This is a genomic window from Parabacteroides distasonis (assembly GCF_004793765.1).
GTDB classification, from domain to species: domain Bacteria; phylum Bacteroidota; class Bacteroidia; order Bacteroidales; family Tannerellaceae; genus Parabacteroides; species Parabacteroides distasonis_A.
On sequence record NZ_SRYM01000033.1, the window covers coordinates 1 to 44,034 of the forward strand.

29 protein-coding genes and 3 pseudogenes are annotated in these 44,034 nt (G+C 44.7%); 26 read left to right on the forward strand and 6 right to left on the reverse strand.

Translation table 11 applies throughout. The features are described from left to right. The 5 genes and pseudogenes from E5342_RS19745 to E5342_RS11710 form a co-directional block, all read left to right on the forward strand. Positions 1-161: pseudogene (locus E5342_RS19745) on the forward strand (conjugal transfer protein MobA); the annotation flags it as partial. 328 nt (positions 162-489) lie between these two features. Next, positions 490-1,098 (forward strand): TetR/AcrR family transcriptional regulator, encoded by a 609-nt coding sequence (locus tag E5342_RS11695; protein WP_135959426.1) that lies wholly within the window; start codon positions 490-492, stop codon positions 1,096-1,098. 197 nt (positions 1,099-1,295) lie between these two features. Next, a complete protein-coding gene (locus tag E5342_RS11700) occupies positions 1,296-3,665 on the forward strand; it encodes an efflux RND transporter permease subunit (protein ID WP_135959427.1) in 2,370 nt (789 codons plus the stop codon). Continuing rightward, complete coding sequence (locus tag E5342_RS11705) at positions 3,662-4,435, forward strand: outer membrane lipoprotein-sorting protein (RefSeq protein ID WP_135959428.1); 774 nt, start codon at positions 3,662-3,664, stop codon at positions 4,433-4,435. The genes E5342_RS11700 and E5342_RS11705 overlap by 4 nt, the downstream gene beginning before the upstream one ends. After that, on the forward strand, positions 4,432-5,667 hold the full coding sequence (locus E5342_RS11710) for a DUF1302 family protein (RefSeq protein ID WP_135959429.1): 1,236 nt from the start codon (positions 4,432-4,434) through the stop codon (positions 5,665-5,667). The genes E5342_RS11705 and E5342_RS11710 overlap by 4 nt, the downstream gene beginning before the upstream one ends. Before the next feature lie 87 nt (positions 5,668-5,754). On the opposite strand, the gene E5342_RS11715 is transcribed toward E5342_RS11710, so the two are convergent. After that, on the reverse strand, positions 5,755-5,964 hold the full coding sequence (locus tag E5342_RS11715; RefSeq protein WP_135959430.1) for a hypothetical protein: 210 nt from the start codon (positions 5,962-5,964) through the stop codon (positions 5,755-5,757). 195 nt (positions 5,965-6,159) lie between these two features. Here E5342_RS11715 and E5342_RS11720 point away from each other — a divergent pair, with 195 nt between their 5' ends. Together E5342_RS11720 and E5342_RS11725 are read left to right on the forward strand one after the other, a co-directional pair. Continuing rightward, complete coding sequence (locus E5342_RS11720) at positions 6,160-8,469, forward strand: hybrid sensor histidine kinase/response regulator (protein ID WP_135959431.1); 2,310 nt, start codon at positions 6,160-6,162, stop codon at positions 8,467-8,469. Then, complete coding sequence (locus tag E5342_RS11725; RefSeq protein ID WP_135959432.1) at positions 8,462-9,784, forward strand: sigma-54-dependent transcriptional regulator; 1,323 nt, start codon at positions 8,462-8,464, stop codon at positions 9,782-9,784. The genes E5342_RS11720 and E5342_RS11725 overlap by 8 nt, the downstream gene beginning before the upstream one ends. Positions 9,785-9,929: 145 nt before the next feature. On the opposite strand, the gene E5342_RS19370 is transcribed toward E5342_RS11725, so the two are convergent. Continuing rightward, positions 9,930-10,967 (reverse strand): site-specific integrase, encoded by a 1,038-nt coding sequence (locus E5342_RS19370; protein ID WP_168354480.1) that lies wholly within the window; start codon positions 10,965-10,967, stop codon positions 9,930-9,932. 651 nt (positions 10,968-11,618) lie between these two features. On the opposite strand from E5342_RS19370, the gene E5342_RS11740 reads away from it, so the two are divergent. From E5342_RS11740 to E5342_RS11770, 7 genes are all read left to right on the forward strand, one after another. Continuing rightward, positions 11,619-11,963 carry a helix-turn-helix domain-containing protein gene (locus E5342_RS11740; RefSeq protein ID WP_005643643.1) on the forward strand — a complete coding sequence of 115 codons (345 nt, stop codon included), beginning with the start codon at positions 11,619-11,621 and terminating at the stop codon, positions 11,961-11,963. After that, positions 11,947-13,992 carry a bifunctional DNA primase/helicase gene (locus E5342_RS11745; RefSeq protein ID WP_122204828.1) on the forward strand — a complete coding sequence of 682 codons (2,046 nt, stop codon included), beginning with the start codon at positions 11,947-11,949 and terminating at the stop codon, positions 13,990-13,992. Before E5342_RS11740 ends, E5342_RS11745 begins: the two co-directional genes overlap by 17 nt. A gap of 12 nt (positions 13,993-14,004) precedes the next feature. Then, complete coding sequence (locus E5342_RS11750; RefSeq protein ID WP_005643639.1) at positions 14,005-14,358, forward strand: helix-turn-helix domain-containing protein; 354 nt, start codon at positions 14,005-14,007, stop codon at positions 14,356-14,358. Between the two features lie 331 nt (positions 14,359-14,689). Continuing rightward, positions 14,690-16,246, forward strand: coding sequence for an Eco57I restriction-modification methylase domain-containing protein (locus E5342_RS11755; RefSeq protein ID WP_135959433.1), 1,557 nt, complete (start codon positions 14,690-14,692; stop codon positions 16,244-16,246). Position 16,247: 1 nt separating this feature from the next. Next, positions 16,248-17,186 (forward strand): BsuBI/PstI family type II restriction endonuclease, encoded by a 939-nt coding sequence (locus E5342_RS11760; RefSeq protein WP_135959434.1) that lies wholly within the window; start codon positions 16,248-16,250, stop codon positions 17,184-17,186. Between the two features lie 60 nt (positions 17,187-17,246). Continuing rightward, positions 17,247-17,984 carry a hypothetical protein gene (locus E5342_RS11765; protein ID WP_032849731.1) on the forward strand — a complete coding sequence of 246 codons (738 nt, stop codon included), beginning with the start codon at positions 17,247-17,249 and terminating at the stop codon, positions 17,982-17,984. Next, complete coding sequence (locus E5342_RS11770; protein ID WP_135959435.1) at positions 17,981-20,275, forward strand: NACHT domain-containing protein; 2,295 nt, start codon at positions 17,981-17,983, stop codon at positions 20,273-20,275. Before E5342_RS11765 ends, E5342_RS11770 begins: the two co-directional genes overlap by 4 nt. Before the next feature lie 377 nt (positions 20,276-20,652). Here E5342_RS11770 and E5342_RS11775 read toward each other — a convergent pair whose 3' ends face one another. The 4 genes from E5342_RS11775 to E5342_RS11790 are packed head-to-tail and all read right to left on the reverse strand — an operon-like array spanning position 20,653 to position 30,377. After that, positions 20,653-26,391, reverse strand: a complete 5,739-nt coding sequence (locus E5342_RS11775) for an N-6 DNA methylase (protein WP_135959436.1) — start codon at positions 26,389-26,391, stop codon at positions 20,653-20,655. After that, positions 26,381-26,848, reverse strand: coding sequence for a DUF1896 domain-containing protein (locus E5342_RS11780; RefSeq protein WP_135959437.1), 468 nt, complete (start codon positions 26,846-26,848; stop codon positions 26,381-26,383). The genes E5342_RS11775 and E5342_RS11780 overlap by 11 nt, the downstream gene beginning before the upstream one ends. Before the next feature lie 34 nt (positions 26,849-26,882). Next, on the reverse strand, positions 26,883-28,982 hold the full coding sequence (locus tag E5342_RS11785; protein WP_135959438.1) for a type IA DNA topoisomerase: 2,100 nt from the start codon (positions 28,980-28,982) through the stop codon (positions 26,883-26,885). 30 nt (positions 28,983-29,012) lie between these two features. Then, positions 29,013-30,377, reverse strand: coding sequence for a DUF3945 domain-containing protein (locus E5342_RS11790; protein WP_024986780.1), 1,365 nt, complete (start codon positions 30,375-30,377; stop codon positions 29,013-29,015). A gap of 218 nt (positions 30,378-30,595) precedes the next feature. Between E5342_RS11790 and E5342_RS11795 the strand changes: the two genes are divergently transcribed. The 12 genes and pseudogenes from E5342_RS11795 to E5342_RS11855 all read left to right on the forward strand — a co-directional run bounded on the left by E5342_RS11795 (position 30,596) and on the right by E5342_RS11855 (position 43,974). Beyond that, positions 30,596-31,207: a TetR/AcrR family transcriptional regulator gene (locus E5342_RS11795; protein WP_024986781.1), complete on the forward strand. Its 612-nt coding sequence runs from the start codon at positions 30,596-30,598 to the stop codon at positions 31,205-31,207. 109 nt (positions 31,208-31,316) lie between these two features. Next, positions 31,317-31,730: pseudogene (locus E5342_RS11800) on the forward strand (recombinase); the annotation flags it as partial. Positions 31,731-31,778: 48 nt separating this feature from the next. Next, complete coding sequence (locus tag E5342_RS11805) at positions 31,779-33,089, forward strand: BatD family protein (RefSeq protein ID WP_228767254.1); 1,311 nt, start codon at positions 31,779-31,781, stop codon at positions 33,087-33,089. Positions 33,090-33,230: 141 nt separating this feature from the next. Beyond that, positions 33,231-34,451, forward strand: coding sequence for an IS91 family transposase (locus tag E5342_RS11810; RefSeq protein WP_121737183.1), 1,221 nt, complete (start codon positions 33,231-33,233; stop codon positions 34,449-34,451). 308 nt (positions 34,452-34,759) lie between these two features. Next, positions 34,760-35,608 carry a hypothetical protein gene (locus E5342_RS11815; protein WP_135959439.1) on the forward strand — a complete coding sequence of 283 codons (849 nt, stop codon included), beginning with the start codon at positions 34,760-34,762 and terminating at the stop codon, positions 35,606-35,608. A gap of 82 nt (positions 35,609-35,690) precedes the next feature. Further along, positions 35,691-36,659 (forward strand): hypothetical protein, encoded by a 969-nt coding sequence (locus E5342_RS11820; protein WP_135959440.1) that lies wholly within the window; start codon positions 35,691-35,693, stop codon positions 36,657-36,659. 108 nt (positions 36,660-36,767) lie between these two features. Further along, positions 36,768-37,357: pseudogene (locus E5342_RS11825) on the forward strand (hypothetical protein). Positions 37,358-37,939: 582 nt separating this feature from the next. Further along, on the forward strand, positions 37,940-38,566 hold the full coding sequence (locus tag E5342_RS11835) for a hypothetical protein (RefSeq protein WP_135959441.1): 627 nt from the start codon (positions 37,940-37,942) through the stop codon (positions 38,564-38,566). An 11-nt stretch (positions 38,567-38,577) separates the two neighbouring features. Beyond that, positions 38,578-39,009 (forward strand): hypothetical protein, encoded by a 432-nt coding sequence (locus tag E5342_RS11840; RefSeq protein ID WP_135959442.1) that lies wholly within the window; start codon positions 38,578-38,580, stop codon positions 39,007-39,009. Between the two features lie 73 nt (positions 39,010-39,082). Continuing rightward, entirely contained in the window at positions 39,083-39,505 is a 423-nt protein-coding gene (locus E5342_RS11845) for a hypothetical protein (RefSeq protein WP_135959443.1), read from the forward strand. 56 nt (positions 39,506-39,561) lie between these two features. Then, positions 39,562-43,692: an Imm5 family immunity protein gene (locus E5342_RS11850; protein ID WP_135959444.1), complete on the forward strand. Its 4,131-nt coding sequence runs from the start codon at positions 39,562-39,564 to the stop codon at positions 43,690-43,692. A 6-nt stretch (positions 43,693-43,698) separates the two neighbouring features. Then, on the forward strand, positions 43,699-43,974 hold the full coding sequence (locus E5342_RS11855) for a hypothetical protein (RefSeq protein ID WP_227805446.1): 276 nt from the start codon (positions 43,699-43,701) through the stop codon (positions 43,972-43,974). The last annotated feature ends 60 nt before the right edge of the window (positions 43,975-44,034 follow it).

A 44,034-nucleotide genomic window follows, 5' to 3' on the forward strand; every position in this document is an offset into this window, starting at 1 on the left:
ACAATCAAGTCGTTAAAGAGTTGCGCATCCACTTTTCGGAGAAGAAGGCGATGGCGTTGCTCTACAAGTTGGAGAAACATACCATCGACCTTGTGAAACTGAGCCGGGAGATTGTGAAACTTTCAAGGGAGATGTATGCCAAGTGGGAACAACAGACTTGAAGAAGGTTGCCTGATTAATGAACGAAGTTCATCGGGCGGCTGGGGTTTCAATTCAAGGATGAAAACCGACCAAAAGGGATAAAATTATAATCGAAGAGTACATGCCTTATATTTTAGATATGCACTTTTCGTATTTAATATACCAAATAATTAGTAATAAGCACATGCCTTAACAATGAACATTATTTAGCAATGTTCATTGTTCGTTGTTTTTTGATAGATACATTATTGATACTGAGTTGTCTTTGTCTTTCTCACTATTTATTGGTATTGCATATACCATTGAATCATAATATCTTTGCACCCGAAAAGGAAACAGTGTTTAATCATGCAGTCACTCAAAAACGACATCAGGCAAAAGATAATGGATGCAGGACGCAAAGAGTTTTCCCGCAAGGGCTTTGCGAAGGCTTCCATGCGTTCCATTGCCACGCAGGTGGGTGTCGGAGTTGGAAATCTGTATCATTATTTTCCAAGTAAAGACAGTCTGTTCTGTGCAATCCTTGCTCCTATTACCTCGTCTTTTTATTCCATGTTTGACCGTCATCACGGAAATTATGCAGACGCATTGGATATGATACGGGAAGAATATCTGGTTTCCGCCGTTTCCGAGTATATGAATCTGCTGCGTGGCAACCGTACTCTGATGAAGATTTTGTTCTTTGGGGCACAAGGGTCTTCATTAGAGCATTTCAAATCGGAATTTACCGATAAAGCTACGGAACAAGTGAAAATATGGTTCAAAGACAACAAGACGAGACATCCGCATATGAATATACGGGTGAGCGATTTCATGATACATCTGCATACGGTGTGGATGTTCACGATGTTCGAGGAGATACTGATGCACAAGATTACCGTGGATGAAATGCAGCAGGTCGTGGAAGAGTATATCAAATTTGAGATAAACGGATGGAAACACATATTGGAAATATAAGAGTCCGATTCGGACTGCATGTAAAGGCTTCGGGCAAATTGGAGGAGAGAATTTCAAGATTGAGATTCTCTCCTCTTTTTTTGAACATTTTGAAACAATGTTCATTATTGACGTCTTTTTGAATACCTGATATATGATAATAATCCGATAAATGACATGACATCAAGCGAATAACAATAAATTCAATTATAGAAGACATGAAAATAGAAAGAATCAATGAAAAGTTCGGCTTATTTGCCGGATGGTTGCTGCGGGTGCGCTGGTGGGTGCTTGCAGTGTTTGCCGCAGTCATGATGTTAGCGGTAATGGGTGTAAAGAAAATGGTGGTGCAAACTTCTTTCGACGATTATTTCATCAAAGGAGATCCGATGTTGGTGAAGACAGACGAGTTCAAGGCGCACTTCGGCAACGACTATTTTGTAGGTGTATTGACAGAGTGTGACAACCATTTCACGACGCAAAATCTCGAAACGTTACGGGATTTGTCCAACGAACTGCTTGACAGCCTTTCGTATGTAGACAAAATAACGTCACTTACCGATATAGAGTTTCTTGCGGGCAACGAAGAGGGAATGGCTATTGCGCAGATTGTTCCGGAAGTAATTCCGAAGGATAAAGCCGGGCTGGATTCAGTGAAGCAACGGGCCTACAGCAAACCGGAGGTGGCTCGTAAACTTATCTCTAAAGATGGGAAACTGTCGTGGATTGTCATCAAATTGCGTCCCTTTCCGGCCGATTCTATATGGAAAAAAGAGACGACGGTTTCGCCTGATATTCTGACCGGTGAAGAAGTGGACAGAATCATACACAAACCCCAATATGCTTCACTTCATCCGAAAGCAACCGGCATGCCTTATGTCAGCCAGCAAAAGGTAGTGTTCATTGGTGCGGAAATGGGACGATTGGCAAAGTTTGCCATACTTATTTCCATCGTTGTCATGCTGATTATGACACGTTCCATGCGCGGTGTCGTGGCACCATTTATCGGTACATTCGGTGGATTGCTCGTCACATTCGGCATTGCCGGAGCCTTGGGATTATATGTAGATTCGGCAACGAGTATTATTCCCGTTATATTGGCGTTTGCCGTATCCATAGCCTATAATATTCATTTGTTTTCGTTTTTCGGCAAGCGGATGTTGATTCACGGACGGCGCAAACAAGCAGTAGTGGAAACATTCACCGAAACGGGTTGGCCGGTATTCTTCTGCGGCATGACAACCATCGTGTCGTTGCTTTCGTTCCTTATCGTGCCGATACGTCCGGTAGCCTACATCGGTATCCATACATCGCTTTGCGTGCTGTTTGTCATGCTTACAACTATGCTCGTTACTCCAGTATTGCTATCGTTCGGACGCGACAAGAAACCCAAACCAAACTTCACGGACAATAGTGATACTCGATGGTCGGGAATCATGGTGCGCATAAGTGCTTTTGACCTGCATAATCCTAAAATGATCCTGAGCGTATTCGTCCTTTGTTGTGTAGCACTTGGCATCGGCGTATGGCGTATGGAACCGGCTTTCGACATGGAGCGGACCATGGGAGAGAAAGTACCGTATGTAAACAAGCTGTTGGAAGTCAGCCATTCTGAACTCGGCTCGCTTTATTCGTATGACCTGATGGTAGAGTTTCCCGAAGACGGTCAGGCTAAATTGCCCGAAAATCTCCACCGGTTGGAACAACTTACGAAACTGACCGAGGAATATCCGCTGACCAAACGGACAACGTCTATCCTCGACATTCTGAAGGATTTGAATCAGACGCTTAATGATGGAGACAGGGCATATTACCGCATCCCGGATACGGAAGACGAGGTGGCTCAGATGATGCTGCTCTACGAGAATGCCGGTGGCACGGAATCGGAATACTGGATGGATTACGACTACCGCCGTCTGCGCCTGATGGTGGAGATGTCCGACTATAATTCAGGTGAGGCGGAACGTGAACTTGCCGACATAGAACAGCGCGCAGCCGCATTGTTTCCTGGTGCAAAAATAACCGCAGTAGGAAACCTTCCGCAATTCACCACCATGATGCAATATCTTGTGCGCGGACAGATTCAGTCATTTCTGATTTCGGTACTCATCATCGGCATGATACTGATGATAGTGTTCCAAAGTGTACGGATTGGTTTAATCGGTTTAATACCAAACCTGTTTCCTGCAATCTGCGTGGGTGGTTACATGGGCTGGTCGGGCATACCCCTTGATATGATGACAGCTTGCATAATTCCAATGATGTTGGGTATGGCAGTGGACGACACGATACATTTCATCAACCATGCCAAACTGGAATATGACCGAACAAGCCATTATCAAACGGCTATTCGCCGAACATTCCGTGTTGTCGGCGTGGCAATCGTCACGACATCAGTCATAACATCAGCCGTATTTGCCGGATTTATGGATTCATGCTGTTTGCAATTTTTCAATTTCGGCTGGCTGGCTGTAATTGGAATCATGACAGCCTTGATTTCCGATTTGTTCATCACTCCGGTATTAGTAGAAAGATTTCATGTATTCGGGAAAGAAAAAATCAATAATTCAAAACAAATAGAAAAATGAGAAATGTATTTTTAACATTGGCACTTGCGCTTGTCGCAGTTGCACTACAGGCACAGCAATTATCCGGACGAGACATCATGAAAAAGATAGATGAACGCCCTGACGGAGACACTCGTTATGCACAAATGGAACTTACGTTAGTGAAAAAGAATGGTTCGAAGCGTGAGCGCAAGGTGGAATCGTGGGCGATGGATATCGGCAAGGATACGAAGAAAATCATGTACTTTACATATCCCGGTGACGTAAAAGGTACGGGATTCCTTACATGGGACTATGACCGGATAGGGAAAGAGGATGACAAATGGCTTTATCTGCCGGCAATGAAGAAAACACGGCGCATCAGCGGCTCGTCGTCCAAGACGGACTATTTTATGGGAACAGATTTTACCTACGACGATATGGGTGACCGGAATATCGACGAGGACAAACACAAGCTATTGCGCACAGAAACACGGGATGGCAAGAAATGTTGGGTGGTGGAATCCGTTCCTGTAGACAAGCATGAAATTTACTCGCGTAAACTGACATGGGTAGCGCAGGAGTTCTTGATGGGCATACGTGTGGAGTATTACGACAAGTTGAACAAGCTTCATCGCATACTGACTGTTTCGGAGATTACTGAAGTACAGGGCTTCTGGACGAAGCACCGCATGGAGATGAATAATGTCCAGACTGGACACAAAACCATTATCATGATGAAGAATCCGAAATATGACATGAAATTAGATGCTGCGATGTTTACAGTATCCAAATTAGAGAAGGGACTATGAAAAGAATTGCTATATTCGTTTTCTTGCTTTGTATTGTTTTTCTTCCTGCCTTGGCGCAGGAAGAAAACGAACAACTGCGTGTAAACGTTAAAGGATTCATGGATACTTATCATGCCCTTCGTACCGAAGTTCCTAACGACTGGATGGCATCGCGTAGCCGGGTGAGAGGTGAACTGTCATTGGAGAAAGGCAATGCGGGCATGTTCGTGTCAGCGAATGCGGTTTATAACAGTTTGCTGAAAAGCCAAAGTGGGTTCTTTCTGCGTGAAGCTTACTTGTATTATGGTAAATCGAATTGGGATATCCGCGCCGGGCGACAAATCATCATATGGGGCGTGGCGGATGCCATGCGTATTACCGATATTGTTTCACCTATGGACTTTACCGAGTTCCTGACACAGGATTATGATGATATCCGCATTCCGGTGAACTGCGTAAGATTTAAATACACCCATCCCAAGTGGAATGCCGAGGCGGTGATAATTCCGGTAAGTTCTTTTTATGAGCTATCTACTGATAGGAATAATCCTTGGGCTCTCACGCTTCCGAGAGTGTCCATGCCTTATTCTATCAACATAGACAATACACCGGAAAAGCGCTTCCGAAGTATCGAGTACGGCGGACGTTTCGGAGCCTATCTTAGTGGAGGTGATTTCAGCGTCAGTGTTCTTCGGACATGGAACAAAATGCCGGTGTTCCGCAAAACCGTAACAGAAAACGGTTCGTTGTACTGTGATGGTGAATACCGCCGAATGACGATGATGGGAGCTGACCTATCAATTCCATTGGGCAAATTCGTAGTCCGTGCGGAAGCTGCGGAATATTTTGGTGAAGCACAAGATCCTGTTATCAATACACCTGTCGTTACCCGCAACAGCACCAATGCCCTTATCGGTTTGGACTGGTATGCCGGAAATGACTGGCAACTCGGAATACAATATTCTCACAAATATATCAGTGGCGATTTGTCGGAAATATCCTCGTATCGCAACTCCGGAATGGCAACTGTCCGTATCTCCAAAGACTTGTTGCGCAATACACTCAATCTGTCCACTTTCGCATACGTGGATGTAGCGAACGGTGGAATTTACAACCGCTTGAGTGCGGACTATGCATTGACCGACCAAATACATGTTTTTGCAGGCTACGATTTTTTTCATGCCGACAAGGGGCAGTTTGCCATGTATGACCACAATTCGGAGGTGTGGGTGAAATTGAAATACAGTTTTTAATCGTTTGTTTAAATCATTATGGAAACATCAAAAATTAGAATCACCGTTCTTTGGGTAGCAGTTATCTGCGGGTTCGCCCTGCATACATTAGCAGACCTGCTGCCTCTGTTCTGGGATGAAAGCATTACGGTTGAAGCGACAGGCAATGCGCCTGTCGGATTGCTTACGTTCATGATGACAGTAAGCTACCTGATACCTGTAATCGGAGTTCTTTGTACTTTGTATGGACGCAGTCGGTCGTGGTATATAGGAAACGCAGTATTGGCGATTCTTATGTTCCTTTTCAATCTGTTCCATCTTGTCGAGTTGTTTACCGGGTTTAGTGCAGTTCAGTTACCGTTGTTGCCCGTGATACTTGTCGTCAGCGGATTCCTTTGTATGGAGTCATGTAGACTTATTAAAAGGTGAATCAAAGTAATAGGTGTGCAATAATCAACACCTATTACTTTGATTTTTGCAGGTGTTGAATGATATGTGCTGTTAATATAAGAGATGAAGTATATCCAAAAAATAATTTTACACGGATATGTGTTAATTACGTTATTGATTGGCTGTATTGCCTACACTTGGTACAATGAATGGCAAGAAGTGGAGGCATTAGAATCCGACAACCATAAGATTGACGAATTCCGAAAAGACATAAACAACATCCACATTCAATTGATAGAGTTTTCCCTATTGGGTGAAACGATATTGGAATGGAATGATGAAGATTTAGAACATTACCATGTCCAGCGTATGGCAATAGACAGTATGCTCTGCCGTTTCAAAGCTATATATCCGGCAGAGCGCATAGACAGTGTACGCCATCTTCTCGAAGACAAGGAACGGCAGATATGCCAAATCGTGCAGGTACTTGAACAGCAACAAGCCATCAATGATAAGATAACCAGTCAAGTACCTATAATCGTACAGAAGAGTGTGCAGGAACAGCCCCAAAAGTCCAAGCGCAAGGGTTTCTTGGGTATCTTCAGCAAAAAGGAAGAAACGAAACCAACTGTGACTACAACGATGCTCCGTTCCCTTAACCGGAATATGATAGCTGAACAACGGGCACAAAGCCGCCGTTTATCAGAACACGCCGATAGTCTTGCTGCACGAAATGCGGAACTCAACAGACAACTGCAAGGACTGGTAGTTCAAATAGACGAGAAAGTTCAAGCAAACTTACAGAAACGGGAAGCGGAAATAGCCGCCATGCGTGACAGTTCTTTTATTCAGATAGGTGGCTTGACAGGATTCGTTGTGTTGTTATTGGTGATCTCTTACATAATCATCCACCGAAATATCACCCGTATCAAACGGTACAAAATAGAAACAGCAGATTTAATAAAACAGCAGAAACGGTCTATCAAACAAAACGAGGAACTGATTGCCTCCCGAAAGAAAGCCGTGCATACCATCACCCACGAACTGCGTACACCGCTGACAGCAATAACCGGATATGCCGGACTGATGCGGAAAGATTGCAATACGGATAAAACCGGGATGTATATCCAAAATATTCAGCAATCCTCCGACCGTATGCGCGAAATGCTCAACACCCTGCTGAGTTTCTTCCGTCTGGACAACGGCAAGGAACAGCCGAATTTCTCTCCTTACCGGATTTCGGCAATCACACACATTCTTGAAACGGAGTTTACGCCAATTGCCATGAACAAGGGGCTGGCTCTGACCATAACCAATCAAACGGATACTATTGTCCTGACCGACAAGGAACGTATCCTGCAAATCGGCAACAACCTGCTGTCAAACGCCATCAAATTCACGGAGAACGGTGGCGTTTCTCTGACAACGGACTACAATAACGGCGTCCTGAAACTTATCGTCGAAGATACGGGCACGGGAATGACCGAGGAAGAACAGCAACGGGTGTTCGTTGCGTTCGAGCGTCTGGCAAACGCCGCCGCAAAAGACGGCTTCGGACTGGGACTTTCCATCGTTCAGCGTATCGTGTCAATGCTCGGCGGCACAATCCGGCTGGAGAGCGATAAAGGCAAAGGAAGCCGCTTCACAGTGGAAATACCTATGCAGACAGCCGGGGAACTACCGGAAAGGATAAATCAGACACGGATTCATCATGACCGTACATTCCATGATGTCATTGCCATCGACAATGACGAGGTATTGCTCCTTATGCTTAAAGAAATGTATGCACAGGAAGGGACACACTGCGACACCTGCACAGATGCTGCGGAGCTGATGGAAATGATACGCCGGAAAGAATACAGCCTGCTTCTGACGGATCTGAACATGCCGGAAATCAACGGCTTCGAGCTGCTGGAACTGCTGCGCACCTCCAACGTTGGCAATTCAAAGACTATTCCGGTAGTCGTGATAACCGCTTCGGGCAGTTGCAGCAAGGTGGAACTTATAGGGCGTGGATTTGCCGGCTGCCTGCTCAAGCCGTTCTCCATATCGGAACTGATGGAGATTTCTGACAAGTGCGCCATAAAAGGCAAACAGAATGAAAAGCCGGATTTCACCTCTCTGCTGTCATACGGCAATGAAGCCGTCATGCTGGAGAAATTGATAACGGAAACCGAAAAGGAAATGCAGTCGCTCAGGTATGACCAACAACAGAAAGACCTTCCGGAACTGGACACTCTAACACACCACCTGCGTAGCTCTTGGGAGATACTCCGTGCCGACAGACCGTTGAGGGAACTTTATAAACTGATTCATCACAATGGCACACCTGACGACAAAGCAATAGGCAATGCCGTAAGAGCCGTGCTGGATAAGGGTTCGGAGATAATCCGTCTGGCAAAAGAAGAAAGGAAGAAATACAACAATGGATAAGACAAAAATCATCGTGGTGGAGGACAACATCGTGTATTGCGAGTTTGTCTGCAACCTGCTGGCACGCGAGGGATTCCGTACCGTGCAGGCTTTCCACCTCTCGACAGCGAGGAAACTTCTGCAACAAGCCGCTGACGGGGACATAGTGGTTTCCGACCTGCGCCTGCCAGACGGCAACGGTATCGACCTGTTGCGTTGGATGCGCAAGGAGGGTATGACGCAGCCGTTCATCATCATGACCGACTATGCCGAAGTGCATACGGCGGTTGAAAGCATGAAACTCGGTTCGCTGGACTACATACCCAAACAACTCGTGGAGGACAAACTCGTGCCTCTGCTCCGTACCATACTGAAAGAACGGAATATCGGGCGAAGCCGTATGCCCGTGTTTGCCCGTGACGGTTCCGCCTTTCAGAAAATCATGCACAGGATAAGGCTGGTAGCCCCAACCGACATGAGCGTGCTGATATTCGGGGAGAACGGCACGGGCAAGGAGCATATCGCCCACCTGCTGCACGACAAGGGCAAGCGGGCAGGAAAGCCGTTTGTGGCTGTGGACTGCGGTTCGCTCACCAAAGAGCTTGCGCCGTCGGCATTCTTCGGACATGTCAAAGGCGCATTCACCGGTGCGGACAGTGCCAAGAAAGGTTATTTCCATGAGGCGGAAGGTGGTACGCTGTTTTTGGACGAAGTGGGTAATCTCGCACCGGAAACCCAACAGATGCTTCTGCGTGCCATACAGGAGCGGCGATACCGCCCCGTTGGTGACAGGACGGATAGAAGTTTCAATGTCCGTATTATCGCTGCTACCAACGAGAATCTGGAAAAGGCGGTCAATGAGAAGCGTTTTCGGCAGGATCTATTATACCGCCTGCATGACTTCGAGATAACCGTCCCGCCGTTGCGCGACTGTCAGGAGGATGTCATGCCGCTGGCTGAGTTCTTCCGTGAAATTGCGAACCGGGAACTGGAATGCGATGTCATCGGCTTTGACGGAGAAGCCCGCAAGACATTGCTGACCCATTCATGGCCGGGCAATGTCCGCGAGCTTCGTCAGAAAATCATGGGTGCGGTGTTGCAGGCACAGACCGGGCTTGTAACAAAAGAGCATCTGGAACTTGCCGTGACGAGGGCGACCTCACCCGTCAGCTTCGCCCTGCGCAGCGATGCGGAAGACAAGGAGCGTGTCTTACGCGCGTTGAAACAGGCGAACGGGAACCGCAAGGTTGCCGCTGAATTGCTCGGAATAGGACGTACGACGCTGTACAACAAACTGGAAGAATATGGATTGAAGTATAAATTTCAGCAATCATAGTCCATAATTCGCTGAATTTAGTTACCCACAAAAGTATGTTTTTTCAAAAAATAGTATTATATTTGCATTTAGAAAAAGTGTTCTTTTGATTTAATGCAAAACGAGGTAAAATACAGAACTTCGCTTGTTTCTAAATCGTTACCCATCAAGAAACAAATCTTTGCAAACTATTCAAATTCAGCGATAAAGACAATTCGTAATGTCTTGCACAGTGCGTAGTCAGATTCTTGTCAATCTTGGCGAAACTAGCGGCGACTTTTAAATAATCGTTATATTTCTGATTACTTATTACCGGAAGATCAAAATCATATTTTTTTAGTATATCCATGGCTGGAGACAGCAAGACTATGAAATAATCCTCATTGGTCTTTATACGCCTATCCGCTATAATAAACTTATTCCCCCTCCGCTCTACATCGCTCGCGAAGTCAAACTTATATAAATCCGAATAGGCCAACCCTGTATAGCACTGGAACAAGAAAAGATCCCTCACCCTGTTTACGCTAGGATCGGTTATACGACATCTTTCCATCCTTCTCATCTCCTCATACGTGAGATATTTCCGTTTATCCGACTTTCCCCTGTTGATCTTAAGCCCCACATAAGGATTCTCTGAGATTATACCGAATCTTATGGCCTCGTTTATATAAGCCTTCATATTCTTATGGTAACCATACACGGTAGTATCCTTAATACCTTTGCTTCTCAAGTAATCATCGAACATAGTTATATTGGAGCGGGTCAAATCATGAAAGTAATTGATCCTCCCAAAATCCTCCAAAACCTTAACCAATGTCCTATAATGCTTTATGGTTCCTTCCGCACGGTCTTTTCTCTCATCAGTCCTCCTAACGATAAAATCAATGAAAGAATCCGATTCCGAGCTATTTTTCAAGAAAACGTCCAATGACTCGAAATCGAACGGGACCTTTCGACGTATCAATGAGTTCACGTACTCTAGGATATTAGACATCATCAAGTCCAGCTTCATATTCAAGTCCAACGAGTCGGGTCGAGCCGTGACCTTTCTTTTGTCATCCCATTGATCGGCGTATACCTTTACACCCGTACCAATCCATTTTCTCTTTCTCTCAGAGCATACCTCGATCTGCACAAGACCTTTTTTCTCCTTGGTTGCGACCTTCTTTCGATCGAACACAAACCTTAATGTTGGATATTCCATGATTGATTTGTTTTTTGGTATCACAAAATTGAAAACGGTATCACAATAGTAACAAACAGAAGTGTCAAATGTTCAATTTGAGCGTTAATACAGGTTAATATCGTGACAAAACAAACCCTTTATCCCTGTTGTAATAGGCTGAAAACCAATCTAATCAACTATAACACAATAAAAAAGGGGACATCTTCAAGATATCCCCTCGTGATCCGCCTGGGGTTTTCACCGTAGCGGTCTATATCTTTGATTTATAAGCTCTTGTAAACCTTGAAAAATTGTACCGTAACGAATTAGTAACGATTTATAGGAACGCTTGTTGTCAGTGAGAGGCATTCGTTTGTCAGCCGTTCTCTGATGCCGCAAAGATAGGGTATTACTTTTTATTTTCCAAACATTTGATTATTAAATCTTTAAAAAAGATCCCCAGTGCAAGGGGCGAACCTATATATATGGATAGGTTTGCCCCTTGCACCGGGCGGATGTTGCATCAGTCCTACAGCCTTGCCGTCCGCCTCGATACCGCCGTTTATGTGAAGCGGTTCCCCCTCCTTTTTCGCTGAACCGAAAAAATCATGGTGTAGTACACGTATAGTATCCCATGCGCTGCCTTTTATTGTTATTCTTTTGCAGCAAACATTAAAAATTAAGTTTGTTATGGAAGTTATTACATTTGAAAGTGAAGCGTATAAAGCGCTTGTAGGGAAGATTGAAAAAATCGCCGGGTATGTAGCCGAAGCGCAGCTGCCTTCGGAAGAAAAAAAGGAGGCTTGGCTGGACAGCAACCAACTGGCGGAAGCGTTGGGGATCAGTACACGTACATTGCAACGCCTGAGGGATGAAAACCTGATCAGCTACTCCATGCTGCGTGGACGGTGTATGTACAAGCTGTCGGAGGTCGAACGCTGTCTGGAAGAGCGTACCATTCGGTGCAAGCCTCAAACATTGGAGGATTTTCGCAAGAACTACCTAACGAGAACCGGCAATGATAAGAAAGGATGATATACTGAAAATGACGGAAAAAGGCATTTCCGTATTCCGCTATTACCTGCCGGTGGACTTCAAGGTGGGAAAGAACTTCCTGAACCCTTTTTATAAGGATACGAAGGCTTCGTGCAATATTTATTACGAACGTAAAGCCGGTGTGTTTAAAATGAAGGATTTCGGGAACGAGGATTATTCGGGGGACTGCTTTGAGCTGGTGGGCAGGCTGAACGGCCTTAGCTGCAAGGAGCCTAAAGAGTTTGTCGAGATCATGGAAATGATAAACCGTGATCTGCATTTGGGGCTGTCCGCACATGAGGAATATCATGTGAGTCATAGCAAAGTGCCCCAAAAGAGTGAAGTGGTATCGGAAGAACCGAAAGCGAAAAGCGTCCGGCCTTATACTGTCGTGCAAAAGCCCTTTACGGCTGCGGAACTTGCCTTTTGGGGTAAATCGGGAATCGGGGAAAATGTTCTGAAAGCGTACCGGACGGTATCGCTGAAGAAGTTCAGCAGCGAGAACCAGGAAAGGAAGCCTTTTTCCTGCATGACAAGCGTCGATGAACCGATGTTCGGATATATGGGGAAACAGCATATCAAGGTTTACCGTCCGTGTTCACAAATGCGGTTCCTGTATGCCGGTGATTTTGGCGACAACTACTGTTTCGGGCTGGAGCAGCTGCCGGCAAAGGGTGATCTGCTCTTTATCACAGGCGGGGAAAAGGATGTGATGAGTCTGGCGGCACACGGCTTCCATGCGATCTGTTTCAATTCGGAAACGGCTTTTATCCCTGCGGCTGTCATACACCGGCTTTCATTCCGGTTCAAACATATCATCCTCCTCTATGATGTGGACAGTACCGGGCTGAAAAGCTCGGCGAAGCGTGAAGAGGAGCTGAAGGAATACGGGGTTAAACGATTGTTGCTCCCGCTTGCCGGTACAAAGACGGAAAAGGATGTATCGGACTACTTCATGCTGGGGAACAGCCGTGAGGATTTGATAAAGCTCTTTCTGGACTATCTGGAAACCTTATACAGCGAAACCATGTCGGCTTTGAAATCCTGCGAGGTGGATTTCAACAACCCGCCTCCCATTGCACAGATGATCGTATCGGTAAATGACGTGCCTCTCGGAACTCAAGGCAACCTGCTTTGTATCACCGGCGGAGAAGGCACGGGAAAAAGTAACTATGTGGCGGCACTGATTGCCGGAGCTATCCGTCCCACCGGAACGGATGTGGATGCGCTGGGCGTTACGCTCCACGAAAACGGCAGGAACAAGGCGGTACTGTTCTATGACACGGAACAGAGCGAAGTACAGCTGTATAAGAATATCAGCAACCTGCTGCGGCGATGCGGACGTGAGGCGATGCCGGAATGGTTCAAGGCGTATTGTCTTACGGGAATGAGCCGGAAAGAACGCCTGCTTTCCATTATCCAGAGCTTGGACAAGTACCATTATCAATACGGCGGTGTTCATCTGGTGGTGATAGACGGGATTGCGGATTTGATAAAATGCGCCAACGATGAAGCGGAGAGCATAGCCGTCGTGGAAGAACTGTACCGGCTGGCCGGTATCTACAAGACGTGTATCGTAACGGTATTGCATTTTATCCCCAACGGGCTGAAGCTGAGGGGACACTTGGGAAGCGAGTTGCAGCGGAAGGCTGCGGCAATCCTTTCCATAGAGAAGGACAGCGATCCGGCCATATCGGTGGTGAAGGCTCTGAAAGTAAGGGATGGAAGTCCGCTGGATGTGCCTATCATGCAGTTTTCGTGGGATAAGGAAAAGGCCATGCATGTCTATCTGGGCGAAAAGCCGAAAGAGGAAAAGGACAAGCGCAAAGAGGATGAGCTTGTAGCGGTGGCCAAAGAGGTATTCAGCCGGAGGCGCTTTGTTACTTATGTGGAGCTTGCGGAAGAAATCCAGTCGATACTGGAAGTGAAGGAGCGCACGGCGAAAAGCTACATCAGGTTCATGCGTGAGAAAGAAATCATTCTGAAATCATCCGATAACCAGAGCTATTATGTTATCGGGAACTTTTAAGGAGGAAAGCGTATGTTAGTAGATAAAACGGAATTTGAAGCATGGATGGAACGTATCATGGGTGAGCTGTACCGCATCTCACGGAAGCTGGACAAGGCGGAAACGAGGGAAAAGCACCTGAACTATCTGAACGGAGAGCGTCTGTACGACAATCAGGAAGTATGCCTGTTGTTGCGCATCAGCAAACGCACGCTGCAACGATACCGGAATAACGGGGTGTTGAAGTTCTATTCGATATATCACAAGACATATTACAAGGAGTCGGACTTGCACGAGTTCATCCGTAACAACTTCGACGAGAACGAGATAAAACGGCAGGCACGTGAGGACAAACTGTCCGAGAGCTATCCGCTGCCGAAAGAATAAGTCCATGTTTTTGCTTTGTACCGGTGAAACTACTGCCGTGAGGCAGGAAATCCCAAACTGCGTATTGGTGTTTGTCATGGCAATGACTTCATACAGTTGTGAAACAGGATGAAGTTTCTTTTCTTGTTCGAATGGTGATACTCCAAAGGACAGCGGTCCGGAGGGGTATCATTTTTTATGTGTACACCTAAAAATATTCCAGTTTCGTGGCGTAAAAACCGGAATATGAAAAGTTAATTCCCTCAATACTCAAGTATCTATCATGATTCTGCAAAAAAAGAAAAATACATTCATAGGAAGAATCCAAAGGTTTTTTCCTAATTTTGCAATTATGAATATAAGTTGGTCTGAAATAAAGCCTTATGAGAACGAGCTGCCTACTAACTACGCAGATAGAATAGGCAGGTTATATACTGATACTGTTACTGCTGCTTTCAAGAAAAGTAACGGTCAGTTTTTCACACCGGTATCTATCGCCTATTTTATGGGTAAACAAATAAGTGTGAATAAGGATTCTGTCTCCGTATTAGATCCGGGATGTGGAACTGCCATATTATCATGTGCCATGATTGAGAATCTGGTTTTGCAATCAAAAGTAAAACAGATAGAGTTGGTTACATACGAAACCGATGAAAATCTTATACCGGGATTACAAAAAGTTCTGGAATATATAACAATATGGGGGATGCGCCATAATGTCCGGATTGATTGCCGTTCATATTGTGAGGACTTTATTTTATCCAATTATTCAGTATTATATTCTGATACGATTTATGGCAGGGCTGAGAGTTTGCAGAAATATGATTTGATCATATCCAATCCTCCCTATTTCAAACTTTCCAAAGAGGATAAACGGGTGAAAGCGGCTCAATGCATTATAGACGGACAGCCTAATATATACTCTATATTTATGGGCATATCAGCTTTATTGCTTGCGGAACAAGGTCAGATGATTTATATAACCCCAAGAAGTTTCACTTCGGGAAGATATTTCCGTTTGTTCCGTAATTTCCTGTTTAAGCATATACAGATAGATTTTGTCCACCTTTTCAATACCCGGAAAGATACGTTTTCCAAAGATAATGTGCTTCAGGAAACAATTATAATGAAATGTTCCCCTAAAAAGGGGGCAGATTATAATGTCGTTTTATCATACAGTGAGGGGCTTTCCGACTTGGCCACCCCTGCAATCAAAGAAGTACAGCGGAAAGAAATCATTGACCTTACCTCAAAAGAATTGATATTGCATTTGCCGGTCAGCCTTGAAGACGAGAAAATTATCAGGCTGTTCAAATCATGGGATGGCAACCTGAACAAATATCATATCCAGATTTCCACCGGCCCGGTTGTAGCTTTTCGTTCAAAGGAACAATTATGTGAAACCTCCGGAGAAGGAACAGCAGCACTATATTGGTTGCATAACGTAGTAAAGATGCTGGCTGATCATCCTGTCGTAAAGGAAGGAAAACCTCAATTCATCCATATAAATGAAATGTCTGTATCCACCTTGTTACCTAACAAGAATTATGTTCTGTTGCGACGTTTCAGCTCCAAAGACGATAATAGCCGGTTAATTGCCGCACCTTATTTTGGAAACATGACTTCCTGCGCACATGTAGGAATCGAAAACAAACTGAACTATATCTATCGTCCCAAAGGACACTTGAACCGTATGGAGGTAATGGGGATAGCCGCCTTATTGAATAGTGACTTGTTCGATAATTATTTCAGAACATTCAATGGAAATGTAAATGTCAGTGCTACGGAATTGAGGGAGATGCCCATGCCTCCCCTTGAAGTCATTGAAAGTATCGGAAAAGACCTGATTGCCATGAATGATTATTCTATGGTGAACGTAAATAAGATTGTAAACAAATATTTTATGTAATATGAGCAAAATAAGTGATGCACAAGATATATTGTCAGTGTTGGGTTTGCCTCCGGCGCAGCAGAATGAAATATCCGCTTTGACTTTACTTGCATTATGCGGATTAAAGGAAGAAGACAACTGGGCGGATTCCACCCGCAAGAGCTTAAAAATAAGCAAGGATATTATGGCATTTGTCAATGAGAACTATAAAAAAGAGCAGCCGTATGCCCCAAATACACGGGAAACTTTTAGACGGCAGGTGCTTCATCAGTTCTTGCAGGCACGTATCGTAGATTATAACCCAGATAATCCTGCTTTACCGGTGAACAGTCCAAACGCCCATTACAAACTGACAGAAGAAGCCTATGAAACAATAAAATCATACAATACCCAAGAATGGGAAATAAAAGCCCAAAACTTTAATGATGCGGTAGGGCGATTGATTGAAGAGTATGAGAAAAGCCGTGAGATGGAAATGATACCGGTTACTATTGAAGGTAAGGAATTTAAACTGTCTCCGGGCAAGCATAATGAAGTACAAGCGGCGGTCATTAATGAGTTTGCACCTCGTTTTGCGGCAGGCGCAAAAGTCCTTTATATCGGTGATACTGCCAATAAAGACCTTTATTGTAACAAGGAGCTTTTAAAAGAAATTGGCATTCCGATCACAGAACACAGCAAACTGCCGGATATTGTCATTTATGACGGTAATAAAGAGTGGCTATTCCTAATCGAAGTGGTTACTTCGCATGGGCCGGTATCTCCCAAACGTGTAATCGAGCTGGAAGATTTCACGAAAGAATGCAAAGCGGGGAAAGTATATGTTACTGCTTTTCCTGACAGAACCGAGTTCAAGAAACATGTGGCTGATATTGCATGGGAAACCGAAGTTTGGATAGCAGAAAATCCAGATCATATGATTCATTTTAATGGAGATAGGTTTATAGGGCCAAGATAGTAGTTATTTATGTGGATAATGTAAAAAGTCTTATTGAGTAATATAGATAAATTGTTTGTAATGAATAATGCTGTTGTTATAATAGATTTTGATAACTATTTTCAAAAAGATATAAATGAATATAGCAAAGAGCAAATTGAATCTTTGTTTCTTAAAATAATAGACTATATTAGTATACATAATGATGTGATGCAAATAAACTTTCGATTATATGGAGGATGGTATCAAGATGATGATTTAACAAATCGAGCTTCGGTAGTATTTCAGAAAATTTCTAATATTGATATATTCCCTCATATTATAAATCAGAACAAAAGAATTTTTGGAGATATTCAAATTGTATACAATTTGTATGGCATAGATTATATATGGCATAATACTTATAGAGAAAAAAAAGGAATACCACGTTTACGGATAAATCATACAGCAAAGGGCGATAAATGTGATTCTCGGAAAAACATATGTCCTGTTCATATTTTATCAAAATTCACAAGAAATAAAGATAAAATTTGCCTAAATGAAGGCTGTATGACAAAACATTCTGATATATTTTTTCAAAGAGAACAGAAAATGGTTGACACAATGATTGCTTGTGACTTGCTTTCATATTGTGAGGAAAGTTCAACAAATTGTTTATATCTAATTTCTGATGATATGGATCATTTCCCTGCATTAGCATTATGCCATAAAAAGAAGGAGGAGCTTCCTATATTTGTAGGAATAAAAAATGTACAAAACATAGTAAATTATAGTTCTATATTAGAAAATTTTAATATTAAAATCTTTCAACTATCATGAAGACTTTTGAATTAATAATAAAAGAAATATCATCATTTGCAGATGATGAAAATGATGTTATCTTTGAACGAGATGGTAGTGTGGCCTTTGAACGACAAGGTCAAATGATGGAATTTAAGCTCTCGCAAAATGAAGATGACGCAATTTGGGTAGAATACAATAATAATCGATTACCGTATAAAAAATTTTTAGCAAAAGAATTGGCCAGGTTGGATATTTTGGCAAATAAAATATTGCAAAGAAAAAGCAAGGAAAAAGAGTATGTTGATCCTATAGCTACACTTATAACAACAAATAAAAAAAGTGAAGGAAAAGCTTTGGAAATTCTAACAAAAGAATGCACAGATAGACTCTTTGCTGGAACTAAAATTAGTTTTGTAACAGCAGATGCAGGGCATGGAAAAACGGCATTACTTAGAGAATTTCAATATGAGCAAGCCCAAAAATATGTAGAAGGAAAGTCTAATTTTTTATTTTGGCATATAAATTTACATGGAAGAGATTTAGTTCGGTTAAATGAAGCAATAATGTACGAATTAGGAGAGCTGAGATTTTCTGGACTTTATTACTCTTCTATCATTGCATTAATGAGAAGGAATCTTATCATTTTAGGAATTGATGGTTTTGATGAATTAGCTGCGGAGGTTGGTGGAGAAACAGCACTAGGCTCTTTAAAAGACCTTGTAACTAAGATGAATGGTACTGGAACTCTTATTGCAGCTTCTAGACGTACCTTTTTCAATACCCAAGACTATTTGAAAAGAACAGGGATCTTAAAGAAAAGTGTTGCTCTTGATTGTGAATTTGATGAAATTAAGATACATAATTGGAGAAGAAGTCAATGCGAGGAATATTTAACAAAATATGCATATAATAGCACACAAGAATTTAACAGTTTGGTGGATATATTAAAATCGGAAAATCATCCCCTTTTAGAAAGACCCTATCTGTTTACAAAAGTAGTTAATTACTCATTTGAAGATGAAAAAACGCCTTCTGAATTTGTTGCTCGAGGTGGAAATTCATTAACAGGTATTAATGATGTTATAGAGGCATTTGTTAGAAGAGAAGTTATAAAATGGAAAGATACTGATAAAGAAACAGGAAGACCATATCTTACATTTAATCAGCATATAAGGCTATTATCTGAAATAGCTTATGAAATGTGGAGTAACCAAAAAGATATTATTTCAATCGAATCCATGCAATTTATATTGACGATTTTGTTTGAAGATTGGAAAATAGAGTCTAGAATACAACCTTTAATTATTAGGATGATAGAGTCTTATGCTCTATTAGTTCCTGTTGAAAATAAAGATTGGTACAGAAAATTTGACCATGAAGAATTTAAACACTTCTTTGTAGCAAGATCATTTGAACAAATTTTACATGATGCGGTAGCCGATAATAATTTTTCAAAAGCAAGTAATTTCCTGTATTTAGCACAACTTCCTGACTCTGTAGCACAATATTTATCTAAACGAATAAATAAAGAAAGTGTATTGCCTATTGTAAAGGGATTAATTTCTGTAAAAAAGAAGGAATGGAAGCCAACCTATTTGCAACCTAATATTGGAACATTGCTTCCATATATTCTAGACGATTACAAACCAGAAGGCTTATTAGAAATCGGAGAAAAAATTACATTCTCTAGCTTAATCTTTGAAAATAAATTTTTATGTAATATTACGTTTAAAAATTGCATGTTTATTAATATAAGTTTTCGCAAGACGATATTAAAAAATGTCACATTTGATTCGTGCTCTTTTACTGATATTCGTTTTTACGAAAATTCAGAAAATATGTTTGCAAATGTCAGAATAAAACCTAACTGTACCATTAACATGGTAACTTCTATAACTGAAGACGAAGAGTATTTTTCCGAATATTCTCCATATAATATTATTCAGCAATTAAAGAATAAGCAAATAATATATGAAGAAGATAAAACAACTGTAGTTAATGAAGTTGTAGTTCATAATTCAGAATTTAGAAAATGTGTAAAACGTTTTTTAAATAAATATATAAAATCAACTTATCAATATGAGTCAAATATAAAAGAAGATCCTATTTATAATTCCAAAAATTTTGATCTTATAATAAATGAAATCATTCCATTATTGATAAAGTATGATATAATAGAAGAGAAGAGTACTAAAAATACACTACAAGCATCTACTAAGGCGTGGGTATTAAAAAAATATGATTTAGCAGAAATATTTAAAGCTGAAGAAGATACAAAAGCTGAATTATATAAATTTTGGAAAGAAGTTAATTGTTATAAAAAATGAAAATATTTTTTTCGAAGCATATTGTTTGATATAATGTCATTTCACAGCTCTTGTGAGAAATATGATGGTTCGACTAATTAAAGAAGCTCCGATTATAATAGATAACAGTGCTAAATATTTTGTAGAGAAGAAAGCAAATCTTAAACTTGAAGGCAAGAAAGATTTATGAAGAGTTTAAATCCATTACTGCATTTACAATGTAATAATGATATCTATGATTTTGTACTATTGAATGTCTTAATCATATTATATTCTTGAATTTATTAGAACTTTGCCATTAGCTCTAAATTTTAGCTATACAAAAACTTAAACCCCACTCCGCTGTTTCATGGGAAGTCGGCGGAGTGGGGCTGTTTTTATGGCTTCGGTTACAGGAGCTATAACTTCAGCTTGGGTTTGGGCTTTTCGGGCCGGTCAGGATCGGGATCGTCCTTGTTGCCGGACTTGGGGACGCCTCCGATGACGAGCTTGCCGCCAAGCGCTCCCATTGCCTCTTTGATGCTGATGCTTTTGGGCATTCCGCTTAGTTTGGGCGGAGTGCGCTGCCTGTCGGCGAGGAAGTCGGGCATCCGGTGGACATAAGGCTCGGCAGGGGGCGTGTCCTGTGTGGGGACACTGCCCGGTGAGGGACTGCCGGGCGGAGCATCGGCGACGGGTATGCCGACGGCGGGGGCGTTATCCTGTCCGTCGGGCGTTACCGGTTGGGAGGGCACGACTTCAATCACTCCGTCGGTGCTTTTTTCCTGCGCATCCACTGATTTGAGGGAGAGCAGGATCTTGCGGTCGAGAGCGGCAAGGTCGGCCTTGAGCTGCTTCAGCTCGTCCTCCTTTTTCCAGACTTCCCCGACGACCTGTTCCAGGACGGGGAGTTCCTTCTCGATGGCTTCGTTGTCCCTCGTGTATTTCTCTATCAGGCGGGGGATGCTGTCGAAGGCGTTGATGAAGTTCTGGCAGGCGGTTTTCGGATCGACCGCCAAGCGGCCGTTGTTATAGTTGTAGAGGAAGTTGCCTTCACCACGCACGAAGAAACGGTTCTCGCAGAAGTCCAGACCGTCCTTGACGGTGGTGTCGGTCTTGACAACGATGTCGAAGCCATAGAGCGAGCCGATGACCTTCGGCTGGCCGTGCGTGCGTTCCCTGTCCTCTATCTCGTGGAGCTTGGCGGCAATCACTTTCGGATCATCGCCTGCCACGCCGTCAATCTTCAAGGGGTTGAGCCTGTTGCCCTCCTTGTCGTACTGCATACGGCTCTCGATGGCGGCCTTGTCCTTCCTGACACGGGCGATGATGTCATCGTTGCTTGCCCGGTTCGCCAGGAAAGTTTCCAGTTTGATGCGTGATTCCCCCTTGCCACGCTGGAAGGCCTTGCGCTCCCCTTCCATGCCGGCAATCCGCTTCTCCAACCGTGCCTTGTCGAGCAGGTCGGTATTTCCGGAAAGCACCGCCACGTACTCTGAGAAAGGTATGCCTCCCTTCTCGTCCATGCCTCCCTCGTCGATGGTACGGCAACCCATGTTGTTCTGCTTGAGCTGGGTGATGAAAAGCTGCTTGTTGTAAAGCAGGTTGAACTTGTAGCTGTCAAGCGACTTCTCCACTGCGTAGATTATCACGTCCACCTTGTTGTCCGCATAGAGTTTGGCCACCTCGTTGCCCTTGCGGATGCCCCGGCCGTCCCGCTGCTGCAAGTCCGAAGGCCGCCACGGTGCGTCGAGATGATGGATGGCGACACACCGCTTCTGGGCGTTGACTCCCGTGCCCAGCATTTCAGTAGAGCCGAAGAGAACACGTATCTTTCCCTCGTTCATCGCCTCGATCATCTCCTTGCGCTTCTTCTCGGTCTTGGCTTCCTGAATGAAACGTATCTGGTCTTCGGGGATGCCGTGATCCTCCACCAGCTTGCGCTTGATCTCGCTGTACGGATTCCACTGGTCGGGCTTGTAGGTTCCCAAGTCCGAGAAAACGAACTGAGTGCCTTTATGCCCGGCGTATTTATTGTAATACTTCGCAATCATATCGGCGCAATGGGTGGCCTTGTTGTCCTTGTCGTCGCCGTAGGAGAGCGGATCGATGAGCCGCATGTCGAGCGACATCTTCCGGGCGTAGTCGGTGGCGATGAGCATCTTCGCCTTCTCTTCCCTCTCATTCAGTGGCGGGCGGCCCAGTACGGTGGCATTGCCGGTCTTGGCGAACTCGATGAGCTTCCGTATGAACTCCCTCTGGTCGGGCGTCGGGGGTATGTTGTGCAGTATCTCGTTCTTCTCCGGACGGTCGATGCCGATGTCGGCTGCGGTACGGAAGTCGGTGATCTCGGAATAGAACGAAGCGAGTTCCGGAACCTTGATGAAGTAGCGGAAACGCTCTTTCTGCACCACCTCGTTGGTGACGGAGAACTCGTAATCGACGGACTTCCGGGCAAACACCGCCGCCCATGCGTCAAAGGAGTTGATCCCCTGACGCTCCAATTCCCGGGGGCGCAGGTACTTGAAGAGCAGGTACAGCTCGGTCAGCGAGTTGGAAATGGTGGTTCCCGACAGGAAGGTGGCTCCCAGGTCCTTGCCGGTGCGCTGCTGGATGGTGCGCAGGGCGAAGAGCATGTTGAGCGCACGCTGGCTGCCCTCGCTGTTGCCCAGACCTGCCACACGGTCGTGCCGGGTGGTGAACATCAGGTTCTTGAACCGGTGGCTCTCATCGACAAAGAGGTGGTCGATGCCCATGCGCTTGAAGTCCGCCACGTCGTCCTTGCGGGTTTCGATCTCGTGGAGCAGCTCTTTCAGCCTGACCTCAAGGTTCATCTTGCGTTTCTCCATGCCCTTGATCTGTGCGTTGCTCACTTCCGCACCCTGCTGGTAGAGGACTTCGAGGTTCTCTTCCACACTGTCCAGTTCCTGTTGCAGGATGTCACGCTGGATTTCGGGGGACTGCGGTATCATGCCGAACTGCTCGTGCGAGAGGATGATGGCGTCCCAGTCGTTGTTCTTCATCCGGTGGAAAATCTCGACACGGCGCTCCGGCGTGAAGTCCTCCTTGCCGGGATAGAGGACTTTGGCGTTCGGGTAGGCGGTGGCGAAGGTCTGTGCGATCTCGTGGATGTTCGCCTTCAGGCCGGTGATAAGGGGCTTGTTCGCCAGTCCCAGACGCTTCATCTCGTAGGCGGCACAGCACATGATGAGTGTCTTGCCGCCTCCCACCTCGTGATCAGCGATCCCCCCTCCGTTCTGTTTGAGCATCCAGATGCAGTCCTTCTGACTGGGATACAGGTCAGGAATGCCCAGCCCCTTGAGGTCGAGGTCGGGAAAGTTCTGGTGCGAGCCGTCGTACTTGGGACGGACGAAACAGTTGAACTTGCGGTTGTACATGTCTGCCATTTTCCGCTTGAACTCCGGGGACTGTTCCATGAGCCAGTCGGAGAAGCCGTTACGGATCTCGTCAATCTTGCTGTTGGCAAGCAAGGTAATCTCCGGGTCACGTATCTTCATTTCCTTGCCCGTTTTGTCCAATACGGTCTTGGTGATGTTGGGCGTGGTGTTGTGGATGGCATGGCGCATGAGGGCGATGCCGTTGAAGATGCGGCTCTCCGAACGCACCGAATACTGGTTCATGATGCGTGGAGAGGTCATGTCGGCCTTGATGCTGTACTCGTCGTTGCTGGCGGTATAGCGAACGGACACGTCCGTGTCGAACAGCCATGAGGCATAGCGGCTGTACACTCCCGCCGGTATCCAACGCTCACCGAAATTGAAGTCCAGATCCTCGAAAGGTATGGGCGTGGGAAGCGACTGCCGCAGGGCTTCGAGAGAAATACGTGCCTCGCCGTTATCGGGATGCGACTGCAAATATTCCTCGATATGTTCGGCCTTGGCCATGACATTGCCAGAAATAAAACGGTCGGCAATCTCGTAGTTCTTCGAGAGGGGATTGTAAAATATCCGTCCACGCAGTTCCTCCAACAGATCAGATTGCGATTTATCGGTCAGGGACTCCATGTACGCCATATCCACGTTGCCGTATTTGTTGAGTGAGGCGGTAAGTGCCTCGTGCACGTCGTCGGTATGAGTGATCTCGTTGATGTTGTACGAAACGGGATGGTCGAAGATGTCCGCTTTGACCGCTTGGCCGTCGATGTAACGCTCCAGTGACAAGATCTCACGGTTGCCCGCATCCATACGGAACAGGTCAATGTTCTTCTTGTCGTTCAGGTTGCCGAACTGACGGATGAAATCATCGTAAAGGGTGTTGAGCATGGTGCGCAACGCCGGATTCCCGGTATGAGTAGCGGCCTCGTTCTCGTACAGGTGATGGTAGGTGTCACGTATCTCGATGTAGAGCGACGCACGGCGGCGTTGGCGTTCGGGCAGTTCCAACGGGTTGAATATCGGTGCGCCCTCGCCGACGGCAGAAAGGTAACCTATCTGTCCGTTGTCATACGCAAGGGAGCCGTTACGGTGATGCTCCAGCAGACCGGCCGGATAAGGACGGGGCTTCATGCGTTCCTGTCGGGCGGCTTCTTCCTCCTGCCGACGGTGTTCCTGTTTCAGTCGTTCCTGCTCCTGCCGTTCTTTTTCTTGAGGAGCCGGTTCAGCCGGAGCGGTCTGTATGGTGGAATCTTGTTCCAACGGAGGCATATCGAAAAGGGACAGCTGCCCGGAGTCCTCCTTCTTGCGCCTTGTTTTCCTTTTCCTGACTTGTGAACGTTCCTCTTGGGTGAAGCCGAAAAGGTCGTATAGGGACATGACCGGCTCCGGTGTGGGCTTTTCGGTGGTTTGCCGAGCACCTGCTGGTGGTTGCTCCGGCGTGACAGCCCGAAGATCCACCTGTACCGTCTGTTGATTCATGGAAGAGGAATGCCCGTCCATGTTCGCCGATTGACTGAGTTCCCGCACTTGTGCGACGCGTTGCCGCATGGTTTCTGCCGGAAGGTTCGCCAAATCACGTAATTCCTGTATGGGTGAATGTCGGAGATACAAGTCCAAGTCGAGCTGTTCCGAGAGATTGCGGTCAAGGAAATACTTCATGTCGGCGGCGATGGCCTCCATGCCCCCGTCATGCAGGTAGATGCGTGCCGGCTTACCGTAGGGATCGGTACCGACATGCCCACGTGTATGCACAATAGCGGCGGTACGCTCGAAATACTCGTTTTGTGTCGTCCCGTCATCCTGCGTGCCGACTTCCACGAAAGCGTGTTCAAGCGGGGTGTACTCCCTTTGGGAAAGCGTATCCTTCTGTAAAAGGATCAGATCGCTGCCCACCTCCGTACCGGCATAGTCAGTAAAGAGGTTGTTGGGCAGGCGGACAGCCGAGAGCAGCCGGGACCGGTTCATCAGGTATTGCCTTATGGGATGAGCCATAGCGGAGTTCATCACCCCCTGCGAGGTGATGAAAGCAAGGATACCTCCCTCACGGACAGCGTCCAGCCCTTTGACAAAGAAATAGTTGTGCAGTGTGTTCAGCGCAAAACGTCTGGCCGTACCGTTGTCGAAGGAGGGATCGAAAATACGTATGTCACCGAAAGGGATGTTGCTGCTCACCACATCGAAATAGCCGTTGCGGTGCGGGGGAAGTTCCTCGAAGCCCTTGATGTTGACCTGCGCTTCGGGGTGAAGCCGGGAAAGGATGCGGCCGGTCAGCAAATCCTTTTCATAGGTGACCATTTCCGGCGAGTTGCCGGATGCGGAGTAGCATTGCGGTTGGAAGGCTGAAACAAAATTGCCGGTTCCCGATGAAGGATCGAGGAAACGGCCGGGCGATACCCCGTGTTCGCCCAAAGAAGAAGCAATGGCGTCGATAATGGCCGGCGGCGTGTAGAAAGCGGTGAAGGTAGATGCCTTCACGCTTTCCACCAACCGCTTGTACTCACGTTCGTCAGCGGCTCCATCACGCAGGACGTTGTGAAGTTCCGTAATCAGGGGGAACAGTTCACGGTCGGCCTGTGTCCAGCGGAGTATGTCGGTGAGTTTCCCGAAAGGAGAAAGAACCGCCTTGATCCCTCCGAACCCGGAGTAGGCGGCGAGTATGCCCGCTTCCTCCGGGGTGGCGGTACGCTGTTCCTTCTCCAAACGGAACATCAGCCGGATTGCCTCTATATTGTCCCTGAGATGCGCCTTTTTATTATAAGCCATTCTCTTCCAACCAGATTGCAACCGTGTCGGTCAGTTCGTCATACAGCCGATCGAACTCTGGGCTGAACATGAAATCATCCGAGAGCGTATAGCCGGAGAAGACCTTCCGGCATTCGGGCAGCAACTGCAAGGCCACGTTGCGTGCATTACCTTCGGGGATTTCGGCGGCGAACTCGTTCCAGAGGACGGTGATCAGCGTATCCAAAGGTGAGAAATGCAACCCTTGAAAAAGCAGGTCGTTCGCCTGCTGTGCCGCATCGTCGTAGGTCAGGCCGGAATGGACGGCTGCGCTGAAGGCTTCGGCGGCATGGTTACTACGGGTGGCAACGAAAGACTCGTCATCCGCCAAATCCGGATGCGATTCACGCAGGAAAGACAACAGGGTAAGACGGTAATAAGATAATTCATCCAGCTCTTCCGCTACGGACATCGGCACGTTGGATTTATTCTGATTCATATAATTATCGGATTATTAAGTGATACAATTCGGTTTATTTCTTCCTGCCACCTTTCTTTTCCTGCGGTTTCCTGTCCGGAAAGGAATAGCCTACGGTAAAGTCAGGATTAAGCACCAGTGCGGCGTCGAAGCTCTTGCCCTCACGATTCTTGAAGCCTTTGACAAGAGAGGTACGGCCTTTGGTCACCAGCTCAACGATCTGCTTATCGGTCAGTATCTTGCCACCCTTGTTGCGAAACAGGGTGAAGTTGCAATCGACATCGGCACATTTGGCGACCTTATCAAAGAACAGGATGCGGCATTTTCGGCACTTGGGACAGGTACATTGTTCCCCTGAAGGAGTCACATTGAGGGTGGTGGCCAGCAGCTCGGTCACGATCTGTGCGGTGTAGACCTCTATATCCCGGTGGAAAGAGAGGGCAGCGACCTCTCCGGTTTCTATCCGGGCGAGGGTGTTCTCCCACGTCGCTGTCATTTCAACATCGGCAATCTTCTTGTCCTTTACCGTATCGTAAACCGCCAGCCCTTTTTCGGTAGGCACCAGATTTTTCTTATCCCGGCGTACATAGCCACGGGCAAACAATGTCTCGATGACGGCTGCACGGGTAGCCGGAGTGCCGATACCGACCTCCCAGATTCCGGCACGCAACTGTTCATCGCTGATCTCTTTGCCGCAATGCTCCATAGCGGAAAGCAGGGAACTCTCGGTATGCAACGGTTTGGGCTTGGTCTGCTTCTCCACCGTTTCAGAAGCGAGCAATGGCAGGGTTTCACCTGTTTGCAGCCCCGGCAACGTGGTCTCTTCCCCCTCTTCTTCCGGCTCGCCACGCACGGCACGCCAGCCGGCAGACTTGATGACCGTCCCTTTGAGGGTGAATATCCCACCGCCTGCGGACAAGGTCACTTCGGTCATTTCCTTGACGCAATGCGGGAAGAAGGCTTCGAGCAGGCGTGCGGCCACCATTTCGTAGATAGCCTGCTCGTCTTTCGACAACCCTTCAGGCAGGTTTTCGGTGATGAGCAGCGCATGGTGGTCGGTGACTTTGGCATCATCAACCGACCGACGGTTGAGCGGTGTGTCCCGTAGAACGGATGCGATGGCGGCGAAGCGTGGATATTGTTGCAAGAGCGTTATGCGTGAGGGGATTTCCTCAAAAACATCTTCGGATATATAACGGCTGCCGGTACGTGGATAACTTAGTACCTTCTTTTCATATAGGCTTTGCGCAAGCGTGAGCGTCTTGTCTGCGGAGAAATCCAGCTTGCTGTTAGCCTCTTTCTGTAAGGCGGTCAGGTCATAGAGCAATGGCGGTTCCTGAACAGCCTCCCTGCACTCCACAGAAGTGACAACGAGCTTACCGTCGTTCTCCACCTCACGGAACTTGGCGGTGGCTGAGCCGAGGTCATCGAAGCGGTCTTGTGACCATGCGGAAAAGTCGATTCCGTCTTTAGCTGTCGAAACCTTTATCCGAAAATAGGTCCGGGGCTTGAACTGTTTGTTCTCCCAGTAGCGAGAGCAGATCATCGCCAATGTGGGTGTCTGTACCCGTCCTAACGAAAACACCCCCTGTCCGGCGGCAAGGCTGAGAGCCTGAGAGCTGTTGATGCCCACGAGCCAGTCCGCCTCGCTGCGGGCTTTGGCAGAGAGGTAAAGGTTGTCATAAAGACTTCCCTCCCTGAGATTCTGCAACCCCTCACGGATGGCCTTGTCGGTAAGCGAAGAGATCCACAAACGAGCAAAGGGTTTGGTACAACCGAGATAGTTGTACACGTAACGGAAGATCAACTCACCCTCACGACCTGCGTCAGTGGCGACAATGATGGATTCGCACCTGTCGAACAGCTCCCGGATCACTCCCAACTGCCTGACGACGCCGGGATCATCCTTATAAACCTTGCCCTCCCGCACTTGACGGGAAATAAGTTTGAACTCCTGTGGCAATATGGGCAGATGTTCCTGGTGGAAGCCGGAGAAGCCGTAGCATTCGGGCATGGCAAGCCCGACCAGATGCCCGAATGCCCATGTCACGGCATACCCGTCCCCCATTAGATACCCGTCTTTCCATTGGCGTGCGCCCACTATGGACGCTATGCCCTGTGCCACACTGGGCTTTTCAGCAATGATAACTTTCATATATATAATATTGTATAGTTCATGTGATGGTTAAATAGATACCCCTTTCTTATCGGCTTTCTGTACAGGGCGGTTCCGGCTGACAGTGTTTGCCGGTTTCGCGCCGTCCTGACGGACGGTTGTTTGCTGGGATTGTTCCTGTTTCTTGCTCTTGTCCGGATTCCATTTGAAGAAATCCAACTTCGCCCGTTCGTGGTTGACACGAACGAAAGCACTGAACAAGTTCCCCTCGTTGTCGGTCATGCCCTTGATGTAAGTCGCCTTGCCTTGCGCCAGTGATGCCCGCTGCTCTTCTGTAAGATCTTTCCCTTTCAGCCGTGTGGGGATTACCAGCTCACGCTCCTGCTGCCGGTTCTGCTCCTGTCCTTGGGCAGCGGTCTGCCCCTGCCTGCGGGCGATTCCCTTGAAGTCATAGTCGAATCCACCCTTGCAGACATTGAACTGCAAGCGTGCGTCGTAGTGGCGTTGCTTTTTCTCCGACCACATGTTCTCGACAAGGACAGACTCGCCGTTTGCGATGCGTTTTCTCTGCTCGTCGGTCAACGCCGTGCCGTTTACCTCTGCCGGAAGGGTTATCCCGCTGACCGGTACATGGTGGAGCTGGTTAGTCTTGGGATTGAGCGATACCAGACATGGCTCACGCACGCCCTCGGCCAGTTCGAGTTCCACCACGCACCCCGCATTGCCTTTTTCCTGTAGGTTCTGTTTCACTTCAGGGGTGAATTCTACATTAAAATACGGTGTATCCAGCTCCGGATAACGCTTGCAACACTCGATGTTGTTCCGAAGCGTGCCGTCGGGATTCTCCGTCAGCCGGATGCAGGCCGGAGTTTCAAACTCAATCCCCTCGAAAACGGTTTTCAGAGTAAGTACGGCGGATTCGTTGCCATTAAGCAACCGCCTGACACCCAGTTCACCTAACGTTTCGGGTGTTACCCCCATGCGCTCCAGTTGTTGCCAGTCCACCTGTTCCATGCTCCAACGGGTGGATTGCTCCGTTCCGCTCCCATCGGACTGCTGTTGTTTCTGCTGCCGGTTCTGTGTGAACTGTTCCGTATCAAGGCGATATTCGTCCAATAAGGCAGCATTGCTTTCGGGCTGCTTGAACAAGCCGACAAGCTCTTTGGCGGAGACCAGCAAGTCCATCGGAAGGTGATAGAAACGGAAGTCGGACGGTCGCTCGAACTGTCGTTTCATGTTGGAAAAGAACGCTTCGATGAGTGATTCGTTACGGTCTATCCGCATGAACTGATCCGAGGGCTTTACCCCTGCCAGCGGTCTGGTCTTGAGTCCCCCTTCAGGTTCGATACCCTCCACTACATGCGGGGTGTTGCCTTCGGCGGCGTTGGTCACCACCAATACCTCGTCTTTCAGGTCTTTCAGTTTTTTGTCCATAAAATAAAAGAATTTAGTTGTGATACAATCCAGTTAATTGCGGCACGAAAGTAGAGGTAAGAGACTATGACGCAAAGGGAAAGAGAGGAATGGGGAATGAGTGGCTACGGGGTGGCGTGAAGTGGCCTGCCGGCAAGAAAGAATGACCTTCCGATGCAAAAAATTCAAGATAAAAAGCGTATCTTCGCAAAAAGAAACATAAAAGAGGATAACCCGATATGATTACCAACCGAGAAGAAGTAATAGACAAGGCATTCAAGGTGTTTTTGAGGATGAACTACGAGAAAGCAAGTATCAGCACGCTGGCGAAAGCCTGCGGAGTCGTAAAGACAGGGGTAGTATATTATTTCCCCCACAAACTCGACCTGTTCATGGCAGTAGCGGACAAGTACGCCATACAGATGCAGACACCTGCCAACAAGTTTGCAGAACCGGCAGGAACCCTTGCGGAATTTATTGGCCAGTATGTGGAGGGCGTGAAGACAGCCATGAACCGTATTGTCACGCAGGTGCAATGCTGTGCGGATGACAGTGACTGCTGCCCCAACTTCTACTACTTTCATTTCCTTTCCCAAGTGAGGATGTACTACCCCGGAGCTCGTAAAAAAATGGAGGATACATTCCAAAAGGAACATGAATTGTGGAAAAAGGTCATACAGAAAGCCAAGGAAAACGGTGAAATAAAGCAAGATACGGACGTGCAAAAGAGTGCTTCGCTGTTCCGTCAGGTATTCTTGGGGCTGTCTTACGAGCAATCATTCCTGAACGGTTTGAATGTAGAAGAATTGAAAGACAAATTCGATTATTTGTACTCGCTCCTGAAAGCCTGATAACCTTTTAGCAATCTTTAAAAGGGTTCGATAAAAATATTTTTTGAACAACCGTTCAAATTTCAAATACTTTGCTTTATCTTTGAGGCATGAAACAACTGCCATAGATATGGACAAAGTAAAAAAACAACGGTCTAACATCGTCCTGTACAGGGAAAAAAGGGACGGTGAACACTACATACGGATAGAGTATGCAGGTGATCCGGCAATAGCCTTGTTGCTTACCCAAGAGAGTGATATACGAATGGCAGGCGACGGCTCTGCCTATATAGCGACTGCCACTTTCAGTTTGCCGGATTTCTACGACCGCTATTCTCCCTACGCCTACATTGATTACAGCCGGGTTTATGTTCGGCATCCCAAACCTAAAAGGGAATACACACTGCCGAAAAGCTACCTCGAACTGCTGGAACAAAAGCGTTACGGCTCCTCGACCGTGAAAACCTACCGTGCCTATTCCAACGACTTCATTGAATGCCACAAGGAACGGAACATTGACCGCCTGAAAGTGCCGGATGTCAATGATATAACAAGAATGTCAATCAAGAGCATACGAATCTTCTGTATATGGATGTATGTATTTTTGTCGGGTGTTCATTTATATGCTTCAAATACAGCAGACTCCGTATATTTCCATGTGCAGTTGGACACGCTGGGAGGTCTCCGTGTCGGGCAGGTACTGAAATTGACGTATGCACTGGCCAATTCCCAATTTGATTTAGTGTCTTCTCCAGTGTTCAACCATAGCATTGAGGTAGTAAGTGGTCCGAAGCCACATAAAAGCGAGAGTTATGCTCTTGTAAACGGCGTGGGGCACAAGAGCCATGAAACCGGCTTCTACTATTTTGTACGGTTCAGGGAAAGCGGTGAGATTCAACTCCCTGTCGCATCCGTCAAAGTAGGAAATCAGATATATACCACATCGGAATGCCAAGTGACCGTACATCCTTCCAAAGTGGATGTGAGCAAATTGAAGTGCAATTTGAAGGTGGAACAATTGAAAGGCGATTACGCAAAATACCGTGCCAGCCTGACTTGCAACGCCCGTCCCGATCAGAATCCTCCGCTGTTGTCCATTAACGGAAAAGTAACCCGCCCCACAAGCAATTCCTATTCGGGTTCTAACGACAAGGAGGAATATGTTTACAACTACTACTTTTCCAGTGAAGGCTATGAAGTATCCTGCAAGGAACTGACTTTTGGCGGGATACCCTATTCCGTCAAGACAAAGAAGAACAAAATAGATGAAACGGACTTCCTTATTATAATATTGATTGTACTCGCATTGTTTGAGTTGATATGGTGGCTTGTCGGCAGACATCGGTATCGTCAGGAGCAAGAAGCTGCGCTTGCCGAATTTGTGTTGGAAAATAGAACTTTGCCTTTAAACACAAGCTGGGCATATACCCACTATGGCGTATCCCATACATTGCTGCTGTTCTCCGTGCTGAGTTTTTCCACTATTTGCGTAAAACTTTATGCAAGCGAGGTGTTCATTATCATTTTTTTATGGATTGGAATCCTGCTTGTGCCACTTGCTTATCTGTCCTATCGGAACCAGCGGCGCAAGCTGAACTTCGAGAGCACGCCAACCACATTAGACAAACAGGCGATTTACGATAAGATATGCAAGCTGGCGGATTATTATGACTGGGACATTGACCATTGCGGGGACGATTGTATTGTGGCTCATACCAATCCTGCCATTTGGCATCTGACATGGGGAGAACAGATATTCATCGTGTTCGATAAAAGTCAGGTATGGATTAATAGTGTGAACGACCTGAACAAGCGTACTTCTCCATTCTCGTTTGGTTATGCCAAACGCAACATTCGAAGAATAAGAGAAGCATTGACACAAGATGTAACTATTAGAGATTAAAAAATGCACCTATGGGATGTTGTTTACCAAAGTAGAACACACCTAACGAGGCTCTTATAAATACATTCAAGGCAATTAAAACAACTATAAATCAGAGACTTACAAAGATTTGGCAAAGATAAAGGAAATAACGACACGAGCATGACAGATTTGTTAAACGACATATACACAGACGGTTGCAAAACGAAAAAGTACCGTTTATCCGACTTCTTCAATCGGTGGTGGGACGAGTACGCACAGCACCCGGCGGAGTACATCACCCCCGAACAGTACAAGGCGGTGAACGCTATCCGTGTGTGCCGTACAGCCGCTTTGGGGATAGACACATACGTTTGTCCCGATTGTGGAGAAGTACGGGAAATCAGTCATAGCTGTAAGAACCGTTTCTGCCCGTCATGTGGCTGGCGTGACACGTTGAAATGGGCGGCACGCATGAAAGACAAGTTGCTGCGAGTGCCACACCGCCATGTGGTTATGACCTTGCCGCATATATTACTGGACTTGGTGAAGCGCAACAAGAAAGAAATATTGAATATCCTGATGCGCACATCGGCTGAAACCGTTAAGGACTGGATGCAGCACAAGTTCGGCTTGAAAACCGGAGTGATTGCCGTACTGCATACCTACGGGGAAACGAAACAACTCCATGTACACACGCACATGATTATGTCGTGGGGCGGTATTGACAGCAACGGAAAGATTGTCATCCCCGAACGTGATTATGTACATATCCCCTCAATCCGCAAGGTGTTCCGCTACAAGTTTGAAAATGCGCTGATAGGGTTGTTCGACACGGGCAGGCTGGAGCATGACTTCCATGACCGCATGGAGTTTATGGGCTTCATCAAAAAAGTGGCGAACAAAAAGGACTGGATTGTACATTTGGAGCAGCCTATACAGATGCCGGAGCAGGTGATACAGTATGTGGGCAGGTATTCCAAGCGGGCGTGCCTGAGTGAATACAAGATTACGGCAATGGACGGTGAGAACATTTCATTCCGTTACCGTGATTACAGGAACTCACCCGACAGGAGAAACCCGGTTGAAAAGGAACTGACACTGCATTACCGGGAGTTCTTCCCCCGGTTGCTGCAACACGTTCCACTGCGCTATTTCCGCATCGTGAGGTACTACGGCTTCTATTCCAACAAAGGCAACCTGCCGGAAGAATACTTCGGACGGGATGAAAGCGAAATAAAGGAAGCCGAGTTGCAACAGGCAGAAAGTGAATACGAGAACCCGTATTTCTGCGAGCATTGCGGACGGATGAGAGTTTACAGCCACACTACGGTAATGAGTAGTGACATCACATATACGGTTGTACTGGAGCATTGCGACATACACCGGAAAAAAGCGGCATGACAGCAACATGGGATAGCTATGCCTTGCCGTGAACAAAAACAGAAAAATCCCATGAAACGAAAGAAAGGAGAACTGAAAATGAGTGAAATACGGATAAGAGCAGTAATAAAACGAACGGGGTGCAGGCATGAACTTCACACCTCTTTCTGCCGGAAACAGCAGTCTAAAATTGAAGTTCTATATAATATGTAATAGTGTATGGTGGGTAAAACTGCCTTGAACAAGGAAATGAAGCACCTAAACGGTGCATATTTTCTAACCATTATGAACAACAAAAGAAGAACCCAACTGAAAAGAAAGTATCAAATATGAAAAAGAACTCTTTTGACAAGGTTGTTACTAAATATCTTAAGGAATTTCTAAATACTCCAAGTGACAATTTGGAATATTTAGGAAAGTTCTATACAACTCCACAAATAGACATGACAAATTATCATGAGTGGAGAATTTTTAGTACACTCAATTTTGGAATCCATTATTATTCATTTTGGCATAATCCGAATAATAATGATTTTGAAAAGATTATAGACTCGTTTGCCATGTCATACATTGCACAAATCATGTATTCAAATGACAAAAGCAAACGATTTAGACAGGGGCTAACAGATGGCGTTCCAATATTTCTTGCAATTCTTACTTTTGCCAATGTAAAAGAAATAGATTTGATGTTTAATGCAATAATAAATTTAATACAAGATGATATTAAAGATAACAACTTTATAAATCATCAGGATAAAACATTACAAGAAGCGTTTTTACTATATGACTTATATACAAACAATAAGAATCATGGAATTTGGGAAAAGTATATCAATAGTCCTCTAAACAAGAACTATCAACAAGGAATGGATATAATACTTAGTAATAACAAGGATGATATTAACTATGTTCTTTCAGAAATGATGAAATACCATAAAGAAAAATTGCATATAGAGTCATTTACAAAGAATGAATTTTATCCTATAGAATGGCGGGTTTTCCCAATAGAAATTATTGCACTTATACGGTATCGCTATCTGCAAGGAAAATCTATTGACTTTATAGAAGATGAGGTTTTGTCTAAATTCGTTCCATATTTAAAGAAAAGTGAATATACTTTATCACCAGAGATAGAAGCTGCTAAAATAAAAATATATGAGATACTTTCTTTGAGTTAGTTCTTAATGTAGAAAATAAGTTCATAACAAGGTTGAGTTAACAGCTTAACGCTGTTCCTCACCAACCCATTAATATTTAAGCATGGAAATGAACAATTTTGCGAACATTATAAATCGTTTGATTCACATAATTGGGATAAAAGCAGTATCAGATACACATCTGCAAAATCCTAAAAATCTTTGGATGATAAATAATCTTCATCTTAAAGATTTTATGAATATGAAACAAACAGAAATCGGATTTGAATTTTCTTTTTCATTGAACAATGAGGTTGTCTATCTGATAAAAAAGAAAGATGAGCAAAAAGAAGAACCGCCTGTATATATAGCAAACGACATTTGTTATACAAATTCATCTTTCCTTTTACTAATTGAAATGGTAAAATGGATGTCTGTTCAGTGTAAATATGTTTATAAAACTAAATTGTTTGGACTGAATTATTATACTGTTAGAGAAATGTTTCCTGAATTAATAAGAATAAAGGAGTTTCCTCTCTATACGTTACGGTTAAGCAAGCACTATGATGCAATCACTTTTATGAAAGATGATGTATCACTTTTCTTCATTGCTAAAAGCCAAATCGTATTGGATGATATTTTCAAGAAACTAAATATCATAAATACGAAAACGCAAGATGTTCCGTATGAATCAGATGTCATAATAGGTGGACAACTTAGAGGGAACATGGTAACGGGAAAAGTGGCATTACATAGTCGGTTGATAAATATTGAGATAAAAGAAGATGATAAAATCTATTCTTACATAAATGAATGGATTGCAAAATTGACAGATGAAAAAGTTTCTGAGATAAAAAAAACTATATCAGAGAAAATAATCAAAGCTACATTCTCACAAGCAGACAACATTACAAAAGAGGCAATAAGAACACACATCCAATCTTTATATGAGGACTTGCGCATTGATTTTATTAATTTTGAATGTAAACCTTTGATTAAAATTGCATTCAAATCCGAGAAGTTATATCCGGATTACTCTGTATGTTGCTACCTCAATAATAAAGGAAATGTTGAAGATTGTTTCTTGGAATAATATAAAAACGATTTTCGCAAAATATAACTAAATATTAACAAGCCAAGTTAGCTGCTAAACGCAGCTCCTTGTCAACCCATTAACAACAATCAAATCATTATCGTTATTATGGATATAGAAAGAATACTTAAAACAAGAGAAAATGCAATATATTACGGTATTGGTGAATACCAAAAAGAATGCTTTGGTTGGGTTGGTGGAAATGCTCCAGCTTGCTTTGATGATAAGAATTTATCTAAAAAAGACAATGTCTATTTTTATCTAACATTTCAAAATCCTTTAAGTCCCAATAAGCAAATATCTATTTTCACTCCGGAATTTGATGTTGCATTGGAATATAACACATATCCCGATTGTAAATTGTTGTTGGTTGAACATGAATTAAGTAGTCAAAGCAAAAGTGATAGATATAAACACCCCGAAATAGATGAAATTTATTCAATATACGAGATGGGTACAGAAAAAGATATGCCTGAAAAAATTGTGCAATCAAATTTGGGGGTAACGTAATGCCTATTCAATGGGGATTAGATAATGATAGTAAAGTGGTTAAAGATGGAAATAGATTCATTTTTCAAATCAACGAAATTTGCATGAAAGATATTTCCGTTTTCATGGCTGGCTGTATATATGTTTATGGGAAAATTGAAGGTAATAAAGTCACAAATCTATTTGTGGCATACTGGGAATATTCCTAATAACAATAAATTGATTAATTATTTCAAATAGGTTGCTAACAACGAAAGATAGCATCTAACGATTCTCCTTTCTAACCATTAATAACAACTTAAAGATGAACATAAAAAATAAGATATATCATACAGTCTATTTTCTCTTATTCGGAATAATAGTAGGTATTTTAAGGTGGTCTATCTGTATAAGAGATACAAATGGAGCAATGGATTTCACCCCATTTTTGCAAGTGTTCTTGTTGAAAGTTGCATTGTTATTGTTTGTAATCTTAGATATTGTTTTGCATAAAATAGCCTTGAGAGCTGTTTCGATTACCATTCTATTGTGTTTCAACATATGGTCTTATACCTACTATTTCAAAATAGAAGAATTGCAAGAACATTGGAGTGGACTTAAATATTCCCCGTATGACGCATATCTTCCACCCAATATTGATGATTTCATTTTTGTATGGTTGGCGAGCCAAATTCTTGTTTTTTATTTGTCCTTGGCAATAGGCATTTCATATCTATTGAAAAGAAAAGAATTATTAACGAAGCAGGATAACGGGCAAGTCATTCCCTGCTGAACTATTAAATATATCAGACATGAGAATAGTTGTATTGTATTGTTCATTCTTTTTCCCACTTAGCTATGTTATAGCGAAAAACGGCTATGTGGAACAAAATTCAGCCAAGTATTATTCTTTGACTGAACAAGATACTCTTTATATAGAAACAGAAAAAACAGAATTTGAAATTCTATATAGACTATGTTTTAATCAGCAAGGTAAAAAGAATATTGTTTTTGAGTTGAAAGCGGTAGATGATAGTAGTATAGACTTCGTGCAAAGCTATACAATCAATGGAATAAGAAAATTTGATTGCTTTGCCGTGTACGATAATGTGGCAGACGGAAATCGTTTTTTATTCTTTGACTATGAAAATCAAATTGCTCACATAACGCCTACTTGTTTTTCCGGTTTCTATCCGATATACAGTTCTGTGGACTTTTCAAGAGCGGAAGTCTTATTACGAAATGAACACTCCTACTTGAAACAGTCAAGCGATACGTTAAGTATTGACAGTAAGGTGACTTATGTGCCATTTAACTGTAATAATCGAATTATAAAGGCAACTTTTGTTCCATGTTCCCAAGCAGGAAAGGATAATAATATCTCTACAACGAAAGACAGTATCCGATCGATGCTCCTTTCCAACCATTATCACCAATAAAATAAAGTTGTATGGAAGATTTTGACATTCTAAATAAGTTTGACAATGACAAACTAATAGACGTAGTGAAAAATTATAAGCGTTATGGCTATGATGATGAACTTCGTGATTATGCTATCAATTTATTAGGAGAGAGAGGTTGGAACAGAGAGGATCTGCAACAATTTGGCTATTTAACAAACTACAATTATGATGAAGCTGAAAAACAATACAAAGCATACAAGAGAAATTCATTGATAGGCATTTGTACGCTTATATTTAGTGGGGGAATTTTGGCTGTTGTCTATTTAATCTTTTTAATTATGGCTTATCGGAATGTTGCAAAATTCTATAAGGCATTAGGGTGCGATGAAGATGAGACTGCATTATTCAATGTTTTGGGCGTGCTGGCTTACTTTCATCTAAAAGGAAGAATGAAAGAAGAATTGAAAGGAATAAGATAAGTTTATGACAAGGTAGCGATAACAGCTAAACGCTGTTTCTCACCCAATCATTACCAACAAATAGCGTATATATATGAATAATGTAACAAAAGTAAGGATAGTATATGAATGTAGCATAATAGGCATTGTTTTGCTGACCTTCTTAAAGGGTATGTTCCCATACATGGGAGCATGGTGGCGAGTAGCCCTTATGGCTTCACTTGTAGGACTGTGGTTTTCATTGTCTTATCTGAAACGGCATAATTATAAATGGAGTTTCAGTTACATAGGGAGTCATTTATACATTAACCAATTATTGAAAGTGCAGAAGTGGTTTCAGAACGCTACCATCATAGCCTTATTGATACCTGTCTTCTTAACAGATCTCCTGTATAATCATTTTTGTTTTGTAGCATATATACTGCTTGTAGGTATGTTCTTAGGCGTGAAGCTGGCTACTTACACAGTAGAGTACACCATATATAAAAGTAAATTCATTGGTAACAAGGAAAGTTAACCCCTAAGCGATGTTCCTTTCCCAATCATTACCAACCCCATTCAATAAACAGAGAAATGATGAAAGAAAGTATAAAAAGGCTGAAAGAGAAGCTCGATCAAAGTTGTACAGGGCATTTACCTCTATCCCTGCGGGTCGATCTGATGAAACAGATCGGCGATATACTCTCTGTGCAAAAAATCCTGTGCGAGTGCTGTAAGAAAGCCTGTTCTTTCATCGGACGTCAGAATAAGGACAATGTGCAGTTGCTTTCCCGGATAAACGATTATCTGTACCGAAAGAAAGAGTCTGTTGAAGATATCCTGAAAGAAACGGAAAAGCTGAGGCTTCATGTGGAGAATAATCCTACAGAGACAGATACGTTCGTGAACTGGGCCATCGTGATGCTCGGATATACCGTATATTACAACACGGTTTACATGCTGGAAATAGAAGATTATCGTGGGGAAGATGATGGTGACTTCGATCCTGAAAGCTGGAGTCCTGATTTCATCGGGTCGGCAGCCTATTCCGGCGGAAGTCCTTTTGCCCAAGGGGATGAAGGTGACACGGAAAAGCGCAGGGAGTACTGGAACTGGTATCTGGATATGGTTCTTTCCATATACGAAAATCCGATGAAGGAAGTCATTCCTTTTCATACAGGTAGTAATAAAATGATATATATACCTGTACCGTCCGAATGCGACAAAGTATTGTCCGACAAGATAAAGAGACTAAATTCTGCCCTTGCTTCATACATTCATGCCCCCACGGACAAGAAAGAAACAGATCGGATGAAAATTTATGTGGAAGACAGCGAGCTTGTCCGTATCGTGGCAGATGTCATTCAGGAGTATTCCTGTATACCTTCCACTCCATCGAAAAAGGAGAATTACCGCATAACCGGAATTTACAATTATGACATTGTAAAATTCTGGTATTGTGTAGCCTTGCTCGCCCAGTCCTCGGATGCTTGTGCTATCGCCTGCCTGTCGGAACTTGCCCATACCCTCATGGAACAGGGACCGGGAGATCTCCATGTGCTGTACCGTATTCTGTTGCTTCTGCCAGAGCAGGAACATCTGCACAGACTGAACCAAGAGTTTGCCAGCTACTATCAGAAAATAATTCCGGGGCTTGAGTCGACAAAGTGGCTGGCAAAGGCAGGCATCCCATACCCTGACATTTTTGAATGGTCTATCTCATTCTATTTCACTTCCAATGGAGAAATGTTCTTCATGCCAGAGCATGAAGCGGAAAGGAAGGCATGGTTCATCCTGAGTGTCGAGCTGTTCGGGCCGCAAACAGTCTATGGCGACTATACACGGTTCACGAGCTTTCGGATTCATGTGAGTAACAGGGACAATACTATTCATGGACAATGGAATGAAAAAGACGGCTATCTCCTGCACGATAGAGAATGGCTGATGATGGATGAACACTATACGCCGGAACAACTTGTTATCCTGATGCACAGGCTGTCAGGTTTCGATATACGGTTTTCAAAAGTCCCGACCCGAATATATGCTTCGAAGGGGATTTCAAGGAACGCAATACAAGAGTGGATAAGGAATGAGATGGTGGCATACGAGCACGACCAAATGGAAGAGATATGTAACCAAGCTCTCGGCATACTCAAAAACGAAGGAGATATAGGTGACACACTGAATGAGATAAGGGAGAAATGGTGCGAAGGAATACCCATACTGAAAGACAAGCGTTTCGATGAAGTTGTGACACAGTATTCCTGCTTTTCTCACGAGATGGGTATCGCAGCCTTGGGACAGGAACTGAGCGCATACGGGTATGCGCTCTATGATCTGGACGGGGATGAGATTTACTTGCTGGCATTGCTCCCACAGGCGGAAATGTCAGCCTTTGAGGAGAAATGCCGCAAATACGGGCAGTATTGCAGCCTACTCAAACAATCCCGTTATGATTTCGGAATGAAGGCAAGAGCCATAAAGCTGCGCAAGCAGATGCCTCGTGAAAGAATGGAGTGGCCGGATGATGGAATCACCTATATCACAAGAGGTTTTGCAGGTTATTTCGCTTATGGGGAATGGAGACCGAATAACGTGGATGAGTGGCAGGGAACATTCGTCGTGGATTTGCGTATGACACCCCTTCAGCCGGTAAAATTGAAAATGAAGAGAATCCACAGTTTCATATATTCAGAGGAACTGGACTTCTATGCCGCATTATACTCAACCTCTTGGGGAGAAATGCCTATTGGCGGAAAGAATCCGTTGGAGGCGGAGAAATGGCCACGCATGTGTGATTTGTCCGTTGAAGGAAGGTATGAATTCCGATGGTGCGGGCGTTATCTCTGTTTAGGCGATGTTCATAGCGCCATTGTCCACACAATGACGGAACGGGGAGTCAGGTATGTAAGCAGGATTATGCTGCCGGAAGGCATGAAGTATGCCCCAAGTTTCAGTACAGACGGGAAGGGAATGCTGTATATCATCATGGGGGAATACAGCTGGTCAAGAATCATCCGATATGACGACAAGGGAAACTATACTATGATGCCATTCTCCATGTCCGACTACGATACATTCCGTGACGGCAGCATCCCTGTGCCGAATACGACACATATTCTACTACTGAGGCAATACACGGCAAGAGGTAACAGCGGGATATGGCTTGAATCGGGATTACTCGATCTGGACATGGCGACACAGAGATGCCGGATCGCCCCTCTCCACACGGGAGACGGTTCGTTCAACCTGCGTGAATTTCATAAAGAGTGGGTGCTGGTGGAAAGCGATTTGAACGGCAACCGTACCGACTATGCCCGTCTCTGGAACCGAAAGACGAACGAAGTCATGCGCCTCCGTCCCGGAGTATTGGGGAATGAATTATTTAAGTCCCTTCATGCGTTGCCTGACGGTACTATCATCGTGAATACCCTTGACGATGTGGGTGACGTGCTATGTAGAGCGGAAGATTTCTGGAATTTCCTATGCACGACAAGCCGTCCGAGAAAAATGGGATATTGGCTCAACTATCCGAATCCTTATCCCGATACAGACTATGAGTTGCCTCCCTTGTCGGAGGATACCAGCCTGATGCTCGCACCTCCGTTTACCGAGTCTTCGTCCGTCCATTCACCTGCAAAAAAAACACGTCCGGCGGGAAATAACAAGGACGGATCGACAGAAATCACTGACACACGGGGTTCGGAAGGTATAGAGATTACAGAAGGCTTATTGAAGATCAACGGGCGACAGGTTTCCCTGCCTTTATCCTATACAGCTATGGTACACATTTTCGGCAAAGAGAGAATCATATTCACGCATCGGACGATGCAGGATGACAAAAGCAAGACTGTGCAGTATGACAAACGGGGGTTCCTCGTCTGGGACAATGCCGGGGTGTCTGCCGTCCGGAACGAAGAGAACGCCTATAACATTTCTGCCATCTATCTATGGGTGACGGAAAACAAGGAATCTGTTAGAAACCTTCCTGCCCCGACCGGTGTGTTCTGCGGCGAAATTGTAGTGGAGGGTATCAGGTGGAACCGAAAATCCGGCATGGCAATCCGTAGCGGAGAACTGGAAATAATGACGTCCGCATCGGAAGGGTATATGGAAATCACATTTGCCAATAGCCGAGACCGAAAGTACACTTGGCAACATTATCGGGATGCGATGGTTGAAAATATGCAGGCGGCGTTCATGGAAAGGAAGCGGCTTGTGAACAAACCTTTTGGCCAACAGCCAGAGGAAGCCTTTACGTCAGCTGAAACCTGCGAAATTTTCCTTTCTCACGTAGTCCGTGCTCTTGAAGCCGGGTATTCTATGGGCAGGAGCGTGCGTTATCTAAAAACGAGCCTGCTCCTACCTCTGACAGAGGCGGCGATAAAATGTAGTGAGTACGGCTCTGTCAAAGCATCAGACATGCTTTCCGTGTATTCGGGCTGTGTGCTTCTCGGTTATGAAAAGTTGAATATGAAGCGGTTTTGCGAAACAATGGCTAAAAAGGGCATTCGCGATTTCGTGTTTGACACATTGATCCGCTGCTGCGTTCCTGATTGGGAAGTCACGGAATATACCGTATTCCCGAAAATTAAGAAATGGATCTCCTCACAAGTGGAAAGTGGAAGCATAACAGAAGCGAAAGCTGCATTAAAAAATATTTCTTGTATTTCAGAGAATATCCTGATAACAGATGCGCTGATTACATCAACTTTAAAAATATAAAACAGTATGGAACCAACAAAAACAACCGAAAAATTCACGAGTGTGCATAAAACTTTCAGTTACACTCTTCAAAGTGCACTGACAAACCAATGGTCAAACTTGGCATTTGGGATAGGTATGGTCGTCGTACCTTTGATTTATCCTTTTGGGTTACGTATCAGGCGGGCAGTCATCCTCTCTCCAGAAGTCTTTTCCACGATTTTGATTATTGGCGGTGTATTACTGCTTATAATGACATTCTTTGACATTCCGAAGAATTTCGATCTTTATTCAGCTAATTAATTCCTTAAGTAGTTATTCATAATTATTTCACCTATGTCGAAATTACATTATCTTTGCCTC

Excerpts from the sequence above, each read along its gene's own strand:
- E5342_RS11695 (WP_135959426.1), top strand. The coding sequence starts at position 490 with ATGCAGTCACTCAAAAACGACATCAGGCAAAAGATAATGGATGCAGGA.
- E5342_RS11700 (WP_135959427.1), top strand. The coding sequence starts at position 1,296 with ATGAAAATAGAAAGAATCAATGAAAAGTTCGGCTTATTTGCCGGATGG.
- E5342_RS11705 (WP_135959428.1), top strand. The coding sequence starts at position 3,662 with ATGAGAAATGTATTTTTAACATTGGCACTTGCGCTTGTCGCAGTTGCA.
- E5342_RS11710 (WP_135959429.1), top strand. The coding sequence starts at position 4,432 with ATGAAAAGAATTGCTATATTCGTTTTCTTGCTTTGTATTGTTTTTCTT.
- E5342_RS11715 (WP_135959430.1), bottom strand. The coding sequence starts at position 5,964 with ATGGAACAGATTGAAAAGGAACATAAGAATCGCCAATACTGCGTTTCC.
- E5342_RS11720 (WP_135959431.1), top strand. The coding sequence starts at position 6,160 with ATGAAGTATATCCAAAAAATAATTTTACACGGATATGTGTTAATTACG.
- E5342_RS11725 (WP_135959432.1), top strand. The coding sequence starts at position 8,462 with ATGGATAAGACAAAAATCATCGTGGTGGAGGACAACATCGTGTATTGC.
- E5342_RS19370 (WP_168354480.1), bottom strand. The coding sequence starts at position 10,967 with ATGGAATATCCAACATTAAGGTTTGTGTTCGATCGAAAGAAGGTCGCA.
- E5342_RS11740 (WP_005643643.1), top strand. The coding sequence starts at position 11,619 with ATGGAAGTTATTACATTTGAAAGTGAAGCGTATAAAGCGCTTGTAGGG.
- E5342_RS11745 (WP_122204828.1), top strand. The coding sequence starts at position 11,947 with ATGATAAGAAAGGATGATATACTGAAAATGACGGAAAAAGGCATTTCC.
- E5342_RS11750 (WP_005643639.1), top strand. The coding sequence starts at position 14,005 with ATGTTAGTAGATAAAACGGAATTTGAAGCATGGATGGAACGTATCATG.
- E5342_RS11755 (WP_135959433.1), top strand. The coding sequence starts at position 14,690 with ATGAATATAAGTTGGTCTGAAATAAAGCCTTATGAGAACGAGCTGCCT.
- E5342_RS11760 (WP_135959434.1), top strand. The coding sequence starts at position 16,248 with ATGAGCAAAATAAGTGATGCACAAGATATATTGTCAGTGTTGGGTTTG.
- E5342_RS11765 (WP_032849731.1), top strand. The coding sequence starts at position 17,247 with ATGAATAATGCTGTTGTTATAATAGATTTTGATAACTATTTTCAAAAA.
- E5342_RS11770 (WP_135959435.1), top strand. The coding sequence starts at position 17,981 with ATGAAGACTTTTGAATTAATAATAAAAGAAATATCATCATTTGCAGAT.
- E5342_RS11775 (WP_135959436.1), bottom strand. The coding sequence starts at position 26,391 with ATGGCTTATAATAAAAAGGCGCATCTCAGGGACAATATAGAGGCAATC.
- E5342_RS11780 (WP_135959437.1), bottom strand. The coding sequence starts at position 26,848 with ATGAATCAGAATAAATCCAACGTGCCGATGTCCGTAGCGGAAGAGCTG.
- E5342_RS11785 (WP_135959438.1), bottom strand. The coding sequence starts at position 28,982 with ATGAAAGTTATCATTGCTGAAAAGCCCAGTGTGGCACAGGGCATAGCG.
- E5342_RS11790 (WP_024986780.1), bottom strand. The coding sequence starts at position 30,377 with ATGGACAAAAAACTGAAAGACCTGAAAGACGAGGTATTGGTGGTGACC.
- E5342_RS11795 (WP_024986781.1), top strand. The coding sequence starts at position 30,596 with ATGATTACCAACCGAGAAGAAGTAATAGACAAGGCATTCAAGGTGTTT.
- E5342_RS11805 (WP_228767254.1), top strand. The coding sequence starts at position 31,779 with ATGTATGTATTTTTGTCGGGTGTTCATTTATATGCTTCAAATACAGCA.
- E5342_RS11810 (WP_121737183.1), top strand. The coding sequence starts at position 33,231 with ATGACAGATTTGTTAAACGACATATACACAGACGGTTGCAAAACGAAA.
- E5342_RS11815 (WP_135959439.1), top strand. The coding sequence starts at position 34,760 with ATGAAAAAGAACTCTTTTGACAAGGTTGTTACTAAATATCTTAAGGAA.
- E5342_RS11820 (WP_135959440.1), top strand. The coding sequence starts at position 35,691 with ATGGAAATGAACAATTTTGCGAACATTATAAATCGTTTGATTCACATA.
- E5342_RS11835 (WP_135959441.1), top strand. The coding sequence starts at position 37,940 with ATGAGAATAGTTGTATTGTATTGTTCATTCTTTTTCCCACTTAGCTAT.
- E5342_RS11840 (WP_135959442.1), top strand. The coding sequence starts at position 38,578 with ATGGAAGATTTTGACATTCTAAATAAGTTTGACAATGACAAACTAATA.
- E5342_RS11845 (WP_135959443.1), top strand. The coding sequence starts at position 39,083 with ATGAATAATGTAACAAAAGTAAGGATAGTATATGAATGTAGCATAATA.
- E5342_RS11850 (WP_135959444.1), top strand. The coding sequence starts at position 39,562 with ATGATGAAAGAAAGTATAAAAAGGCTGAAAGAGAAGCTCGATCAAAGT.
- E5342_RS11855 (WP_227805446.1), top strand. The coding sequence starts at position 43,699 with ATGGAACCAACAAAAACAACCGAAAAATTCACGAGTGTGCATAAAACT.